This window comes from Pseudomonas sp. FSL W5-0299 (genome assembly GCF_005930655.1).
In the GTDB taxonomy this organism is placed as follows: Bacteria; Pseudomonadota; Gammaproteobacteria; order Pseudomonadales; family Pseudomonadaceae; genus Aquipseudomonas; species Aquipseudomonas mandelii.
The window spans coordinates 173,015-230,685 of sequence record NZ_RXHX01000006.1 but is presented as its reverse complement, the minus strand read 5'-3'; the positions used below and the strand labels follow the sequence as shown (position 1 = coordinate 230,685).

At 59.2% G+C, this 57,671-nt stretch carries 47 protein-coding genes (2 of these 47 running past the window's edge); 26 read left to right on the top strand and 21 right to left on the bottom strand.

What is annotated here, in order from left to right; translation table 11 throughout:
- Window positions 1-681, bottom strand: the 5' portion of a protein-coding gene (locus FHL16_RS11025) for an FAD:protein FMN transferase (protein WP_077748230.1). 306 nt of this gene lie to the left of the window's left edge; 681 of the gene's 987 nt are visible here — the first part of the coding sequence; the start codon lies at window positions 679-681; the stop codon falls past the left edge of the window.
- 203 nt (window positions 682-884) lie between these two features.
- On the opposite strand from FHL16_RS11025, the gene tcuC reads away from it, so the two are divergent.
- On the top strand, window positions 885-2,183 hold the full coding sequence (tcuC, locus tag FHL16_RS11020) for an MFS transporter (RefSeq protein ID WP_077748229.1): 1,299 nt from the start codon (window positions 885-887) through the stop codon (window positions 2,181-2,183).
- A 165-nt stretch (window positions 2,184-2,348) separates the two neighbouring features.
- Here tcuC and FHL16_RS11015 read toward each other — a convergent pair whose 3' ends face one another.
- Window positions 2,349-3,812: a glyceraldehyde-3-phosphate dehydrogenase gene (locus FHL16_RS11015; RefSeq protein WP_042932690.1), complete on the bottom strand. Its 1,464-nt coding sequence runs from the start codon at window positions 3,810-3,812 to the stop codon at window positions 2,349-2,351.
- Window positions 3,813-4,175: 363 nt separating this feature from the next.
- Here FHL16_RS11015 and mfd point away from each other — a divergent pair, with 363 nt between their 5' ends.
- Genes mfd through FHL16_RS11000 form a run of 3 tightly spaced genes read left to right on the top strand, consistent with a single transcriptional unit; the run spans window position 4,176 to window position 10,906 of the window.
- The gene (gene mfd, locus FHL16_RS11010; RefSeq protein ID WP_010456331.1) at window positions 4,176-7,625 is read left to right on the top strand and encodes a transcription-repair coupling factor; all 3,450 of its coding nucleotides are present in this window, start codon (window positions 4,176-4,178) and stop codon (window positions 7,623-7,625) included.
- Between the two features lie 10 nt (window positions 7,626-7,635).
- Complete coding sequence (locus tag FHL16_RS11005; protein ID WP_010456333.1) at window positions 7,636-8,202, top strand: CsiV family protein; 567 nt, start codon at window positions 7,636-7,638, stop codon at window positions 8,200-8,202.
- A gap of 10 nt (window positions 8,203-8,212) precedes the next feature.
- On the top strand, window positions 8,213-10,906 hold the full coding sequence (locus FHL16_RS11000; protein WP_077748228.1) for a DEAD/DEAH box helicase: 2,694 nt from the start codon (window positions 8,213-8,215) through the stop codon (window positions 10,904-10,906).
- A 125-nt stretch (window positions 10,907-11,031) separates the two neighbouring features.
- On the opposite strand, the gene FHL16_RS10995 is transcribed toward FHL16_RS11000, so the two are convergent.
- Window positions 11,032-14,088, bottom strand: coding sequence for a DEAD/DEAH box helicase (locus tag FHL16_RS10995; RefSeq protein ID WP_238706165.1), 3,057 nt, complete (start codon window positions 14,086-14,088; stop codon window positions 11,032-11,034).
- Between the two features lie 21 nt (window positions 14,089-14,109).
- Between FHL16_RS10995 and FHL16_RS34405 the strand changes: the two genes are divergently transcribed.
- Window positions 14,110-14,298, top strand: a complete 189-nt coding sequence (locus FHL16_RS34405; protein ID WP_229801687.1) for a hypothetical protein — start codon at window positions 14,110-14,112, stop codon at window positions 14,296-14,298.
- Between the two features lie 97 nt (window positions 14,299-14,395).
- On the opposite strand, the gene FHL16_RS10990 is transcribed toward FHL16_RS34405, so the two are convergent.
- The 3 genes from FHL16_RS10990 to FHL16_RS10980 form a co-directional block, all read right to left on the bottom strand.
- Window positions 14,396-15,133: an S-methyl-5'-thioinosine phosphorylase gene (locus FHL16_RS10990; RefSeq protein WP_077748226.1), complete on the bottom strand. Its 738-nt coding sequence runs from the start codon at window positions 15,131-15,133 to the stop codon at window positions 14,396-14,398.
- A 12-nt stretch (window positions 15,134-15,145) separates the two neighbouring features.
- Complete coding sequence (gene nagZ / locus FHL16_RS10985; protein WP_169857079.1) at window positions 15,146-16,144, bottom strand: beta-N-acetylhexosaminidase; 999 nt, start codon at window positions 16,142-16,144, stop codon at window positions 15,146-15,148.
- A 170-nt stretch (window positions 16,145-16,314) separates the two neighbouring features.
- Window positions 16,315-17,022: a TetR/AcrR family transcriptional regulator gene (locus FHL16_RS10980; RefSeq protein WP_010456345.1), complete on the bottom strand. Its 708-nt coding sequence runs from the start codon at window positions 17,020-17,022 to the stop codon at window positions 16,315-16,317.
- A 229-nt stretch (window positions 17,023-17,251) separates the two neighbouring features.
- Between FHL16_RS10980 and lexA the strand changes: the two genes are divergently transcribed.
- Both lexA and sulA read left to right on the top strand, forming a co-directional pair.
- Window positions 17,252-17,860: a transcriptional repressor LexA gene (gene lexA / locus FHL16_RS10975; RefSeq protein WP_007944149.1), complete on the top strand. Its 609-nt coding sequence runs from the start codon at window positions 17,252-17,254 to the stop codon at window positions 17,858-17,860.
- Window positions 17,861-17,870: 10 nt separating this feature from the next.
- Window positions 17,871-18,344, top strand: a complete 474-nt coding sequence (gene sulA, locus FHL16_RS10970; RefSeq protein WP_010456350.1) for an SOS-induced cell division inhibitor SulA — start codon at window positions 17,871-17,873, stop codon at window positions 18,342-18,344.
- Window positions 18,345-18,437: 93 nt separating this feature from the next.
- Here the strand turns inward: sulA and FHL16_RS10965 are convergent, their stop codons facing one another.
- The 7 genes from FHL16_RS10965 to FHL16_RS10935 form a co-directional block, all read right to left on the bottom strand.
- Complete coding sequence (locus FHL16_RS10965) at window positions 18,438-18,671, bottom strand: hypothetical protein (RefSeq protein ID WP_010456352.1); 234 nt, start codon at window positions 18,669-18,671, stop codon at window positions 18,438-18,440.
- A gap of 106 nt (window positions 18,672-18,777) precedes the next feature.
- Entirely contained in the window at window positions 18,778-19,302 is a 525-nt protein-coding gene (locus FHL16_RS10960; RefSeq protein ID WP_010456354.1) for a DUF6586 family protein, read from the bottom strand.
- Between the two features lie 141 nt (window positions 19,303-19,443).
- Window positions 19,444-22,077: a type I DNA topoisomerase gene (gene topA, locus FHL16_RS10955; protein ID WP_010456356.1), complete on the bottom strand. Its 2,634-nt coding sequence runs from the start codon at window positions 22,075-22,077 to the stop codon at window positions 19,444-19,446.
- A gap of 114 nt (window positions 22,078-22,191) precedes the next feature.
- A complete protein-coding gene (locus FHL16_RS10950) occupies window positions 22,192-22,428 on the bottom strand; it encodes a DUF1653 domain-containing protein (protein ID WP_010456358.1) in 237 nt (78 codons plus the stop codon).
- 100 nt (window positions 22,429-22,528) lie between these two features.
- A complete protein-coding gene (fadA, locus tag FHL16_RS10945) occupies window positions 22,529-23,704 on the bottom strand; it encodes an acetyl-CoA C-acyltransferase FadA (RefSeq protein ID WP_010456360.1) in 1,176 nt (391 codons plus the stop codon).
- Window positions 23,705-23,736: 32 nt separating this feature from the next.
- Window positions 23,737-25,884, bottom strand: a complete 2,148-nt coding sequence (fadB, locus tag FHL16_RS10940) for a fatty acid oxidation complex subunit alpha FadB (protein ID WP_077748225.1) — start codon at window positions 25,882-25,884, stop codon at window positions 23,737-23,739.
- Window positions 25,885-26,424: 540 nt separating this feature from the next.
- The gene (locus FHL16_RS10935) at window positions 26,425-26,862 is read right to left on the bottom strand and encodes a hypothetical protein (RefSeq protein ID WP_010456364.1); all 438 of its coding nucleotides are present in this window, start codon (window positions 26,860-26,862) and stop codon (window positions 26,425-26,427) included.
- 104 nt (window positions 26,863-26,966) lie between these two features.
- Between FHL16_RS10935 and FHL16_RS10930 the strand changes: the two genes are divergently transcribed.
- Entirely contained in the window at window positions 26,967-27,404 is a 438-nt protein-coding gene (locus FHL16_RS10930) for a universal stress protein (RefSeq protein ID WP_077748224.1), read from the top strand.
- 121 nt (window positions 27,405-27,525) lie between these two features.
- On the opposite strand, the gene FHL16_RS10925 is transcribed toward FHL16_RS10930, so the two are convergent.
- Complete coding sequence (locus tag FHL16_RS10925; protein ID WP_077748223.1) at window positions 27,526-29,445, bottom strand: ATP-binding cassette domain-containing protein; 1,920 nt, start codon at window positions 29,443-29,445, stop codon at window positions 27,526-27,528.
- 213 nt (window positions 29,446-29,658) lie between these two features.
- On the opposite strand from FHL16_RS10925, the gene FHL16_RS10915 reads away from it, so the two are divergent.
- A complete protein-coding gene (locus FHL16_RS10915) occupies window positions 29,659-31,587 on the top strand; it encodes a transglycosylase SLT domain-containing protein (protein ID WP_077748221.1) in 1,929 nt (642 codons plus the stop codon).
- Between the two features lie 74 nt (window positions 31,588-31,661).
- Here the strand turns inward: FHL16_RS10915 and FHL16_RS10910 are convergent, their stop codons facing one another.
- Complete coding sequence (locus tag FHL16_RS10910) at window positions 31,662-32,696, bottom strand: Fic family protein (RefSeq protein ID WP_077748220.1); 1,035 nt, start codon at window positions 32,694-32,696, stop codon at window positions 31,662-31,664.
- A 68-nt stretch (window positions 32,697-32,764) separates the two neighbouring features.
- Complete coding sequence (locus tag FHL16_RS10905; RefSeq protein WP_010456377.1) at window positions 32,765-34,531, bottom strand: ABC transporter transmembrane domain-containing protein; 1,767 nt, start codon at window positions 34,529-34,531, stop codon at window positions 32,765-32,767.
- Window positions 34,532-34,787: 256 nt separating this feature from the next.
- Between FHL16_RS10905 and FHL16_RS10900 the strand changes: the two genes are divergently transcribed.
- A complete protein-coding gene (locus tag FHL16_RS10900) occupies window positions 34,788-34,967 on the top strand; it encodes a PA1571 family protein (RefSeq protein ID WP_010456379.1) in 180 nt (59 codons plus the stop codon).
- Window positions 34,968-35,151: 184 nt separating this feature from the next.
- Here FHL16_RS10900 and pdxB read toward each other — a convergent pair whose 3' ends face one another.
- Complete coding sequence (gene pdxB, locus FHL16_RS10895; protein ID WP_077748219.1) at window positions 35,152-36,294, bottom strand: 4-phosphoerythronate dehydrogenase PdxB; 1,143 nt, start codon at window positions 36,292-36,294, stop codon at window positions 35,152-35,154.
- 333 nt (window positions 36,295-36,627) lie between these two features.
- Between pdxB and FHL16_RS10885 the strand changes: the two genes are divergently transcribed.
- On the top strand, window positions 36,628-38,037 hold the full coding sequence (locus FHL16_RS10885; protein ID WP_077748218.1) for an MATE family efflux transporter: 1,410 nt from the start codon (window positions 36,628-36,630) through the stop codon (window positions 38,035-38,037).
- Here the strand turns inward: FHL16_RS10885 and tusA are convergent.
- Window positions 38,034-38,285: a sulfurtransferase TusA gene (gene tusA, locus FHL16_RS10880; protein WP_007907805.1), complete on the bottom strand. Its 252-nt coding sequence runs from the start codon at window positions 38,283-38,285 to the stop codon at window positions 38,034-38,036. The two genes, FHL16_RS10885 and tusA, sit on opposite strands and share 4 nt — an antisense overlap.
- A 165-nt stretch (window positions 38,286-38,450) precedes the next feature.
- Window positions 38,451-39,524 (bottom strand): 23S rRNA (cytidine(2498)-2'-O)-methyltransferase RlmM, encoded by a 1,074-nt coding sequence (gene rlmM / locus FHL16_RS10870; RefSeq protein WP_010456393.1) that lies wholly within the window; start codon window positions 39,522-39,524, stop codon window positions 38,451-38,453.
- Window positions 39,525-39,746: 222 nt separating this feature from the next.
- Between rlmM and acnA the strand changes: the two genes are divergently transcribed.
- The 4 genes from acnA (at window position 39,747) to FHL16_RS10850 (ending at window position 45,893) form a co-directional block, all read left to right on the top strand.
- Window positions 39,747-42,488 carry an aconitate hydratase AcnA gene (acnA, locus tag FHL16_RS10865; protein ID WP_077748217.1) on the top strand — a complete coding sequence of 914 codons (2,742 nt, stop codon included), beginning with the start codon at window positions 39,747-39,749 and terminating at the stop codon, window positions 42,486-42,488.
- A 244-nt stretch (window positions 42,489-42,732) separates the two neighbouring features.
- Window positions 42,733-43,524 (top strand): CPBP family intramembrane glutamic endopeptidase, encoded by a 792-nt coding sequence (locus FHL16_RS10860; RefSeq protein ID WP_010456396.1) that lies wholly within the window; start codon window positions 42,733-42,735, stop codon window positions 43,522-43,524.
- 103 nt (window positions 43,525-43,627) lie between these two features.
- Window positions 43,628-45,193, top strand: a complete 1,566-nt coding sequence (locus tag FHL16_RS10855) for a methyl-accepting chemotaxis protein (RefSeq protein WP_010456398.1) — start codon at window positions 43,628-43,630, stop codon at window positions 45,191-45,193.
- Window positions 45,194-45,389: 196 nt separating this feature from the next.
- On the top strand, window positions 45,390-45,893 hold the full coding sequence (locus FHL16_RS10850; protein ID WP_229801688.1) for a hypothetical protein: 504 nt from the start codon (window positions 45,390-45,392) through the stop codon (window positions 45,891-45,893).
- Between the two features lie 134 nt (window positions 45,894-46,027).
- On the opposite strand, the gene FHL16_RS10845 is transcribed toward FHL16_RS10850, so the two are convergent.
- Window positions 46,028-46,714 carry an alpha/beta family hydrolase gene (locus FHL16_RS10845; protein WP_077748215.1) on the bottom strand — a complete coding sequence of 229 codons (687 nt, stop codon included), beginning with the start codon at window positions 46,712-46,714 and terminating at the stop codon, window positions 46,028-46,030.
- Window positions 46,715-46,809: 95 nt separating this feature from the next.
- On the opposite strand from FHL16_RS10845, the gene ccoN (FHL16_RS10840) reads away from it, so the two are divergent.
- The 8 genes from ccoN (FHL16_RS10840) (at window position 46,810) to ccoP (FHL16_RS10805) (ending at window position 53,730) form a co-directional block, all read left to right on the top strand.
- Window positions 46,810-48,234: a cytochrome-c oxidase, cbb3-type subunit I gene (gene ccoN / locus FHL16_RS10840; RefSeq protein WP_010456403.1), complete on the top strand. Its 1,425-nt coding sequence runs from the start codon at window positions 46,810-46,812 to the stop codon at window positions 48,232-48,234.
- 10 nt (window positions 48,235-48,244) lie between these two features.
- On the top strand, window positions 48,245-48,853 hold the full coding sequence (gene ccoO, locus FHL16_RS10835) for a cytochrome-c oxidase, cbb3-type subunit II (RefSeq protein WP_010456405.1): 609 nt from the start codon (window positions 48,245-48,247) through the stop codon (window positions 48,851-48,853).
- 21 nt (window positions 48,854-48,874) lie between these two features.
- The gene (locus FHL16_RS10830) at window positions 48,875-49,075 is read left to right on the top strand and encodes a cbb3-type cytochrome oxidase subunit 3 (protein WP_102594714.1); all 201 of its coding nucleotides are present in this window, start codon (window positions 48,875-48,877) and stop codon (window positions 49,073-49,075) included.
- Window positions 49,072-50,025, top strand: a complete 954-nt coding sequence (gene ccoP, locus FHL16_RS10825; protein ID WP_010456408.1) for a cytochrome-c oxidase, cbb3-type subunit III — start codon at window positions 49,072-49,074, stop codon at window positions 50,023-50,025. Before FHL16_RS10830 ends, ccoP (FHL16_RS10825) begins: the two co-directional genes overlap by 4 nt.
- 483 nt (window positions 50,026-50,508) lie before the next feature.
- Window positions 50,509-51,951, top strand: coding sequence for a cytochrome-c oxidase, cbb3-type subunit I (gene ccoN, locus FHL16_RS10820; RefSeq protein WP_010456410.1), 1,443 nt, complete (start codon window positions 50,509-50,511; stop codon window positions 51,949-51,951).
- On the top strand, window positions 51,951-52,559 hold the full coding sequence (ccoO, locus tag FHL16_RS10815) for a cytochrome-c oxidase, cbb3-type subunit II (RefSeq protein WP_010456412.1): 609 nt from the start codon (window positions 51,951-51,953) through the stop codon (window positions 52,557-52,559). Before ccoN (FHL16_RS10820) ends, ccoO (FHL16_RS10815) begins: the two co-directional genes overlap by 1 nt.
- A gap of 5 nt (window positions 52,560-52,564) precedes the next feature.
- Window positions 52,565-52,750 carry a CcoQ/FixQ family Cbb3-type cytochrome c oxidase assembly chaperone gene (locus FHL16_RS10810; RefSeq protein WP_003175465.1) on the top strand — a complete coding sequence of 62 codons (186 nt, stop codon included), beginning with the start codon at window positions 52,565-52,567 and terminating at the stop codon, window positions 52,748-52,750.
- Window positions 52,747-53,730, top strand: coding sequence for a cytochrome-c oxidase, cbb3-type subunit III (gene ccoP / locus FHL16_RS10805; protein ID WP_010456414.1), 984 nt, complete (start codon window positions 52,747-52,749; stop codon window positions 53,728-53,730). The genes FHL16_RS10810 and ccoP (FHL16_RS10805) overlap by 4 nt, the downstream gene beginning before the upstream one ends.
- A gap of 55 nt (window positions 53,731-53,785) precedes the next feature.
- On the opposite strand, the gene FHL16_RS10800 is transcribed toward ccoP (FHL16_RS10805), so the two are convergent.
- A complete protein-coding gene (locus tag FHL16_RS10800; RefSeq protein ID WP_077748214.1) occupies window positions 53,786-54,787 on the bottom strand; it encodes a metallophosphoesterase family protein in 1,002 nt (333 codons plus the stop codon).
- Window positions 54,788-55,304: 517 nt separating this feature from the next.
- Between FHL16_RS10800 and ccoG the strand changes: the two genes are divergently transcribed.
- From ccoG to FHL16_RS10785, 3 genes are all read left to right on the top strand, one after another.
- Window positions 55,305-56,720, top strand: coding sequence for a cytochrome c oxidase accessory protein CcoG (gene ccoG / locus FHL16_RS10795; protein ID WP_077748213.1), 1,416 nt, complete (start codon window positions 55,305-55,307; stop codon window positions 56,718-56,720).
- An 11-nt stretch (window positions 56,721-56,731) separates the two neighbouring features.
- The gene (locus tag FHL16_RS10790; RefSeq protein ID WP_010456420.1) at window positions 56,732-57,271 is read left to right on the top strand and encodes a FixH family protein; all 540 of its coding nucleotides are present in this window, start codon (window positions 56,732-56,734) and stop codon (window positions 57,269-57,271) included.
- A 174-nt stretch (window positions 57,272-57,445) separates the two neighbouring features.
- A protein-coding gene (locus FHL16_RS10785) for a heavy metal translocating P-type ATPase (RefSeq protein ID WP_077748212.1) crosses the window boundary here: on the top strand, window positions 57,446-57,671 show its start. It continues 2,225 nt past the right edge of the window; only the first 226 of its 2,451 coding nucleotides appear in the window; the start codon lies at window positions 57,446-57,448; its stop codon lies beyond the right edge, outside the window.

Sequence of the window (57,671 nt, the reverse complement as noted above, 5' to 3'; positions counted from 1 at the left end):
GTAGCCGTCGACAACAATCACACGTTCGGCCACTTGCCGATCATCCCGAGGCTCTTCCAGAGCGATGCGCCATGGCGAGCCGTCGTGTTTCTTGCCGGCCGCCTTGAGTTCGCCGGTGACCTCGACCAGGTAGCTGCGGATGCCCATCGCTTCGAGTTTTTCGGCAATGGTATCGACGGCGTAACCGGCGGCGATGCTGTTGAAGTCGACTTCGACGGCGGCGTCCTTGCACAGCTGATCGCGATCGATGCGCAGGTGTTGGTAGCCAACCCTCTGCCTTACTTCGGCGAGCGACTGGGCGGTGGGGACTTTTTCCTCACGGGCTTGCGGGCCGAACCCCCAGAGATTGAGCAGCGGCTCCACAGTCAGGTCGTAGGAGCCTTCGCTTTGTTCCGACAACAGCTGAGCAACGCGGATCAGTTTGAGGATCGGCGCGGGCATTTTCTGACAGCGATTGGCGGGGAGATCGTTGAAGCGCTCGATGTCCGAATCGCTGCGGTAGGTCGAGAATTGTCGATCCACTTCAGCAAGGATATTTTCTACTTCAGCCTGCACCGCTTTCGGCCCGAGCGTGTAGGAATGCCTCACGTATTGAATGGAATAACGACTGCCCATGGCTGGGCCGTCGAAGCGTTCCAGACTGTCGCCGTTGCCACAACCGGACAAAACACCGACCAGCATCACAATCCCAGCCCACCGTCCAGTTAACAAATCTTCATCTCCCCCCAAAACCGCGCCCGCCATTATGGGCTTCAGAGCGCATGGGAGCCAGACCTGCCTCATCTGCCTGTCAGACGCAAAACCTGTGGGAGCCTCACTTCGCCACACAGGCTCGTGCAGGTGCAGTGCGTTCAAACAAGACTTACCAGAGTGAGTATCTACAAATGTCCTCCAACACGAGCAAAGGCAAGGCGATTTTTCGCGTTGTCAGCGGTAACTTTCTCGAAATGTTCGACTTTATGGTCTACGGCTTTTACGCCACGGCCATCGCGAAAACGTTCTTTCCTGCCGACAGCGCTTTCGCCTCCCTGATGTTGTCGCTGGCCACTTTCGGTGCTGGTTTCCTGATGCGCCCGCTGGGCGCGATTTTCCTCGGCGCCTACATCGACCGTCATGGCCGCCGCAAAGGCTTGATCATCACCCTGGCGATGATGGCTGCCGGCACGGTGCTGATTGCCTGCGTGCCGGGTTACGCCACCCTCGGCGTGGCCGCGCCGCTGCTCGTGCTGTTCGGCCGCCTGCTGCAAGGCTTCTCGGCCGGCGTGGAACTGGGCGGCGTGTCGGTGTACCTGGCAGAGATTTCCACGCCGGGTCGCAAGGGCTTCTTTGTCAGTTGGCAATCCGCCAGTCAGCAAGCCGCGGTGGTGTTCGCCGGTCTGCTCGGGGTCGGTTTGAACCATTGGCTCAGCCCCGAAGAAATGGGTGACTGGGGCTGGCGTGTTCCATTCCTGATCGGCTGCATGATTGTGCCGGTGATTTTCATGATTCGTCGTTCGCTTGAAGAAACCCCGGAATTCCAGGCGCGCAAACACCGCCCTACCCTGCGGGACGTCGTCCGCTCGATCAGTCAGAACTTTGGCATCGTCATCGCCGGCATGGCATTGGTGGTGATGACCACCGTGTCGTTCTACCTGATCACCGCCTACACCCCGACCTTCGGCAAAGCCGAATTGCATCTGTCGGATCTGGATGCGTTGCTGGTGACGGTCTGTATCGGTCTGTCGAATTTTTTCTGGCTGCCTGTCATGGGTGCCGTGTCCGACAAGATCGGGCGCAAACCCCTACTCCTGGCGGCGACCATTCTGGCGATCCTTACGGCCTACCCTGCCCTGTCATGGCTGGTGGCGAACCCGAGCTTCAGCCATTTGCTGATCGTCGAGTTGTGGCTGTCGTTCCTGTACGGCTCGTACAACGGCGCCATGGTGGTGGCGCTGACCGAGATCATGCCGGTGGAAGTTCGTACCACCGGCTTCTCCCTGGCCTACAGCCTGGCGACTGCAACGTTCGGCGGGTTTACACCTGCGGCGTGTACGTATTTGATCCATGTGCTGGATAACAAGGCAGCGCCGGGGATCTGGCTCACTGGCGCGGCGGTGCTGGGGCTGATTGCGACGCTGGTGTTGTTCAAAGGCAATCGGCATGAACTGCGGACTGCGCAAGCCGCGATGGTCGGCGGCGCCTGACAAATCGCTTTCGCGGGCAAGCCTCGCTCCTACAGGTCATTTGCCAGTTTTGAGCGGGCGCATGCCCGCGTAAAGGCCGGCACAAACCACACCTCTGGAAACTGACAAATTGCACAAACAAAAACGCCCCGACCAAAGTCGGGGCGTTTCATGTGCAGCTAAGGCTTAGCGCGGGAATGCTGGCGGGTTTACACCGGCCATGTCTTCCATCACGCGAACCACCTGGCAGCTGTAACCGAACTCGTTGTCGTACCAGACGTACAGAACAACGCGGTTGTCTTGGGTGATGGTCGCTTCAGCGTCCACAACGCCTGCGTGGCGCGAGCCAACGAAGTCGGTGGAAACCACTTCCTGCGAATTGACGTAGTCGATTTGCTTATGCAGGTCGGAGTGCATGGCCATCTGGCGCAGGTACTCGTTGATCTCTTCACGAGTGGTGGCTTTCTCAAGGTTCAGGTTGAGAATGGCCATCGACACGTTTGGCGTCGGAACGCGGATCGCGTTACCGGTCAGCTTGCCGGCCAGCTCAGGCAGTGCCTTGGCAGCAGCAGTGGCAGCACCGGTCTCGGTGATCACCATGTTCAGCGCGGCACTACGGCCACGGCGATCGCCTTTGTGGAAGTTGTCGATCAGGTTCTGGTCGTTGGTGTACGAGTGAACGGTTTCAACGTGACCATTTACGATGCCGAACTTGTCGTTCACAGCTTTGAGCACCGGCACGATGGCGTTGGTGGTGCAGGAAGCGGCGGAAACGATCTTGTCGTCAGCAGTGATATCACCGTGGTTGATGCCGTGAACGATGTTCTTCAGCTTGCCTTTACCCGGCGCGGTCAGAACAACGCGGTCGATACCTGGGCAAGCCAGGTGTTGACCCAGGCCCTCGGCGTCGCGCCATACACCGGTGTTGTCCACCAGCAGCGCGTCTTTGATGCCGTACTGGGTGTAATCCACTTCAGTCGGGTTTTTCGCGTAGATCACCTGGATCAGGTTGCCGTTGGCGGTGATGGTGTTGTTGGCTTCATCAATAGTGATGGTGCCATCGAACGGACCATGAACCGAGTCACGACGCAGCAGGCTTGCACGCTTGACCAGATCGTTCTCGGCGCCCTTGCGGACAACGATGGCGCGCAGACGCAGGCCGTCGCCACCACCGGTTTTCTCGATCAGGATGCGCGCCAGCAGACGGCCGATACGACCGAAGCCGTACAGGACAACGTCGGTGCCTTTGCGAGCGGAAACGTTCTGCTGACCAACGACATCAGCCAGTTCTTCGCGGACGAACTGCTCGGCAGTGCGGCCATTGCCTTCGGCTTTGAACTTGACCGCAAGCTTGCCCAGGTCAACCGAAGCGGCGCCAAGCTTGAGCTCGCTCATCGCCTTGAGCAGCGGGAATGTTTCGTGGACGGACAATTCGCTGTCATCGGACTGACGATGACGAGCAAAGCGGTGAGCTTTGAGAATCGCAATGACTGAACGATTGATCAGGCTGCGGCCATAGATCGAGCTCACCACGTTGTTATTGCGGTAGAGCTGACCGATAAGCGGAATCATCGCTTCTGCGAGTGCTTCACGGTCGATCCATTCACCAAGACACTGGTCGGGCTTCTGAGTCACGGGAACCTTCCACATGTAGGGGCAGAAAAAAGGGGCTACATTATGCCGCCGAGTGCCTCCCGTAGCAATGCGCGCCTGTCGTGCGATCCGTAACAAAATCAGGTTCAAAAAAATCACGCAGCGATGCAGCCCAGTAAAACCGGGGCTTTCAGCGCAGTCAATTTTTTGGAGATACCGCTGTCTTATCCGTAACCCTCCGTAACACTCGGTCGTTTTGCCACTACATAATCATCAATTTCCGGTAAAAAACCGGCGAATTTTGTCTTTACCACTACATTTCGCCAAACCTGCGTAATAGACACAGTCTGCAACTGACAGGCGGCACCCGGGGCCGCTACAATTACCGACTTTGTCGCAACGCTTGGAGCTCAACCTTCCGTGCCCGTTCTGCGTCTACCGCTTCTCCCTGCCGCGGCAGGTAAACAGCACTGGGGCAACCTGCCCGGTGCCGCCCTTAGCCTGGCCATCGCCGAGGCTGCCAGCGCTGCCAAGCGCTTTACCCTGCTGCTGACCGCCGACAGCCAAAGTGCCGAACGGCTGGAACAGGAGCTGAGTTTCTTCGCCCCGGATTTGCCTGTGCTGCATTTCCCGGACTGGGAAACCCTGCCTTACGATCTGTTTTCCCCCCACCAGGACATCATTTCCCAGCGCATCGCGGCCTTATATAGGTTGCCGGAGCTGAGCCATGGCGTATTGGTCGTGCCGATCACCACCGCGCTGCACCGCCTCGCGCCGACCAAATTCCTGCTCGGCAGCAGCCTGGTGCTGGACGTTGGCCAGAAGCTCGACGTCGAGCAAATGCGCACCCGACTTGAAGCCAGTGGCTATCGCTACGTCGACACGGTGTACGAGCACGGCGAGTTCACGGTGCGCGGCTCGCTGATCGACCTGTTCCCGATGGGCAGCAAACTGCCCTTCCGTATCGACTTGTTCGACGACGAAATCGAAACGCTGCGTACCTTCGACCCGGAAAACCAGCGCTCCATCGATAAAGTCGACACCGTTCGCCTGCTGCCCGCGCGGGAATTCCCGCTGCAGAAAGATGCGGTCACCCGCTTCAAGGCACGCTTTCGCGAGCGTTTCGATGTCGACTTCCGTCGCTGCCCGATCTTTCAAGACCTGAGCAGCGGGATTACACCGGCCGGTATCGAGTACTACCTGCCGCTGTTCTTCGACGAAACCTCGACGCTGTTCGATTACCTGCCCCAGGACACACAAGTGTTTTCCCTGCCGGGCATCGAGCAGGCAGCGGAAAACTTCTGGAACGACGTGCGCAATCGCTACGAAGAACGCCGCGTCGATCCGTCCCGTCCTTTATTACCTCCGGCCGAACTGTTCCTGCCGGTGGAAGACTGCTTTGCGCGCCTGAAGAACTGGCCGCGGGTAGTGGCCAGTCAACAGGACGTGGAAACCGGCGTCGGTCGCGAGCGCTTCCCGGCGCGCGAACTGCCGAACCTGGCCATCGAAGCCAAGGCCACTCAGCCGTTAGCGGCGCTGGCCGGTTTCCTCGACGAGTTCCCCGGGCGCGTGCTGTTTACCGCCGAGTCCGCGGGTCGTCGTGAAGTGCTGCTGGAATTGCTCGAACGCCTGAAGCTGCGACCGAAAACCGTCGACAGCTGGCCGGACTTTGTCGCAAGCAAGGAGCGACTGGCGATCACCATCGCGCCGCTCGACGAAGGCCTGGTACTCGACGACCCGGCCCTGGCGCTGGTGGCCGAAAGCCCGTTGTTCGGTCAGCGGGTAATGCAACGTCGTCGCCGCGAAAAACGCGCCGATGCCAACAACGATGCAGTCATCAAGAACCTTACCGAGTTGCGCGAAGGCGCGCCGGTGGTGCATATCGATCACGGCGTCGGTCGCTACCTGGGTCTGGCGACCCTGGAAATCGACGATCAGGCTGCCGAGTTCTTGACCCTGCAATACGCAGAGGGCGCCAAGCTCTACGTGCCAGTGGCCAACCTGCACCTGATTGCTCGCTACACCGGTAGCGACGATGCCCTGGCCCCGCTGCACCGCCTCGGCTCGGAAACCTGGCAGAAAGCCAAACGCAAAGCCGCCGAGCAAGTGCGCGACGTCGCGGCCGAGCTGCTCGACATCTATGCCCGTCGCGCCGCTCGCGAAGGTTATGCCTTCGAAGACCCGAAAGCCGATTACGCAACCTTCAGTGCCGGTTTCCCGTTCGAAGAAACCCCGGATCAGCAAACCACCATCGACGCCGTCCGCGCCGACATGCTGGCACCGAAGCCGATGGACCGCCTGGTCTGCGGCGACGTGGGCTTCGGCAAGACCGAAGTGGCGATGCGCGCGGCGTTCATTGCGGTGCATGGCGGTCGCCAGGTGGCGATCCTGGTGCCGACTACCCTGCTCGCCCAGCAGCATTACAACAGCTTCCGCGACCGCTTCGCCGACTGGCCGGTGAGCGTGGAAGTGATGAGCCGTTTCAAGTCGACCAAGGAAGTCAACGCTGCAGTGGCGGACCTCGCCGAAGGCAAGATCGACATCGTCATCGGCACGCACAAGTTGCTGCAGGACGACGTAAAAATCAAAAACCTCGGGTTGGTCATCATCGACGAAGAGCATCGTTTTGGTGTCCGTCAAAAAGAGCAGCTCAAGGCCCTGCGCAGTGAAGTCGACATTCTTACCCTGACCGCCACGCCGATTCCGCGCACGCTGAACATGGCGGTGTCGGGCATGCGCGACCTGTCGATCATTGCCACGCCGCCAGCCCGTCGCCTGTCGGTGCGGACCTTCGTCATGGAGCAGAACAAGAGCACGGTCAAAGAGGCCCTGCTGCGTGAGTTGCTGCGCGGCGGTCAGGTCTATTACCTGCACAACGATGTTAAGACCATCGAGAAGTGCGCCGCCGACCTCGCCGAACTGGTGCCGGAAGCGCGGATCGGCATCGGCCACGGGCAGATGCGCGAACGCGATCTCGAACAGGTGATGAGCGACTTTTATCACAAGCGCTTCAACGTGCTGATTGCCTCGACCATCATCGAGACCGGCATCGACGTGCCGAGCGCCAACACCATCATCATCGAGCGTGCCGACAAATTTGGCCTGGCGCAGCTGCACCAATTGCGCGGCCGCGTCGGTCGCAGTCACCACCAGGCTTACGCTTATTTGCTGACCCCGCCACGCCAGCAGATCACTCCCGACGCCGAAAAACGTCTGGAAGCGATCGCCAACACCCAGGACCTCGGCGCAGGCTTCGTGCTCGCCACCAACGACCTGGAGATCCGTGGCGCCGGCGAACTGCTGGGCGACGGTCAGAGCGGTCAGATCCAAGCGGTCGGTTTCACCCTGTACATGGAAATGCTCGAACGCGCGGTGAAGTCGATCCGCAAGGGCGAACAACCGAACCTTGATCAACCGCTGGGCGGTGGTCCGGAAGTCAATCTGCGCGTCCCGGCGTTGATTCCCGAAGCCTACTTGCCGGACGTGCATGCCCGACTGATTCTCTACAAACGCATTGCCTCGGCCACCGATGAGGAAGGCCTCAAAGACCTGCAAGTGGAGATGATCGACCGTTTCGGCCTGCTGCCGGAACCGACGAAGAACCTGATGCGCATCACGGCATTGAAGCTGCAAGCCGAACTGCTGGGCATCAAGAAAGTCGACGGTGGCCCGCAAGGCGGCCGGATCGAGTTCGCCGCGCAGACGCCGGTCGACCCGCTGACCCTGATCAAACTGATCCAGGGTCAGCCCAAACGCTACAAATTCGAAGGTGCCACGATGTTTAAATTCATGGTCCCGATGGAGCGCCCGGAAGAGCGCTTTAATACTGTAGAGGCGCTGCTTGAGTGCCTCATTCCGAAAACTGCTTGAAGGACGCCGCATGCGCCTGTTTTGTTTACTGACCTTGCTGACCACCCTGGTCGCTCCTACGGCGTTTGCCGATGACCTGTACCAGGTTGAAATGATCCTGGTGCGGCAAAACGCCGTGCCAGCCATTGTCAGCAAAGCCGCACCGGAAGACTGGGCTGCCGGTGCAAAAAGTATCAGCAAGGACAACCTGCGCACGCCGAGCCTGAATAACGAAGTGCAAAAACTCAGCGCCAGCAGCGATTACACGGTGTTACTGCACAAGGCCTGGCAACAGAACCTGGGCGAAGATGCCCGCAAGATCGCCATCAGTGAGGGCAAGGAACAGTTCGGCCAGTTCCCGATCGAGGGCACGTTGAGCTTGAAACTGGGACGTTTTACCGACGTCGACGCGGATTTCTGGGTCAACCAGATCGACGCCAATGGTTTGGTCACCGCCAGCGAACGCCTGAAGCAGGAAAGCCACACCAAGAACGGCCAGCTGAACTTCCTCGACAACGGCCACCTCGGCCTGCTGATCAAGATCACCTCGCTCACCGCCCCTGCGCCTCGGCCAGTCCCCGATGAAATTCCGGACTGATTGAGTCCCTATGTCAGCGACCCTGAGCAAACCCCTGGCACCTTCCTGGGTCAGCCGATTCAAGGAACAGAGCCTGGAGCGTGGCCGTCGCTACGCGCTGGAGAACCGCGTCAGGATCGTCGAGGCTGGCGATGCCACGATCGTCGCCGCTTGCGAAGGCTCTGGCGGTAACGTGTACCGCCAGACCATTCGCCTGCGCGAGTCGGCCAAAGCGACCTTGCTGATGGTCGACGCCACGTGCACGTGCCCGGTTCACGTCAACTGCAAACATTGCGCGGCGGTGCTGCTGAAGGTGCAGGAAACCCTCGCCTACCCCGCCGCCGCACAAGACGCCGAACTGCTGGAAAAACTTCAGGCGGTATTGGAGAACCGCAGCCCAAAGGCGCCACCCCAAGTCCTTGTGGACAACGTGCAACCGATACCGCGCCTGTGGCTGGCGAGCATCGAGTTCAGCGCCTTCGAACCACGCAACGGCAAGATGCAGCGCTACATCCAGCATCGGGCGGCGCTGTCGTTCAGCTATCTGGATGAGTACGTTTCCGGGCAGAAGAACGCCGATGTACTGATTCGCCAGGAAACCCAGACGCTACGGATAAAACGCCACCCGGAAGTCGAACAGGCCTACCGGGAGCAGCTGCGAATTCTCGGTTTCAAGATCGCCACCCGACAAAGCAAGGCCTTGCCGGAAAGCGCTGGCGAACTCTATGAAATGGTCAACGACAGCGCCTGGCTGACCTTCACCCTCAATGAATTGCCGAAACTGCGCACTCAAGGTTGGGAGCTGCAGATCGACGAAGATTTCGGCTTCGACCTGACCGCCGTGGACGATTGGTACGCCACCGTCGAGCAGGCACCGGAGCGCGACTGGTTTGATCTGGAGCTGGGGATCATCGTCAACGGCGAGCGCTTGAGCTTGCTGCCGATCCTGCTGAACCTGATGCGCTCCCACACCGAAATCCTCAATCCGGAACGCCTCGCCCGCCGACGCGACGACGAACTGATTCTGGTGAACATTCCCAACCGCCCGAATTCCCAGCACGGCCCCTTGCAGGTCGCCCTGCCCTTCGGCCGCTTGAAACCGGTACTGGCGACGCTTGGCGAGTTCTACCTGCAAGAGCCCGGCGAAACCACGCTACGCCTGAGCAAGGCCGATGCCACGCGCCTGAATCCGCTGGAAGGCATGCCGCTGCTTTGGGAAGGTGGCGAGCAGATCCGCACGTTTGCCCAGCGCCTGCGGGACATCAAGGATTACACCGCAACAGCCCCCGAAGGCTTGAACGCGACCTTGCGCCCATATCAGCTGGAAGGCTTGAGCTGGATGCAGTCGCTGCGGCAACTGGAAGTCGGCGGAATTCTCGCGGACGACATGGGGCTGGGTAAAACCCTACAGACGCTGGCGCATATTCTTAGTGAGAAGAACGCCGGACGCCTCGACCGGCCGTGCATGGTGGTGATGCCCACCAGCCTGATCCCGAACTGGCTCGATGAAGCCGCGCACTTCACGCCACAGCTCAAAGTGCTGGCGCTGTACGGCGCCAGTCGCAAAAAACACTTTGATCACTTGGTCGATTACGACCTGATCCTCACCACCTATGCATTGCTGCCAAAGGACGTCGACCGCCTGGCCGCGCAGCCGCTGCACGTGCTGGTACTGGACGAAGCGCAATACATCAAGAACCCCAACAGCAAGGCCGCCCACGCCGCCCGCGAGCTGAATGCGCGCCAGCGCCTGTGCCTGAGTGGCACGCCGCTGGAAAACCACCTCGGCGAGCTGTGGTCGCTGTTCCACTTCCTCTTGCCTGGCTGGCTTGGCGACGTGAAAAGCTTCAACCGCGATTACCGCGTACCGATTGAAAAACGCGCCAGTGAAGTCAGACTTCAGCACCTCAACGGTCGGATCAAACCGTTCCTGCTGCGCAGGACCAAGGAGCAGGTCGCGACGGAATTGCCGCCGAAGACCGAGATCATCCATTGGGTGGAGCTCAACGAAGCCCAGCGCGATGTGTATGAAACCATGCGCCTGGCGATGGACAAGAAAGTCCGCGACGAGATCACTCGCAAAGGCGTGGCGCGCAGCCAAATCATCATTCTTGAAGCGCTGCTGAAACTGCGCCAGGTGTGCTGCGACTTGCGCCTGGTCAACGATGCCGTGCCGCCGACTCGCGGCAGCACCTCGGGCAAGCTCGACAGCCTGATGGAAATGCTGGATGAGCTGTTTGAGGAAGGTCGGCGGATTTTGCTGTTTTCGCAATTCACCTCGATGCTGGCGTTGATCGAGGTCGAACTGAAGAAACGCGGTGTTGAATACGCGTTGCTGACGGGACAGACCCGTGACCGCCGCGCCCCTGTGAAGGACTTTCAGAGCGGCAAGCGTCAGATCTTTCTGATCAGCTTGAAGGCAGGCGGTGTCGGTTTGAACCTGACGGAAGCGGATACGGTGATCCACTACGATCCTTGGTGGAACCCGGCGACGGAAAATCAGGCGACAGATCGAGCGTATCGCATCGGCCAGGAGAAGCGGGTGTTCGTCTACAAGATGATTGCCCGAGGCACGGTGGAAGAGAAGATTCAGCACCTGCAAAAGGAAAAATCCGACCTGGCGGCCGGTGTGCTGGATGGGCGCAAGACTGGCGACTGGAAGTTGCAGAGCGATGATATTGAAGCGTTGTTTGCGCCGTTGCCGGATAAGCTCGAGAAGCGCTGAGGTCTGCGGCGCCCGGCAGATCGATTTCGCGGGCAAGCCACGCGCCCACAGGTTTAACGATCATCCTGTGGAAGCGTGTCTTGCCCGCGATAGGGTCAATTCGTTTTCAGTCAAGAGATCGGAAATCAGGACTTGAGATTTGGCAACGGCGCAAACAGCGCTTCAATGTCACTCTGCTCAAGCTTCCAGCCACCCGTCGCTCCACCTTCAAGCACCGCCCCGGCCAGCGCGGCCTTCTCCAACTGCAATGCCTGAATTTTTTCTTCTACGGTGCCACGGGCTATCAGCTTGTAGACGAACACAGGTTTGTTTTGCCCGATCCTGTAGGCCCGATCAGTCGCCTGGTTTTCGACCGCTGGGTTCCACCAGGGATCAAAATGGATGACTGTATCCGCAGCTGTCAGGTTCAGACCTGTGCCGCCAGCCTTCAAACTGATCAGAAACAGCGGCACTTTACCGCTCTGAAAGTCCTTGACCGGTGTGCGCCGATCCGTTGTCTCACCCGTCAACAACGAGTAACCCTGACCACGTTGCTGCAACTCGTCCTCAATCAAGGCGAGCATCGAAGTGAACTGTGAAAACAGCAGCACCTTGCGGCCTTCGCTGAGCAACTCTTCCAGCATCTCCATCAGGCTGACCAGTTTCCCGCTGCCAGAACGAAGGGCTTTGGCGGTGAGCGGCGTTTTGATCAACCGCAGATCGCAGCACACCTGACGCAGCTTGAGCAATGCATCGAGGATGATGATTTGACTGCGCCCGACACCACTGCGGGCAATTTCGTCACGCACCTTCTTATCCATTGCTACGCGCACGGTTTCATACACATCCCGCTGCCCATCGCTGAGATCAACCCAATGCACAATCTCGGTTTTCGGTGGTAATTCGGTTGCCACCTGATCTTTCTTGCGACGTAGCAAAAAGGGCTTTATCCGGGCCGTCAGATGTTGCATCCGTTCGTTATTGCCGTGCTTCTCGATCGGCGTGCGGTAGTCGCGATTGAAGGTTTTGCTGTCGCCAAGCCAGCCAGGCAGCAAAAAGTGAAATTGCGACCACAACTCGCCGAGATGATTTTCCAGCGGGGTGCCGGACAGACACAATCGCTGGCGGGCCTGCAGGTCTCGGGCTGCTTGAGCCGCTTTGCTGACCGGATTCTTGATGTTCTGCGCCTCATCGAGAATCAGCACACTCCAGACCTGAGGCTGTAAAACCTCCAGATCGCGCGGCAACAGCGCGTAGGTGGTCAATACCAAGTCATATTCGGCAAGACTGGCAAAGTCTTTTTGCCGCGCCGCACCATGCAGTGCCAAGACCTTCAACTGCGGGGTAAAGCGCTGCGATTCGTCGAGCCAGTTGGGGATCAGACTGGTGGGCATCACAGCCAGTGCCGGACGATCAAGCCGCCCGGCCTGTTTTTCTGCCAGCAGATGAGCCAGGGTTTGCAGGGTTTTCCCCAGGCCCATGTCGTCGCCGAGAATACCGCCGACCTCCAGTTCTCGAAGGGTTTGCATCCAGTTCAGCCCTTCCAGCTGATAAGGTCGTAGCGTCGCGTTCAGGCCCTCGGGCGCCGGGACATGAGCATGGATCGACTCCCGTAAACGCTTTGCAAAACTGCGCAGTCGTTCACCGCCCTGCCAGACCAGCGGAATGCCTTCCAGCGCACTCAGCCGCGCCGCATCCGGAGCACTCAAACGCAACGAGTCGCCCAGATGTTTACCCAGGTACAACTCGCCAAGGGTCGCCATCAGCGGTTTTATCCGGCCAAAAGGGAGTGCGACTTTGCCATGGGATTTACCACCGAAACGCCCATCGCCAAGTTCAATCAGTAGCTGTTCGTCATCATTGCGCCGGGCCAAGCTCGCAGGTTCCATCAACTGTGGCTGGCTACGTAGCAAATGCAGCAGGATGGGCAACAGGCTATGACGCTCGCCGTTGACGACGATGCCCAGCTGCAAATCGAACCACTGTCGCCCCGACTCCTCCTCGACTTCTGCATACCACTGTTCGACGGGGTGCACGTTGAAGTCAAAGTTATCGCTGATATCGATCAGCCAGTTTTTCTCCCGCAGCGCCGGGATGCCATGGTGCACAAAAGCAAGCCAGGCCGCGTCATCCGGCAGGGCGAACATTTCGCCTGGACGATCCAGGTTGCTTTTGCGTGTGGCCTTTTTAAAGCCATGTTTTTGCAGGGCTTGGCGCAAGGCTTTTTCGGCGACAGGGTTGCGCTGGATGCGCTGGGTTTCGGTACCCGAAAGGATCAGCACCTCCGGGTTTCGGTCCGACGTCGGATGGCCGTTGTAGGTAAACGCCAATGCAGCCCGGTGCTCTGGCTCGTACTGCCAGCGGACGTAACGCTTGCCGCTGGCGAGCGTCAGGTGAGCCTGAGGAAAAATGCCTTCGACGACCCGTTCCGTCAGGGCGTACGGAGGTGGTGCTGCCCGGGTCGCAGCGGTCATCCGCTGGCTGAATTGCATCGCCTGACCTGCAGGAATATCGGGAGCCAATGACAAGTGACGGGCCAGCTTTTCGTCCAGCTCGCTGAACAGCGGTCCGACTTGCAGCCGCTCGCGATCCAGATAATACAAGGGTTCCAGGGCCAGGATCGTTTCCACTGGCGCTTGGTCGCTGCTCCATTGAGGGCGAAAACTGCCATTGGATTGTTCGGCCCAGGAAAATTGACCTGTTCTTCTCATTCCCGGCGTCAGGGGTTGTGGCTGTTCGAGGTCAAGGAAAAGGCGCGAGGTTCGCAACAGCATTTCGATAAGTTCCACCCCACTGCTGCCTTCCAAGGGGTAGCCGGCGTAATGGGCGTGGTGGGAGTGAACGGCGACCAACAATCTGGCGATCCGCAGATCCAGTTCGGTCAGGTAACCGGGTTGCCGAATCAGCGTATCCGACAGCGAGTACACCGGCTTGATGTCTTGCAGGCGGCCGTCCTTGAGCTGATGGGCCTTGAAAATTTCCAGCGTCCATTTCCCGGCAGAGGATGTTGCCCTGAGTTTGTAAAACAGGCGCGTGCCTGCTCCCTGCGCCGACTCGTCAGGGGGATTGCTTGCAGAAGGAATACCGTCGATCCAGCGTTCCAGTTCACGATTCAAGTGAACCTGGACGGCACTTTCAGGCGCGTTAACGGGATGTTCTTGCAGGTGATAGATGACTGCGGCGCAGTGCTTGCAATTGAACATGACAGGACAGGAGCAAACGCATTGGAGCTGCGCTTGCCCACGCCGATCTTCAGTGAGCTCAATGACCTGCTCGTATGCCTGCGCCTGGGAGCCGATGCACGTAGCGATAACCATGAGGTCATCAATTTGACGGATCGTTATCCGATCCTCATCCGCGTACCTGCGAGCTTTTTCCAGAGCACGATGGCTGAACACCTCTGCCCAGGGTAGCGCATGAAGTTGCTCAGTTATTGTGGTCACGACATCAACACCGCTTGAAACTCATTGAATCGTAAAGCAGCCAGGCACCTAATCCGACCGCTGATACTCAACCCGCCAACACCCGCGCCAACGTGGACTTGACCTTGCCCATCCCGTCCTGCAACGCCTGCTCGATCTCGGCCATGGTGATCACCGCCGTGGACTTGCCGGCTGCCGGGTTCACCACCAGCGCCAGACACGCATAATCCAGTTCCAGCTCACGGGCCAACGCCGCTTCCGGCATGCCGGTCATGCCGACGATGTCGCAGCCGTCGCGTTCCAGTTTTGCGATTTCAGCGACGGTCTCCAGACGTGGGCCCTGGGTGCAGGCGTAGACGCCCTGACTGCTGTAATCGACGCCTTCAGCCGCCAATGCCGCGATCAATTGCTGGCGCAGTGGTTCGCTGTAGGGATAGCTGAAATCGATGTGGGTGACGTGATCCAGGTCGCCAGCGAAATAGGTGTGCTCGCGACCGCTGGTGTAGTCGATCAACTGATGAGGCACACAAAAGTGCCCAGTACCCATTGCAGCATGAATTCCGCCCACGGCGTTGACCGCGAGGATCGCCTCGGCACCCGCCTGTTTCAGCGCCCAAAGGTTGGCGCGGTAATTCACCTGATGCGGCGGAAAACGGTGCGGGTGACCGTGGCGGGCGAGGAACAGCACTTCCTTGCCGGCGTATTCACCAATCTGCACGTCGGCCGAAGGCGCGCCATAGGGCGTGTCCACCGCCAGCGACTGACGAATGTTCAGGCCTTCGAGTTGGGTCAGGCCGGTGCCACCGATAATCGCGTAAACCGTCATAACGAAAAGTCCTTATTCAATCAGTTGAGCTTCTTTAAGCGCGCCTATGGCAGTCAGCCAGCGCGGGTTCTGACGGTATTCAGTGTTGGCATACGACTGGCCACGCATCCGCGCAATGCGCTCGGATGGCTTGACCTTCAAGCGCTGGGCAGCGCTCAAGGCGAGCTCCGCTGCAGCGCGGTCGTTACACACCAGGCCCATGTCGCAGCCAGCGGTCAGCGCGGCCTCGATACGGCTGGCGGCATCGCCTACCACGTGGGCACCGGCCATGGACAGGTCGTCACTGAAGATCACACCATCGAATTGCAGCTCACCGCGCAAAATGTCCTGCAACCAGCGGCGGGAAAACCCGGCCGGCTGGGAATCGACTTGCGGGTAAATAACGTGGGCTGGCATGACGGCGGCCAGTTGTTTGCTCAATCTGGCGAACGGCACCAGGTCGTTGGCGCGGATTTCATCGAGGCTGCGTTCGTCGTTCGGGATCGCGACGTGGGAATCCGCCTCGGCCCAGCCGTGACCGGGAAAATGCTTGCCGGTGGCAGCCATGCCGGCGCTGTTCATGCCGCGAATGAATGCACCCGCCAGCAGCGCTGCGCGCTCCGGGTCACCTTCAAACGAACGGGTGCCGACGACGGCGCTGCGCTGGTAATCCAGGTCCAGCACCGGGGCGAAACTCAGATCGAGGCCAACGGCCAGCACTTCGGTGGCCATGATCCAGCCGCACTGCTCGGCCAGGTATTCGGCGTTCGGATTGTCGGCGATGGCGCGCATGGCCGGCAGCCGCACGAAGCCTTGGCGCAAACGCTGAACGCGACCGCCTTCCTGATCCACCGCCAGCAGCAGGTCGGGACGAATGGCGCGGATCGCAGCGCTCAACTCGCGCACCTGACGCGGATTTTCGATGTTACGGGCGAAAATGATCAGGCCACCCACTTCGGGCTGACGCAACAATTGGCGATCTTCGGCCGTCAGCCAGGTACCGGCGACGTCCACCATCAACGAGCCTTGCAGGCCAGCAGTCATAGAGATTCCTTGATAACGAAAAACCCGGCGCGCACGCGCTCGCCGCCTTGGGCTGTGCCCGGCAGGTCGGCGACATCAATGGGAAGCGGGTTCAGAACGAGAGTCGGCATGGGCGGCTAGCTTAGCGGATGTCAGTCGCCGCGCCCACCCGTGCGCGGCTAAACCTTGGCGGCAGCCGGGGCCGACTTGCTGCGCGGACGCAGTTGTGCGGTGGCCATGGCCACATCGGTGACGCCTGTTTCGGCACGCATGCCTGCGGCCAGGAACGGCACCATCAGACGCATCACTTGCTCAATGGAGGTGTTAACGCCGAAATCGGTCTCGGCAATGGCGCGCAACGCCTTGATACCGGACATGCTGAACGCCGCAGCGCCGAGCATGAAGTGCACGCGCCAGAACAGTTCGATCGGCGGAATACGCGGCGCGGCTTCGTTGACCAGCATCATGTAGCGGCGGAACACCTTGCCGTACATGTCTTCCAGATAACGACGCAGGTGGCCCTGGCTTTGACTGAACGCCAACCCCAGCAAGCGCATGAAGATAGACAGATCGTTGCCGCTGCGCGGCTGCACGACGAGGGCTTGCTCAACGAGAATCTCGAGCAACTCTTCGAGTGTCGGCTTGTTTTCAGGCTTGGACTGACGCCGCTCCAGCTCTTTATCAAGGCTCAGGCAAAATGGCCCGAGAAAGCGCGAGAAGACAGCCTGGATCAGCGCCTTCTTCGAACCGAAGTGATAATTCACCGCCGCCAGATTGACACCGGCTTTGCTGGTGATCAGACGCAACGAGGTTTCGGCGAAACCTTTTTCCGCGAACAACTGCTCGGCAGCATCAAGAATGCGTTCAACGGTTTCCGACTGGGCCATGGCTACTCCGCCTGACAAACACTTGTTTGAAACATACGTTTCAGCCTATGCATTGTCAAGCCTGCCGGTTCGTTTTGGGAATGGTCGGTCAGCTATTTAACCATACAACGGCGAGGCTTTAATCAGCTGGCTGATCGACCGTCCAGCGGCCGGCGAAAAAAGGGGCATTGCCAAGACCGTTCCACTGTATATAATCCCAGTCACTGTATAAAAAGACAGAGCGATCAATATGCTAAAGCTGACGCCACGCCAAGCAGAGATTCTGGCCTTCATCAAACGCTGCCTCGAAGACAACGGCTACCCGCCGACCCGTGCGGAAATCGCTCAGGAACTGGGTTTCAAGTCGCCTAACGCGGCGGAAGAACACCTCAAGGCGCTGGCCCGCAAGGGTGCAATCGAGATGACCCCGGGCGCTTCCCGTGGCATCCGCATTCCGGGCTTCGAAGCCAAGGCCGACGAGTCTACTCTGCCGATCATTGGCCGAGTGGCTGCCGGTGCGCCGATTCTAGCCCAGCAGCACATCGAGGAGTCCTGCAACATCAACCCTGCCTTCTTCCATCCGCGTGCTGACTATCTGCTGCGCGTTCATGGCATGAGCATGAAGGACGTCGGCATTTTCGACGGCGACCTGTTGGCCGTCCACACCACCCGGGAAGCCCGCAATGGCCAGATCGTCGTGGCGCGGATCGGTGACGAAGTGACCGTCAAGCGCTTCAAGCGAGATGGCAGCAAGGTCTGGTTAATTGCCGAAAACCCTGAATTCGCCCCTATCGAAGTCAACCTGAAAGATCAGGAACTGGTGATTGAAGGCTTGAGTGTCGGCGTCATTCGCCGCTAAAGGAGGCTTTATGCAGTTCCCACACACATCGCAGCAAGCACAACTGCCGTTGTTCGAGGCATTCATGGTGCAGCCGTTGGCCCCGATCCTGAAAGACGTGGTCGAGTCGCCCTGGAACGCCGAACCCGAAGTCTTCAGCGAGCTTTCGCTACGTGGTGCGGCCGGGAATTGCTTGAACCTTTTGGCGCCGATTCTTCGTGAATTGAGTCAGGATCAAGACGCGCGGTGGCTGACACTGATCGCCCCGCCCGCCAGCCTGACTCAGACGTGGTTGCGGGACGCCGGTCTTAACCGCGAACGCATCCTGCTGCTGCAACCTCGCGGCACTCAGAGCGCTCAGCAGTTGACCTGCGAAGCCTTGCGCCTGGGCCGCAGCCATACGGTTGTCAGTTGGCTCAACCCATTGAACGCAAACTCACGGCAACAGTTGATCAGCGCAGCCCGTACCGGAGATGCGCAGAGCCTGAATATTCGCTTGGGTTAATGTATCAATAATGCGCGCAACGCAAAGCGCGGGGCTTCTCAAAGGATAGAGAAGCCGGTTCGTAACCGTATTAGCAGAAAGCGACGAATGGGATCAGTGGAGGACCCGCGAACTCTCATCCGTATTAAATTCGCCTTCAACCAGGCGTCCTGCCATCTGAACACCGACGCTCAACATCGCCTTGGCGACTTCCACGTGTTGGCCCTGCAGGAAAGCCTTGGCATCCTCGGAGAAATCCAAAGTAACCAGAGAACCCTCGTCCTCGGCCCTGCGCAGCTCAATCCGGCCGTCTGGTAACTCGACAATTTCTAGAAAGGACGTTGGCATAAAGGTCTGTTCTCCACGAAAGGCGGGGATTATATAGGCATCGGCCAGGCTTCGCTCGGTAACTTGACCAGCAGCGCTTTTAATCGCGCCGCCGGCTCTCAGTCGATCAGCACTCGTTCAAACCTTCGCGAAACCGGATCGCCAGCCCTTTGAGGTTCTGACGCCAGCTCTCCAGCTCTTCGCGACTCAATTCCTCAGGCGCGTCTTCCTCATCCAGGTTAACGGCCAGGATGAGCGGCTGAGTCACGTCGCCCTTGGGCTTATGCGGAGCGCGAGGCGGTTGAAACATCGCCGCGTGAGCCGCCAGCAGCTTCGCCAGCCAGGTTTCCGGATTCTGGGCCAGCTCGAACATCTCAGCCATCTCGGGAATGGCGATGGCTTCCAGCACTTCGCGGGTCAGCAACATTTCTGCCCGAGGTGCATTGGCCTGAGGCAAGCGGTAGAAGCCAGCGATTTCATGGCACAGCCCCAGCAACGCACCGTACAGGTGAAACAACGTCGACTCGCGCCCAGCCTGAATCAGCGCCAGGGAGTTCATCGCCCGCCCCTCTTCAGCCTTGGCTAGCGCTTCCAGCGACAGGCCGGCGAAATAAATCTTCTGGTTGGTACGGGTATAGAGTTCGTGGGCCATGACGGCAGCCTCCACAACGAAATAATTGCTTCACGCAGGTCAGACAGTGTCGTGGATCCGCCGATCCTACCGCAAGCACAAAACAAAAAGGCCGCATGAAAACCAGTAGGTTGTCATGCGGCCTTTTCAGTACAGCACCTGTTAAGCCTTAGCGACCTTCGCTGGACGCTTGTCTTCGACCGTCCATTTGCCGCCGTCGTAGTACGCCTTCCAGCCAGTCGGCTTACCGTCGACTTCAGTCTGCACGTACTGCTCTTTGGTCTTGCGGCTGTAGCGGATCACCGCAGGCAGGCCGTCCGGATCTTTCTTCGGCGCTTCGCAGAGGAAGTGATACTTCGGATCGATCTCATCCTTGTGCGGCACAATTTCCATGACCAGCGGAGCACGCGTCTCGCGGTTTTTCGGGAATTGACTGGCCGCCAGGAACAGGCCGGAAGCTCCGTCGCGCAGGATGTAGGTGTCGTTGACCTTTTCGCATTTCAGCTCGGGCATCTTCACCGGATCCATCTTCGGCGGCGCCGCATCACCGCTTTTCAGCAGTTTGCGGGTGTTCTTGCACGTCGCGTTGGTGCAACCGAAGAACTTGCCGAAACGGCCGGTCTTGAGCTGCATCTCGCTGCCGCACTTGTCGCATTCCAGGCTCGGACCTTCGTAGCCCTTGATGCGATAGGTGCCCTCTTCGATTTCATAACCAGCGCAATCCGGGTTGTTACCGCAGATGTGCAGCTTGCGCTTCTCATCCAGCAGGTAGGCGTCCATCGCCGTGCTGCAGATCGGGCAACGGTGCTTGCCGCGCAGTACCAGGGATTCCGATTCACCCTCGTCGTCCGCCGCGATTTCATCGCCCGGTACCAGGTTGACGGTGGCCTTGCAGCGTTCTTTCGGCGGCAGGCTGTAACCCGAGCAACCCAGGAACACGCCGGTCGACGCGGTACGAATCTGCATCGGACGCCCGCACAACACGCACGGGATATCAGTCATCACCGGCTGGTTGGCGCGCATGCCGCCTTCGGCGCTTTCGGCTACTTCGAGTTTCTTCTTGAAGTCGCCGTAGAATTCGTCGAGCACGTTTTTCCAGTCGCGTTCGCCCTGGGCCACGTCATCGAGGTTCTCTTCCATGCCGGCGGTGAAGCCGTAGTCCATGAGATTGGAGAAGCTCTCGGCCAGACGCTCGGTCACGATGTCGCCCATCTTTTCCGAGTAGAAACGACGGTTGTGCAGCGCAACGTAGCCACGGTCCTGGATGGTGGAAATGATCGCGGCGTAGGTCGAAGGACGACCGATGCCGCGTTTTTCCATCTCCTTGACCAGGCTCGCTTCCGAGTAACGCGCCGGCGGCTTGGTGAAGTGCTGGGTCGGATCAAGCTTGATCAGCTTCATCGCGTCGCCCTGGGCCATGTCCGGCAGCACGTCGTCATCGCCAGGCTTGGCAATTTGCGGCATGACCCGGGTGTAGCCGTCGAACTTCAGGATGCGACCCTTGGCGCGCAGCTCGAAATCGCCGGCACCGACGGTGACCGTGGTTGACAGGTATTGGGCTGGCAGCATCTGGCACGCGAGGAACTGGCGCCAGATCAGCTCGTAGAGCCGCTCTGCATCACGCTCCATGCCCGACAGCTTGCTTGGCTCGGTATTGGCGTCAGACGGACGAATCGCTTCGTGAGCCTCTTGTGCGCCTTCCTTGCTGCTGTAGACATTCGGGTTTTCCGGCAGGTACTTCTTGCCGAACTCGCCTTCAATATAGGTGCGCGCCATCGTCACGGCATCGGCCGAGAGGTTGGTGGAATCGGTACGCATATACGTGATGTAGCCGGCTTCATACAGACGCTGGGCCATCATCATGGTTTTCTTCACGCCGAAGCCCAGGCGGTTACTCGCAGCCTGTTGCAGGGTGGACGTGATGAACGGCGCCGACGGCTTGCTGCTGGTCGGCTTGTCTTCGCGCTTGACGATGCTGTAGCTGGAAGCCTTGAGCTTCTCCAGCGCGGCCATGGCCTGGGCTTCGTTGAGCGGCTTGAAGGCTTCGCCTTTCTCGCGAGCCACGTCGAAGCGCACGGTGGCGCCCTTGGCGGTGCCGAGGTCGGCGTGGACTTCCCAGTATTCTTCGGGGTTGAACGCGCGGATTTCACGCTCACGCTCGACCACCAGCTTCACGGCTACCGATTGCACGCGACCGGCGGACAGGCCACGGGCGACTTTGGCCCACAGCAGTGGCGAAACCATGTAACCCACCACGCGGTCGAGGAAACGACGCGCCTGTTGTGCGTTGACACGGTCAATGTCCAGCTCGCCCGGTTTGGAGAAGGCTTCCTGAATCGCTTTCTTGGTGATTTCGTTGAACACCACGCGCTTATAGCGGCTGTCGTCACCACCGATGGCTTCGCGCAGGTGCCAGGCAATGGCTTCCCCCTCGCGATCCAAGTCGGTTGCGAGATAGATGGTGTCAGCATCTTTGGCGAGCCGGCGCAGCTCTTCGATGACCTTTTCCTTGCCCGGGAGGATCTCGTACTTGGCTTTCCAGCCATGATCGGGATCGACACCCATGCGCGAGACCAGCTGCTTGCGCGCCTTCTCTTTCGGCGTGAGCACCGGACCTTCACCCGCGGCGGCCTTGCCGCGCTTGGCGGCAGGCTCTTTGCTGGCGCTAGCCGAACCGCTGGTGGGCAGGTCTCGGATATGGCCGATACTCGACTTCACCACGTATTGGTTACCCAGATACTTGTTGATGGTCTTGGCCTTAGCCGGGGATTCCACAATGACCAGCGATTTGCCCATGGATCAGAAAATTCCTGAATTCTAGAAGTGAAAGGCGGTTGGCGCCTGACGCGGCACCGCTATATATAGTGGCTACAAGGTGAGGTCAAGCGCAGGGTCCTGCGCGCACTCAGCTTATGCCTTCGAAAAAAGGCTCGGTTCGGCTTCCACCAAAGCAAAGCGTGGCACCTGTTCGCCGTCAACCTCGACCGACTCCAGGAACATGCTCAAGGGACGCACCCAAAAGCCGTAATCGCCATACAGGGCTTGGTAGAAGACCACTTCTTCCTCGGTTTCCGAATGCCGCGCGATACTGAATACGCGGTACTGCGGACCTTTGTAATGCTGGTAGAGCCCAGGTTGTATCGGCATGGTTTGGCCCTCACTCAAATCTTTTAAAAATAAAAACAAAAAATAAATTCAGAAAAACAAAAACCGGGGCACTTGGCCCCGGCTTCCGTCAACGAAACGCTTAAACGCGTTCGAAGACGGTGGAGATGCCTTGGCCGAGACCAATGCACATGGTGGCAACCCCGAAGGTGCCGCCATTCTGCTTCATCACGTTCAGCAGGGTGCCGGAAATACGGGCACCGGAGCAACCGAACGGGTGACCCAGGGCGATCGCGCCGCCGTGCAGGTTAACCTTCTCGTTCATCTTGTCGAGCACTTTCAGATCTTTCAGCACTGGCAGGGCCTGTGCAGCGAAAGCTTCGTTGAGCTCGAAGAAGTCGATATCGTTAATGCCAAGGCCCGCACGTTTCAGTGCTTTCTGAGTGGCCGGTACTGGACCATAGCCCATGATTGCCGGATCCACACCTGCCACCGCCATCGAGCGGATAACCGCCAGCGGCTGGATGCCCAGGTCCTGTGCACGTTGTGCCGACATCACGATCATGCACGAAGCACCATCGGTGATCTGCGACGAAGTACCGGCTGTCACGGTGCCGCCCTTGGGGTTAAACGCTGGCTTCAGAGCCGCCAGGCTTTCCAGGGTAGTTTCCGGACGAATGGTTTCGTCGTAGTCGAACAGTTTCAGGAAACCGTTCTCGTCGTAGCCTTGCATCGGGATGATTTCGTCTTTGAACTTGCCTTCCAGGGTCGCCTTGTGAGCGAGCTGGTGGGAGCGCACGCCGAAAGCGTCCTGTTGTTCGCGAGTGATGCCGTGCATTTTACCCAGCATTTCAGCAGTCAGGCCCATCATGCCCGAGGCTTTTGCCGCGTACAGCGACATGTGCGGGTTCGGATCGACACCGTGCATCATGCTCACGTGGCCCATGTGCTCGACGCCGCCGACGACGAACACGTCACCGTTGCCAGTCATGATCGCTTGTGCGGCAGTGTGCAGCGCGCTCATCGAAGAACCACACAGACGGCTGACGGTCTGGCCGGCAGCAGTGTGCGGGATCTGCGTCATCAGGGACGCCATGCGAGCGATGTTCCAGCCCTGCTCCAGGGTCTGGTTTACGCAGCCCCAGATCACGTCTTCGACTTCGTTCGGATCAACCTTGACGTTGCGTTCCAGCAATTTGCTGATCAGGTGCGCCGACATGTCTTCGGCGCGGGTGTTGCGGTGCATGCCGCCCTTGGAGCGGCCCATCGGAGTACGACCGAAGTCGACAATCACGACGTCTCTTGGATTCAAGCTCATAAAATTTCACTCTCGCTCAAGTGTTGGGACGCTTAACCGAAGAACCGTTGGCCGGTTTTGGCCATTTCACGCAGTTTTGCGGTCGGGTGGTACAGCGCGCCCAAATCAGCGTACTGGTCAGCCAGGGCAACGAACTCGGCAACACCGATCGAATCGATGTAGCGCAGCGCACCGCCACGGAATGGAGGGAAACCAATACCGTAGACCAGGCCCATGTCGGCTTCGGCGGCGGTTTCGACAATGCCGTCTTCCAGGCAACGCACGGTTTCCAGGCACAGCGGGATCATCATCCAGTTGATGATGTCTTCGTCAGTGACTTCGCGCTGCTCGTAAACAATCGGCTTGAGCACTTCCAGCACCGACGGATCGGCCACTTTCTTTTGCTTGCCTTTCTTGTCGGTCTCGTAAGCGTAGAAACCCTTGCCATTCTTCTGGCCCAGGCGCTTGGCTTCGTAGAGCACGTCGACAGCCGAGCGACGGTCGTCTTTCATGCGGTCCGGAAAACCTTCAGCCATCACGTCACGACCGTGGTGGCCGGTGTCGATGCCGACCACGTCCATCAGGTACGCCGGGCCCATTGGCCAGCCGAATTTTTCCATGATCTTGTCGATACGGACGAAGTCCACACCGGCGCTGACCAGCTTGGCGAAACCGCCGAAATACGGGAACAGGACGCGGTTGACCAGGAAGCCCGGGCAGTCATTGACGACGATCGGGTTCTTGCCCATTTTCTTGGCGTAGGCAACGGTGGTGGCCACAGCCAGCTCGCTGGACTTCTCGCCACGAATCACTTCAACCAGCGGCATCATGTGCACCGGGTTGAAGAAGTGCATGCCGACGAAGTTTTCCGGACGCTTGAGGGCTTTGGCCAGCAAGGTGATGGAAATGGTCGAGGTGTTGGACGCGAGGATGGTGTCCTCTTTGACCTTGTCTTCGACTTCGGCCAGAACGGCTTGCTTGACCTTCGGGTTTTCGACGACTGCCTCGACGACCAGGTCAACGTGACCGAAATCACCGTAGGACAGGGTCGGACGTATGCCGTTGAGCACTTCAGCCATTTTCGCCGGGGTCATGCGACCTTTATCAACGCGGCCGACCAGCAGCTTGGCGGCTTCAGCCAGGCCTTGCTCGATACCGTGCTCGTTGATGTCCTTCATCAGGATCGGCGTACCTTTGGAGGCCGACTGATAAGCGATACCGCCACCCATGATGCCGGCGCCCAATACGGCGGCCTGCTTCACATCCTTGGCGATTTCATCGTAGGCCTTGGCCTTTTTCTTCAGCTCCTGATCATTCAGGAACAGACCGATCAAGCTCTGCGCAGCAGAGGTCTTGGCCAGTTTGACGAAACCGGCGGCTTCGATTTCCAGCGCCTTGTCACGACCGAAGTTCGCGGCTTTCTGGATGGTCTTGATCGCTTCGACCGGTGCCGGGTAGTTCGGACCGGCTTGACCGGCCACGAAACCCTTGGCGGTTTCGAAGGCCATCATTTGTTCGATGGCGTTCAACTTCAGCTTTTCCAGCTTCGGCTGACGCTTGGCCTTGTAGTCAAACTCGCCAGAGATGGCGCGCTTGATCAGCTCCAGGGCCGCTTCCTGCAATTTCTCAGGAGCAACCACGGCATCGACGGCGCCTACTTTCAGCGCGTCTTCAGGACGGTTTTCCTTGCCGGCGGCAATCCACTCGATAGCGTTGTCGGCACCGATCAGGCGCGGCAGACGCACGGTACCGCCGAAGCCCGGGTAGATGCCCAGCTTGACTTCCGGCAGACCGATCTTGGCCTTGGTGGACATGACGCGGTAGTCCGCCGCCAGGCACATTTCCAGACCGCCACCCAGAGCGATGCCGTTGATCGCGGCGACAGTCGGGACGTTGAGGTCTTCGAAATCGCTGAAAATCTTGTTGGCTTCCAGGTTGCCAGCAACAAGCTCTGCATCAGGCAGCTTGAAGTTCTCGACAAATTCGGTGATGTCGGCGCCGACGATGAAGACGTCCTTGCCACTGCTGACGACCACACCCTTGATCGAAGCATCTGCCTTGATGGTGTCTACGGCCTGACGCAGTTCGTTCAGGGTTAGACGGTTGAACTTGTTGACGGACTCACCCTTGAGGTCGAATTTCAATTCGACGATGCCACTTTCAAGAGCCTTAACCGTGATGGCTTTACCTTCGTAAATCATCAACTGATCTCCACGATATGGAAGCTGAACAGTACACGTCGGACGCAGGCAAATGGCTTGGCAGGGACGCTTAACGTCAATGCTACGCCCATCTACCCGGCACACCCGCCAACGCGATAGTCGGGATTCTGTAGGAGCGTTGTTAAATACAAACGCTCAATTCATACGCCCGTTTGATTTGGGTACGCCACCTTCACGGAATTTCCGACAATTGTCAATCGCCCAAAATGCGGGTTCAAACGCGACTTTGCGGTCACTTCCGTACTACGAAGATCTTCAACACGCCCCTGCATGTGAAGCCATTCATAGAATCAATAGTTAGAAAAGTCGCCCTAATTCTCTGCAGCCTTTGTTTAACAGACTACGCTGGCGGGACCTTGAGAAAAAAAATTGAACACTTTTGGCGAACGCCAAGCGTAAGATCGGCGGCACAAAGAATTACCGGCCTGCCTGGCCAACCCCAGCCCGATGATGATGTCGGGCTTTTTATTGCCTGTCTGTCGGAGGTTTCGCGCCATTGCAGCGCGAAATGTCCGTGAGTCACGCCAGTGCTTTCAGCACCGCATCGATGTCTTGCAAAACCGTCGCTTCGCCCTTCTCGCCCCAATACAGAGTGATCATCTGTTTGTCCGCTTCAACCTTGTAGACGTTGGCTGGCAATTTTTCGAAATGATTGAGCAGCGCTCGATCTTCGCAAATCTCCTGCCACTGGTTCACCCACACACCCGGCGACTTTTGCCAGTAACTCCAGCACGCCGGTTGATTGCCACGACGTGGCCGATGGTACTGGGCGCAAGGGCTCGGCGGCTCCTGGCTCAGCCAGTGCGGCCACTCCTGGGGCGCAAGCTGCATGGCGAGGCCAATACGCCGCGCTTCCATGCGCAGAGCCATGCGCCCGCTCTGTCCACGGGACGGTCGCAACCATGCCAGCGGACTCAGCACCACCAGCAGGATTGACACCACTATCCAGACCGTCATATCTGTACTCCCGATTCTTGATGAGCGCTTTGAGTCACTTTGGAACCATTGCGCTTGAAACCAGCCATACTTACCAATATTGCAATCCTCAGGAGGAGCACCTCATGCCCTACCACCATATTCTGGTCGCTGTAGATCTAACCGAAGAGTGCGACCCTGTAATCCACCGTGCTCGCGAGCTTTCAGTGAGCAATGGCGCGAAACTGTCCCTGGTCCATATCGTCGAACCGATGGCCATGGCCTTTGGCGGTGACGTCCCCATGGACCTGTCACAACTGCAACAGCAGCAGTTCGATCAGGCCAAGGAACGCCTGGACCGACTGATCCTGAAATATCCGGAACTCTCCAAAGAATACAGCCACCTGACCTACGGCCAGCCACGCCAGGAGATTCACCACCTGGCCAAGGAACAGACCTGCGACCTGATCGTGGTGGGCAGCCATGGCCGACACGGCCTGGCATTGCTGCTGGGCTCGACGGCCAACGACGTGCTGCACGGCGCTCCGTGTGATGTGCTCGCGGTGCGCCTGATCAAAAGCTGAAAACCCGTACCCGCGACCCTGCTCGCTCCTACAGGGGATCTATAGCAACGTGTAGATCGCATTCCATACGAAAAGCCCGGCGCTCATCACTGAACGCCGGGCTTTTTTGTTACAGCATCAATCAGGCATCCAGCTCAGCCCAACGCTCGACCATCACGTCGAGTTCAGCCTGTAACTGCTCAAGCTGAGCGATCACGGCAGCGGTCTCGACCGCAGGACGCTGATAGAAACCGGCATCGGCCATCTGGGCCTCGACGGCAGCGATCTGCTGTTCCATGGCTTCGATCTGGGCCGGCAACATTTCCAGCTCACGCTGCAATTTGTAGCTGAGCTTCTTCTTCGCCACCGGCGCTTCGACTGCCGCAGCAATCGGTGCCGCTTCCGCCGTCACGACCGCAGAGGTCAGGTCGGCCTTGCCGGATTTGCTCTCGGTCACGCCCAGCAGGCGCGGCGAGCCGCCCTGACGCAGCCAGTCCTGATAACCACCGACGTACTCGCGCACCTTGCCTTCACCTTCGAAGACCAGGGTGCTGGTGACCACGTTGTCGAGGAATGCCCGGTCGTGGCTGACCATCAGCACGGTGCCGTTGAAGGTCAGCAAGACCTCTTCGAGCAGCTCGAGGGTTTCGACGTCGAGGTCGTTGGTCGGTTCGTCGAGAACCAGCAGGTTCGCCGGTTTGCTGAACAGTTTCGCCAGCAACAGACGCGCACGTTCACCACCCGACAGCGCCTTGACTGGCGTGCGGGCACGCTGAGGGCTGAACAGGAAGTCGCCGAGGTAGCTCAGCACGTGACGGCTCTGGCCATCGATATCGATGAAGTCGCGACCTTCGGCCACGTTGTCGATCACGGTCTTTTCCAGGTCCAGCTGATGGCGCAACTGGTCGAAGTAGGCCACGTCGATGCGCGTCCCCTCTTCCACTGTGCCGCTGGTTGGTTGCAGACCGCTGAGCATCAGCTTCAGCAGCGTGGTTTTGCCGGTACCGTTGGCGCCGAGCAGACCGATACGGTCGCCCCGCGTCAGGACCATCGAGAAATCCTTGATCAGGAACGGACCGCCCGGGTGAGCAAAGCTCACGTTCTCGAGGACCATCACCTGTTTGCCGGACTTGTCAGCGGTGTCCAACTGAATGTTGGCCTTGCCGGTGCGCTCACGACGCTCACTACGCTCGACACGCAGGGCTTTCAATGCGCGGACACGGCCTTCGTTACGGGTACGACGGGCCTTGATGCCCTGGCGGATCCAGACTTCTTCCTGGGCCAGCTTCTTGTCGAACAGCGCGTTAGCGGTTTCTTCAGCGGCCAGGGAGGCTTCTTTGTGCACCAGGAAACTGGCGTAGTCGCCGTTCCAGTCGATCAGGCCGCCGCGATCCAGTTCCAGAATGCGGGTCGCGAGGTTTTGCAGGAATGAACGGTCGTGCGTGATGAACAGCACGGCGCCCTGGAAATCCTTCAGCGCCTCTTCGAGCCAGGCGATTGCACCGATGTCCAGGTGGTTGGTCGGTTCGTCGAGCAGCAGCAGGTCAGGTTCGGAAACCAGGGCCTGGGCCAGCAGGACGCGACGACGCCAGCCGCCGGACAATTCGGCGAGAGTCTTGTCGGCCGGCAACTGCAGACGACTCAAGGTGCTGTCGACCAGTTGCTGCAAACGCCAGCCATCGCGGGCTTCGAGGTCGTGCTGGACGTGCATCAGCTTGTCCAGGTCGGCGTCGGTGACGATGTTCTGGCTCAGGTGGTGATACTGCGCAAGCAGCTCGCCGACACCGTCCAGGCCTTCAGCCACTACGTCGAACACGGTCCGCTCGTCGGCTACCGGCAGTTCTTGCGGCAATTCGCCAATCTTGAGGCCGGGCGCGCGCCAAACGGAGCCTTCGTCGGGCTTCTGGTCGCCCTTGACGAGCTTCATCATGCTGGACTTGCCAGTGCCGTTGCGGCCGATGATGCACACCCGCTCACCACGGGCGATCTGCCAGGACACCTTGTCCAACAACGGCATAGCGCCGAAAGCAAGGGACACATCGCTGAATTTGAGCAGGGTCATGAGCTTCTCCAAAAACCGGGCGCGCATTCTACCTGACTTGAGGCTTCAGAAGGCCGGCAATTTCAATGTCGAAGCACTCTGCATGACAATTGTTGCGAACTTGTGCCGAGAGGCCCGCAAAGCTTTCGCCCCTTGCTGGCAAAAGGCTAAGCTACAGATAATTCGGTGCAGGTTAAGTCTGCACTTGTCGTGATTTCTATGCCCGGACGTCTCATGCGCAGCCGCCTCTTCAGTTTTTTATCTTGCTTGCTTCTTTCTGCCGCTGCCGCTCAAACCGCCCAGGCGGTGGACCTGTCCACCCAGCGCCAATATTACGATGAGGCCAAGCGAGCCTTGGCCAAGGGCGATACCGGCCCATATTTTCGCTACAGCCAGGCCCTTCGTGATTATCCACTGGAGCCGTACCTGGCCTACGACGAACTGACCGCTCGGCTGAAAACGGCCAGCAATGCCGAAATCGAAAAATTCCTCGCCGAACACGGTGACCTGCCCCAGGCCAACTGGATGAAATTGCGCTGGTTGCGCTGGCTGGCCGAACGCGGCGACTGGGCGACCTTCGTCAAATACTACGACCCCAAGCTCAATTTCACCGAACTGGACTGCCTGAACGCGCAGTACCAGATTGGTCACAACCAGAAAGCCGAAGGCTACGCCAACGCCAATAAACTCTGGCTGACCGGTAAATCCCAACCCGCCGCCTGCGACGCGCTGTTCGGGCAATGGGCCGCCGAAGGTCAACTGACCGAACAGAAACGCTGGGAGCGCACGAAGCTTGCCGCCCAGGCGCGCAACTATCCGCTGGCCAACAGCCTGGTCAATGGCCTGACCACCCTCGCCCCTCGCGGTCGTTTGCTGGTGGATGTGGCGCAAAAACCTGAACTGCTGAATCAGCCGTCGCGCTTCACCCCGGCCGACGAACCGATGTCCGACGTGGTCAGTCTCGGTCTGCGCCGCCTGGCCCGCCAGGACCCGGACAAAGCCATGAACCTGCTCGACGGCTATGCCAGCAGCATGCACTTCTCCCGCGACGAAAAAGTGGCGATCGCCCGTGAAATCGGGTTAACCCTCGCCAAACGTTTCGACCCTCGCGCGCTTGAGATGATGACCAGGTACGACCCGGAACTGCGCGACAACACCGTGTCCGAATGGCGCATGCGCCTGCTGTTGCGTCTGGCCCGCTGGGACGATGCCTATCAGCTGACTCGGCGCTTGCCGCAGGACCTGGCGACCACCAACCGCTGGCGCTACTGGCAGGCCCGCAGCCTGGAACTGGCGCAGCCGCAGAACCCGGAAGTACAAAACCTGTACAAGAACCTGGCCCGTGAGCGCGACTTCTACGGTTTCCTTGCCGCTGACCGTTCACAATCGCCCTACTCGCTAAACAACAAACCGCTGGTACTGAGCCAGGCGCTGATCAACAAGGTGCGCAACACTCCAGGCATTCGTCGCGCCCTCGAGTTCCACGCCCGCGGGCAGATCGTCGACGGTCGTCGCGAGTGGTACCACGTCAGCCGTCACTTAAACCGTGACGAAATGGTCGCCCAGGCAAAACTGGCCTACGACCTGAAATGGTATTTCCCGGCGATTCGCACCATCAGTCAGGCGCAATACTGGGACGATCTGGACATCCGCTTCCCGATGGCCCACCGCGAAACCCTGGTGCGTGAAGCCAAGGTCCGTGGCTTGCACTCGAGCTGGGTGTTCGCCATTACCCGCCAGGAAAGCGCCTTCATGGCCGACGCCCGTTCCGGCGTCGGCGCCAGCGGCCTGATGCAGCTGATGCCCGGCACCGCCAAGGAAACCGCACGCAAGTTCAGCATTCCGCTGGCCTCGCCGCAGCAAGTGCTCGACCCGGACAAGAACATCCAGCTCGGCGCCGCGTACCTGAGCCAGGTCCACAGCCAGTTCAACGGCAACCGCGTCCTCGCCTCCGCCGCCTACAACGCCGGCCCCGGCCGTGTACGCCAGTGGCTGCGCGGTGCGGATCACCTGAGCTTCGACGTGTGGGTGGAAAGCATCCCGTTCGACGAAACCCGCCAGTATGTGCAAAACGTATTGTCGTACTCGGTGATCTACGGCCAGAAACTCAACTCGCCACAGCCGCTGGTGGATTGGCATGAGCGGTACTTTGACGATCAGTGATACTGATGCTGAAGTCCGAATAAAAATGCCCGCATCGATTGATGCGGGCATTTTTTTTGGCGTATCCAGAAGGCCTATGCAGACTTGAATCGTGCGGCAGTCTGTTTGCCATGCCGGGTCAGACGATATTTTTGAGCCGGACTGCTTGGTGTCTCGGGGCTGGTCATTTCAATCAAATCGGCAGCCAATGCGGGCCTGAGGTAGTTAGCCCGAAAGGTCGCCTTGTGAGCCAAACCGACCTCAGCCATCAAGTCGCTGATTTTAAGCGGACCATTAACCTGGAGTGCTGAAAGCAATCTCCCTACTGGGTCGGTTACTGGGTCGATTACTGGGTCGATTATTGATTCGGTATTGCCTGCCTCCTCAAGCGCAATACTCAACGCTTGCAGCATGAACTCGACAAAAGGCGTCGACTCAGCCAACTGGTCCGCAGCCGACAACGCCGCGTAATAAGCGTCTTGCTGCTCTCGAATCACCGCTTCGACTGGCAGATAAGCCAACACCGGCCGCCACTGACTGAGTATCAAGGTTTGCCAGAGTCGCCCCATCCGCCCATTTCCATCGGCGAAAGGATGAATAAACTCGAACTCGTAGTGGAAGACGCAGCTGACGATCAATGGGTGCCAATCCGATTGACTGAGCCACGCCAGCAAATCGTCCATCAAATGCCCAACACGACTCGGCGGCGGTGCCATGTGGACTAATTTTTCACCACGATAAATACCGACACCGGCTTGGCGAAACCGCCCACAGTCGTCAATCAATCCGCCCATCAGCAACTCATGCGCCCGTAGCAGGTCGGCCCGGGCGCTCGACCGCCACTCAGGCATGGCTTCATACGCCGCAAAAGCGTTACGCACTTCCTGGATTTCTCGCGGCAGGCCAAGTACTCGTCGCCCAGCCAGGACTGCGGTCACCTGCTCGATGCTGAGCGTGTTGTTCTCGATCGCCAAGGAAGCCTGAATCGTGCGAATTCGATTACTACGACGCAGTTGAGGCGTCTGCAGGCGTTCGTCCACAGCCGTCAGCTGACCGATTTGTTCGCTGATCCCGGCGATCAACGCCAGCATTCTGGTGGTCAGGGTCAACGGTGGTTGATAACGGCTCATATCCTCATCCAGGCTCGCAACTGAGGCCGACATAATGCCCGAACCTCGCAGTGTTCAGCAGCTCTCATTCATGCCGCGTCGTGCCCGTCACTGAATTGCAACGCCGCCAACCGCGCATACAGCGCATTGCTCGCAATCAATTCCTGATGCGTCCCTATTGCCACCAGTTTCCCATGATCCATCACCGCGATCCGGTCGGCATTTTTTACCGTGGCCAAGCGGTGGGCGATGACCAGGGTGGTGCGGTTTTTCATCAAGCTCGGCAGGGCTTGCTGGATCAGGTGTTCGCTTTGGGCGTCGAGGGCGCTGGTGGCTTCGTCCAGCAACAGGATCGGCGCGTCCACCAGCAACGCCCGTGCGATGGCCAGGCGTTGGCGCTGGCCGCCGGACAACCCGAGGCCGCCATCGCCAAGGTGGGTCTGATAGCCGTTAGGCATCTGCTCGATAAAGTCGTGGGCGTAGGCGATTTTCGCCGCTTCCTGAACCTGGGCCAGGGTCGCCGACGGGTTGCCGTAGCGGATGTTCTCTTCGATGCTGCCGAAGAACAGGGCCGGGTTTTGCGAGACCAGGGCGAAGCAGCGACGCAGGTCGAGCGGATCGAGTTGGGTCAGTGGCACGCCATCCAGCAGGATCTGCCCCGAGGCAGGATCGTAAAAACGCAGCAGCAGGTCATACACGGTGGATTTCCCGGCACCGGACGGGCCGACCAGAGCGAGGGTTTCGCCTGCATTGATGGTCAGATTCAAGCCATCGACGGCGTAACTTTCTGGACGTGAAGGGTAGGAAAAGCGCACGTCTTGCAGCGTCAGATTGCCCTTCACCCGATCAGGCAAGGTCACCAGCCCTGTGGTGGGCGGCTGGATGATGTTCTCGGAGCGCAGCAATTCGGCAATCCGCTCGGCCGCACCCGCCGCTCGCTGCAATTCGCCGATCACCTCACTCAAGGTGCCAAAGGCGCTGCCGACGATCAGGCTGTAGAAGACGAAGGCTGCCAGTTCGCCCGCCGAGATCCGTCCGGCGATCACGTCCATACCGCCGACCCACAGCATCACGCCCACCGCGCCCAGCACGAGCACGATCACCAACGTAATTAGCCAGGCGCGCTGGAAAATGCGTTTGCGCGCCGTGTCGAACGCCTCCTCCACGGTCACGGCGAAGCGTTGCTCGTCCTGGACCTGATGGTTGTAGGCCTGCACGGTTTTGATCTGGCCGAGGGTTTCGGAGACGTAGCTGCCGATGTCGGCAATCCGGTCCTGACTCAGGCGCGACAGACTGCGTACCCGACGGCCGAAAACAAGGATCGGCGCGATCACCAGCGGCAACGCCACGACCACGATGCTGGTGAGTTTGGGGTTGGTGATAAACAGCAAGACGATCCCGCCGATGACCATCAGCAAATTGCGCAAGAACAGCGACAACGAAGAGCCGATCACTGATTGCAGCAACGTGGTGTCGGCGGTCAGCCGTGACTGGATCTCGGAGCTGCGATTGTCTTCATAGAAACCCGGATGCAGATAAACCAGGTGGTTGAATACTTGCTTGCGGATGTCCGCGACCACACGTTCGCCGATCCACGACACCAGATAGAAGCGCGCAAAGGTGCCGATCGCCAGCCCGACCACCAGCACCATGAACAAGCCGATGGTCTGGTTGAGCAAATGCGCCGATTGGGTCATGAACCCTTGATCCACCAGCAAGCGAATGCCCTGCCCCATCGACAAGGTGATGCCGGCGGTGATGATCAGCGCGAGCAATGCGCCAAGGGCCGGCCAGCGATAAGGTGCAAGAAAACGGCTGGTCAGGCGAATCGCGCGGCGGTGACGGGCAGAGAGCATCGGGTTATCCAGTACGCAAATGATGGGACCAGCTATACCGCTTAAATGGGGTGGAACTCTGTAAATCACAATGAGTCAGGTTAATTATGACCACAAAGACTAGCCGCTAGACGCTATTGGTCTAATGTCCGGGTGGCAACACTGCGGTATTTCTGGTGGACTGATGTTGCCGCCTTGGAGAGATCGCAGGGAGTTGTCACAGCCTGGTCACCTGGCGGTTTTAAAGTAGGCACACAACCTGATGAGGAGACAGGCCATGTCCTTGCAAAACAGCAGCGAAGACAAGATTCAAGTGATCCGCACACAACCAGACCAGTCTCTGGGTTGCTCAATTATTGATAAGGATGGGCGCGAAGTACCGATCACTGAAGACATGATCCAGCAAGCCTGCAGCGAACTGGAAAAGCGATTGGTCAAGCCTGCCGAACAAGAGTGATATAGCCACCGTCTTCTTGACCCGGCCCTGATGGCCGGGTTTTTTGTGGGTGCTTATCCGGGAAATGCGGTGCAGCCATTCGCGGGCAAGCCTCGCTCCTACAGATTTTGCGTCGTCAACCTACTTAGCGAACACCCAAATCCTGTAGTAGCGAGGCTTGCCCGCGAAAGGGTCAACCCGGTCTCTAGACCGCCGTTGCGCCCAGTGCCGCCACTATCTTCGGCAACTCAGGCGAATCCCCCTCAATCCGCACCTGCAACCCGTCAATCTCCCTGCGCGCAGGATAGTTCTTGCGCAACGCATCAAACGCCGCACGCTGCTCGCTCACATTGCCTACAAGGCTGCGACGGAAATCCGCATCGTCACGACGCGGGTCGTACACGCCGCGGCACAGCATCGCCAGCGCCCAGGCCGGATCGCTCTTCGCGTGAAGGGTCACGTGCGACAACCACGGCGCCGGCAGCAGATCGCTCAAGCTGACCTGGGCCGGTTGCCCGATGAATTCGCAATACGCCTGATAGATCTGCGCCGTCCCCCGTTGTTTGCCATCCAGGCTATAACCGGCAATGTGCGGCGTCGCCAGCACGCAGAGTTCGGCCAGCGCCACATCGACTTCAGGTTCGCCTTCCCACACGTCGAGCACTGCTTGCAGGTCTTCGCGCTGCAACAACACCTGGCGCAGGGCGGCGTTGTCCACCACCGGGCCACGGCTGGCGTTGATCAGCCAGGTACCAGGCTTGAGTTGGTTCAGGCGATGTTTATCGAACAGATGCCAGGTCGACTGTGAGCCGTGTTTCTTCAAAGGGGTGTGCAGACTGATGACATCGCACTGCTCGATGATCTGCTCGAGGCTGACGTAATCGCCACCTTCGGCCGCTTGCCGTGGCGGATCACACACCCGCACGTTCCAGCCCAGCCCCTTCAAGACCTTGACCAGGCGACCGCCCACTTCGCCGGCACCCACGATGCCGTAAGTGCGCTGAGTCAGGTCGACGCCTTCGATTTCGGCCAGGGTCAGCAAACTGCCGAGCACATAATCGACCACGCCCCGGGCATTGCAGCCGGGCGCGCTCGACCAGGTGATGCCGGCCTGCTGAAAATAATCCAGATCCAGGTGATCCGTGCCGATGGTGCAAGTGCCGACAAAGCGCACCTTGCTGCCTTCGAGCAACGCGCGATTGACGTTGGTCACCGAGCGCACCAGCAGCACATCGGCCTGCTCGACGGTGGCGCGGTCGATGGAACGTCCCGGCACCCGGCGAATTTCGCCGAAACTTTCGAAGAAGGCATCGAGCAGCGGGATATTTTCGTCGGCAACAATCAACATGGCAGGCTCCTTTGGCGGGTTGGCAGTGTAGGCGGAGATGACTGTAGTGGGCCAGCGGGCATTAAGGTCACTCCATACCCTGTGGCGAGGGAGCTTGCTCCCGCTGGGTCGCGCAGCGGCCCCAACCCTAGCGATCCGGTTTTGACAGGCTTATCACTTGCAAGGCTATGGAACTGCTGCGCAGTCCAGCGGGAGCAAGCTCCCTCGCCACACAGTGTTCAGCATTAACCCGGATCGGTGATTACAAATAGCTAACACAGGATTTTTCCTGACCACTGCGTCAGGGCGTAGAATGCGCCGCCTTGCGCATCAACATCTCTGGACGTTTCGCCCTTGAATTCCGTGACTGACCGCCCCGCCGCTACTTCCCTCACCCGCCCGGCCCGGGTTCGCCTGGAGCTGAAAAACCTGCTTGGCCTGGCGCTGCCGATCATGATCGCGCAACTGGCGACCACCGCCATGGGCTTCGTCGATGCGGTGATGGCGGGACGGGTCGGCCCGCGCGACTTGGCGGCCGTGGCGCTCGGCAACTCAATCTGGGTTCCAGTGTTTCTGTTGATGACCGGCACCTTGCTGGCCACTACTCCGAAAGTCGCCCAGCGCTTCGGTGCCGGCACCCACAGCGAAATCGGCCCGATTGTGCGTCAGGCACTGTGGCTGGCCTTGGTGGTGGGTTTGATGGCGACCGGCATGCTGCTCAGCGCCGAACCGATCCTGCACATGATGAAGGTCGATCCCGAGCTGATCGGCCCGTGCATGCAGTATCTGCACGGCATCGCCAGCGGTCTGCCCGCCGTCGCCTTCTATCATGTGTTGCGTTGCTTCAGTGACGGCCTGGGACGCACACGTCCAGCGATGGTGCTGGGCCTCTGCGGATTGGCGTTGAACATTCCGCTGAACTACATCTTCATCTATGGCCACTTCGGCGTGCCGGCCATGGGCGGGGTCGGGTGCGGCTGGGCCACGGCGATCGTGATGTGGGTGATGGCGCTGGGCATGGCCGGTTGGGAGCGCTGGGCACCGGCGTACCAGTCGAGTCAGTTGTTCAACCGTTTCGACTGGCCGCAATGGTCGGTAATCAAACGTCTGCTCGGTATCGGCCTGCCGATCGGCATCGCGGTGTTCGCCGAGTCGAGCATCTTCGCCGTAATCGCCCTGCTGATCGGCAGCCTCGGCGCCACCGTGGTGGCCGGACATCAGATCGCCCTGAACTTCAGCTCGCTGGTGTTCATGATCCCTTACTCCCTCGGCATGGCCGTCACGGTGCGGGTCGGCCAGGCACTCGGTCGCCAGGAACCCCGTGAGGCGCGCTTCGCTGCCGGGGTAGGCATGGGCACCGCGCTGGCGTATGCCTGTGTTTCGGCGAGCATGATGCTCTTGCTGCGCGAGCACATCGCTACGATCTACACCGCCGACCCGACGGTCATACGCGTGGCAGCGATGCTGATTGTGTATTCGGCGCTGTTCCAGTTCTCCGACGCGATCCAGGTCACGGCGGCCGGCGCACTGCGCGGTTACCAGGACACTCGGGTGACGATGATCCTGACCTTGTTCGCCTATTGGGGCATCGGTTTGCCGGTGGGCTACGCCTTGGGCCTGACCGACTGGCTCGGCACGCCGAGCGGCCCGAGCGGGCTGTGGCAGGGTTTGATCGTGGGCTTGAGTTGCGCGGCGCTGATGCTGTCGATCCGCCTGACGCGCAGTGCACGCAAGCGAATCCGCATCAGTCATTCGGCGGGTTAAGCGAGTTTCTTGCGGATCCAGTAGAGGTAGGTGCCGGCCTCTTCGTGCTGCGCGACCAGTTCGTGGTCGAGGAATACGCAGAACTTGGGAATATCGCGACGGGTCGAGGGATCGGTCGCGATTACCTTGAGCAGGCCGCCGGGCACCAGGTCACGGATGTGCTGGTGCAGCATCATCACCGGTTCCGGGCAGTTGAGGCCGGTGGCGTCGAGGGTGCCGTCTACCGGCGTATCAATCATTTCACTCATGATTCACTCCTGAAGCTGGCCGGCATTGTCGCGCATTGCCGGGGTTCGGTCATCTGTGTCGTACACCGCCCTCCCTGTAGGAGCGAGGCTTGCCCGCGAAGAGGCCCTTGAGGACGCCAAAAGCTTCGCGGGCAAGCCTCGCTCCTACAAGGGGTGCGGTGTGTATCAGCGGGATTTCGGTTTCTTCACGTCGATCCGGCGCAAGTGGCACGTCACTTCTTCACGGTCGTGATACAGCTGCTTGCAGCCGATCTCGACCCGGATGCCGCGCTCCTTGAAGCCCTCGGCAATGCGTTCCAGCAAGCGTTTCACTTCGGCGTAACGCTGTTTCATCGGCAACTTCAGGTTGACCACCGCTTCGCGGCAATGTCCCTCACCAATCCATTCTTCCAGCATCGCGGCGTTGCGTGCCGGCTTCTCGACGATGTCGCAGACCATCCAGTCCACCGGTTGCTTGGGCTTGAAGGTGAAACCGTCGGCCATCAGGTGCTGCACTAAACCAGTGTCCATCAAGCTTTCGGCCATCGGACCGTTGTCAATCGCCGTCACCAGCATGCCGCGGTTGACCAGTTGCCAGGTCCAGCCGCCGGGGGCGGCACCGAGGTCGACGCCGGTCATGTCGCTGTGCAGGCGCTCATCCCACTGATCGCGGGGGATAAAGTGGTGCCACGCCTCTTCCAGCTTCAACGTCGAACGGCTCGGCGCCTCACGAGGAAACTTCAGGCGCGGAATGCCCATCGGCCACATCGCCGAGTTGTTGGACTCGGCCAGCCCCATGAACACTTCGCGGCCGCTTTTGAAGGTCAGCAGCAGGCGCGGCTTGTGCGCATCCTCGACCAGCTTGCCGGCCGCCATCAGCGCCTTGCGCAGGTGCCCTTCGAATTTCTTGCAGAAGTTCGACAGCTCCTTGCCATCGTTGGTGTCGACCATTTCCAGCCACAGGCTGCCGCACAGCGGGAAGTCCGCCATGTGCGCAAGGATCACGCTGATGCGGTCGGTTTCCGGCAGGTCGATGAAAATTCCGCGCGCCCATTGGCGCGGGAAGATCAGCTCGGCGAAACGCTGGCCACGCATCAGCCGCTCGGCGCCGTCTTCTTCGGTGCAGATGAATTCAGCGCAGGCGCTGGCGGTCTTGGCTTTGGCATAACCGGCCACGTTCAGCCGCGCGGCGTGTTCGGAAATCTCGGAACAGACTTCGCCTTCGAAGCCCGGCCGGCAATGCATAAAGAGGGTGTTCATTCTTACTCCTGGGCAGTTGGCGAAGAATTCAGCCACTGCGCGATGCCCAGGCTTGCGTTGAAGCAAAGCCTGTCACGAAAACCGGCGCATGATAGCCGAGTTCGGAACCTTGGACTTGGCCATAGAGTCCAGTTATTAGCTTTAACATTCAAACAGGGCTAGGTTGAAAGCTCTGTCCGTCCCCTCAGTCCGTAGCCGTGCGGACTCAAAGGAGTGATCGCAATGCCGTCCCTCGATAGCCTGAACACCCTTAAAACCCTGCAAGTCGACGACAAGACCTATCACTATTTCAGCTTGCCCGATGCCGCCAAAAGTCTGGGCGACCTGGACAAGCTGCCGATGTCGTTGAAAGTGCTGCTGGAAAACCTGCTGCGCTGGGAAGATGAAAAAACCGTCACCGGCGCCGACCTCCGGGCGATTGCCGCCTGGCTCAAGGAGCGTCGCTCCGACCGCGAAATTCAATACCGCCCCGCACGAGTATTGATGCAGGACTTTACCGGCGTGCCTGCCGTGGTCGACCTGGCCGCCATGCGCGCCGCCATGGCCAAGGCCGGTGGCGACCCGCAGCGGATCAATCCGCTCTCCCCTGTGGATCTGGTGATCGACCACTCGGTGATGGTCGACAAATTCGGCAGTTCCAGCGCCTTCGAACAGAACGTCGACATCGAAATGCAGCGCAACGGTGAGCGCTACGCGTTCCTGCGCTGGGGCCAGAGCGCCTTCGACAACTTCAGCGTGGTGCCACCGGGCACGGGCATTTGCCACCAGGTCAACCTGGAATACCTCGGTCGCACGGTCTGGACCAAAGACGAGGATGGCCGCACCTACGCCTTCCCCGACACCCTGGTCGGCACCGACTCCCACACCACCATGATCAACGGTCTTGGCGTACTCGGCTGGGGCGTCGGCGGGATCGAAGCGGAAGCGGCGATGCTCGGCCAGCCGGTATCGATGCTGATTCCGGAAGTGATCGGCTTCAAACTCACCGGCAAGCTCAAGGAAGGCATCACCGCCACCGACCTGGTGCTGACCGTCACGCAGATGCTGCGCAAGAAAGGCGTCGTCGGCAAGTTCGTCGAATTCTATGGCGACGGCCTTGCCGACCTGCCGCTGGCCGACCGCGCGACCATCGCCAACATGGCCCCGGAATACGGCGCCACCTGCGGCTTCTTCCCGGTCGACGACATCACGCTGGAGTATCTGCGGCTCTCGGGTCGCCCACTGGCCACCGTGAAACTGGTCGAGGCCTACAGCAAAGCTCAGGGCCTGTGGCGACTGCCGGGCCAGGAACCGGTGTTCACCGACACCCTGGCACTGGACATGGCCAGCGTCGAAGCCAGCCTGGCCGGGCCGAAACGCCCACAGGACAGGGTTTCGCTGCCAAATGTCGCGCAAGCGTTCAGTGACTTCATCGACCTGCAATTCAAACCCACCAGCAAGGAAGTCGGTCGCCTCGAAAGTGAAGGCGGCGGTGGCGTCGCGGTGGGCAATGCCGATCTGGCGGGCGAAGCCGACTACGAATACGACGGCCAGACCTATCGGTTGAAAAACGGCGCGGTGGTGATCGCCGCGATCACCTCTTGCACCAACACCTCCAACCCGAGCGTGATGATGGCCGCTGGTCTGGTGGCGAAAAAAGCCGTGGAAAAAGGCCTCAAGCGCAAACCGTGGGTCAAGAGTTCGTTGGCCCCTGGCTCGAAAGTGGTCACCGACTACTACAAGGCTGCCGGCCTGACCCCGTATCTGGATGAGCTGGGTTTTGACTTGGTCGGCTATGGCTGCACCACTTGCATCGGCAACTCCGGCCCCTTGCCGGAGCCGATTGAAAAAGCCATCCAGGCCGCCGACCTGACCGTTGCCTCGGTGCTGTCGGGCAACCGCAACTTCGAAGGCCGCGTGCATCCGCTGGTGAAAACCAACTGGCTGGCCTCTCCGCCGCTGGTCGTCGCCTATGCGTTGGCCGGCACGGTGCGGACCGACATCAGCAGCGAACCGCTGGGTAACGACAAGGATGGCAATCCGGTGTACCTGCGGGACATCTGGCCGAGCACCCAAGAGATTGCCGACGCAGTGAGTCAGGTCAACACCGCCATGTTCCACAAGGAATACGCCGAGGTGTTTGCCGGCGACGAGCAATGGCAAGCGATTGAAGTGCCGCAGGCGGCGACGTATGTCTGGCAGGACGATTCGACTTACATTCAGCATCCACCGTTCTTCGATGACATCGGCGGTCCACCGCCGGTGGTCAAGGACGTTTCCGGCGCCAGGGTCCTTGCGCTGCTGGGCGACTCGGTGACCACCGACCACATCTCCCCCGCCGGCAACATCAAGGCGGACAGTCCGGCCGGTCAATACCTGCGCGATAAAGGCGTGGAGCCGCGGGACTTCAACTCCTATGGTTCCCGTCGCGGCAATCACGAAGTGATGATGCGCGGCACTTTCGCCAACATCCGCATTCGCAACGAAATGCTCAGCGGTGAAGAAGGCGGCAACACAATCTACATCCCGACCGGGGAAAGGATGCCAATCTACGACGCGGCCATGCGCTATCAAGCGTCGGGCACGCCGCTGGTGGTGATCGCAGGGCAAGAATACGGCACCGGTTCGAGCCGCGACTGGGCGGCCAAGGGCACTAATCTGCTGGGCGTGAAAGCGGTCATCGCCGAAAGCTTCGAGCGGATTCACCGTTCCAACCTGGTGGGCATGGGCGTGCTGCCGTTGCAGTTCAAGCTGGATCAGAACCGCAAGAGCCTGAACCTGACCGGCAAGGAGACGCTGGATATCCTTGGGTTGACCGGCGTCGAGTTGACGCCGCGGATGAACCTGACACTCATCATCACCCGCGAGAACGGCAGCCGCGAGAAAGTCGAGGTGCTGTGCCGGATCGATACGCTCAATGAAGTGGAATACTTCAAGTCAGGGGGGATTTTGCATTACGTGTTGCGGCAGTTGATTGCGTCGTAACCGCCTGCCGACACAGACACCGCCTTCGGGCGGTGTTTTTGTTTGGGCCTGTTTATAATCGCGCCCCGCAAACAGTGCACACTTTGTGGCGAGGGAGCTTGCTCCCGCTCGACTGCGAAGCAGTCGTAAAACAGCCGATGCGATCTGATTGAAGTATTGGGTCACCGGGTTTGGGGCTGCTTCGCACCCCAGCGGGAGCAAGCTCCCTCGCCACAAAAGCTCTTCAGCCTCAAAGGACTAATTTATGCTCGCCCTGCCATGGACATACCTGGCCCTTCTCTCCCTCGGCTACACCCTCGCCCTGACCTACGGCCACCTCGGCTGGCTGGCCGGCATCTCCGTCGCATTGCTGCTCGTCGCTGGTTTCGCGGTCCGTCAGCAAAAAATCCCCATCGCTCGCTTCCTCGGTCACGGCGTGTTCATCATCCTCGCCGTGGCCCTGGCGATGCATTGGCTGCCCGGTTTCTACAACGGTCGTGGCATCGACCCGCATCGCATCACCGACGATGCCGCGCCGTTTACCATGTACCTGAATCAGGACAAGCCCCTGATCGGCTTTTGGCTGTTACTGGTGTGTCCGTGGATTGTCGGCCGGCGCTCTTTGCGCCTTTCGGTTTATGCCACCGCACTCGCCCTGCCCCTGAGCGCCATCCTGGCCTTGGGTGGCGCACTCTTGCTGGGGATGATCAGTTGGGCGCCGAAGTGGCCGGACCAAGCCGGGCTGTGGGTGCTGAACAATCTGCTGCTGGTGACGCTGGTGGAGGAAGCGCTGTTTCGCGGTTACGTCCAGGGTGGGCTGAGCCGGCACTTCAAACACCTGCCCTACGGTGAAAACCTGGCATTGCTGCTCGCCTCGCTGTTGTTCGGCGTGGCGCATGCGGGCGCGGGTTGGCAATGGGTGCTGCTGGCGGGTCTGGCAGGTGTCGGCTATGGTCTGGCCTACCGTTTCGGCGGATTGGGGGCGGCCATCGCCACCCATTTCGGCTTGAACCTGCTGCATTTCGCACTGTTCACGTACCCGATGCTCGCCGGCTGATGCAATGGCCGTTTTGCGACGCGCCACTGATTATTGAAAAATATTTTCAATAAATTCCTGACGCCGCCGACAACCTCTCAAAGCCTTGCGGATTGAAAAAGCCATGCGTAACAACCAGCCCACCACACAACGCGAACGGACCTTTCCGGCTCAGCAACGGTTGATTTCCACCACCGATGCCAAGGGCGTGATCACCTACTGCAACGACGCCTTCGTCGAAATCAGCGGATTTTCTCGTGAAGAACTGATCCGTGCGCCGCATAACTTGGTCCGTCACCCCGACGTTCCGGCGGCGGTGTTCGCGCACATGTGGGGCACACTGAAACAAGGCTTGCCATGGATGGGCATTGTCAAGAATCGCTGCAAGACCGGTGACCACTACTGGGTTAACGCCTATGTCACACCGGTGTTCGAAGGCAATCAGGTGATCGGCTACGAATCGGTGCGGATCAAACCCACCGCCGAGCAGATCCGCCGTGCCGAAGCGCTCTACCAACGCATCAACCAGGGCAAGTCGGCCATTCCTTCGACAGACAAATGGCTGCCGGTCCTTCAGGACTGGGTGCCGTTCATTCTGGTCAGTCAACTGAGCTTCATGATCGGTGCGTCGCTCAACTCCCACTGGGGTTTCGCCCTGGCCGCCGGCCTGTCGGTGCCGCTGGGCTTGCTGGGCTTGAGCTGGCAACAGCGCGGCCTCAAGCGCTTGCTGGTGCTGGCGGGGCAAACCACCTCCGACCCGTTGATCGCGCAGATGTACACCGACAGCCGTGGCGCCCAGGCACGTCTGGAGATGTCGATTCTCAGCCAGGAAGCACGTCTGAAAACCTGCCTGACCCGCCTGCAGGACACCGCCGAGCACCTGACCGAACAAGCCAGGCAGTCCGACACCCTGGCCCACAACAGTTCCACGGGCCTGGAACGTCAACGCGTCGAAACCGAGCAAGTGGCCACCGCCGTCAATCAGATGGCCGCCACCACGCAGGAAGTCGCCAGCCACGTGCAGCGCACCGCCGATGCGACTCAGGAAGCCAATCGCCTGACCGGTCGCGGTCGCGACATCGCCGGGGAAACCCGCGAAGCCATCCAGCGCTTGTCGGTGGTGGTCGGTGAAACCGGGATGACCGTAACCCAGCTGGCCAAGGACAGCGACGAAATCGGTGGCGTGGTCGATGTCATCAAGGGCATCGCCGACCAGACCAACCTGCTGGCCCTGAACGCCGCCATCGAAGCGGCCCGTGCCGGCGAGATGGGCCGTGGTTTTGCCGTGGTGGCTGACGAAGTGCGTCAACTGGCGCAACGCACCAGCGAATCCACCGGCCAGATTCACGCCCTGATCGCCAAGCTGCAACAAACCGCCAGCACCGCAGTGCAAACCATGGAAGCCGGGCATCGTCAGGCTGAAGAAGGCGTGGCGCGGGTACTGGAAGCGGATCAGGCGCTGGTAGGGATCAGCGAAGCGGTGGCCAACATCACCGACATGACCACCCAGATTGCGGCGGCGACCGAAGAGCAAAGTGCGGTGGCTGAAGAGATCAGCCGCAACATCAGCAACATCTCGCAGCTGGCTGACCAGACGTCGGAACAGGCACAGCACTCGGCGCTGTTGAGTGAAGAGCTGACCAAGACGGCGAATACCCAGTATTCGTTGGTGGAGCGGTTTAACCGCTGACAGTCACTGGAAAGACAAAAACCCGGACGGTGAAAACCTCCGGGTTTTTTTATTTTTGCAAATCGTGAAATGTTTTCAAAGAGGCACCTGTCAGTTCTGACAGTAGTCGAAAAAACCCAGGAGGCTTATCAAGGAGACGGTCGCGTTGTCCATCGGACAATGGCTACCGAACTCTTACCAGCAAAAGGATTTCATCATGACAACCCACGCGACCTTTATCCCTAAAAAATGCGCAACGTTCGCAAACGAAAACATCTTTCAGTGGAAATACGGAACCATCAAGAAAACTGCAGAATTCAGTGATTTTTACCAAGGTGAATTTTTCGGTGAGTTTTATTGGTCTATTGGTGGAGGAATGGGTACGGCTGCGGAGGAAAACACGTTTGTTTTCAGTATGACGCTACCCTACAACGGTGACGATGCACTGCCAGGTGTCTATACGCTAGATAACGGGCTGAGCTTTCTCCATGGCCACTGGATTCCCGCGCCTCCCGGCTTCAATGGCTTTCGAACGGTGGATGCAGACTCTGCCACGCTGAACATTATCAACTACAATCCCGTGACAGACATCGTCGAAGGCACATTCGAAGCCCTGTTCAAAAGCCATGGTTATCGTCTGAATCCAAAAGGCACATTCACCATGAAAAGACTGCGGCCTTCAACGCAAATGCCAGACGCACAAAGGGAAAGCACTCCGTGACTTTTAAACACTCAAAATAATCAGACACAACCCCGCCCCCCATAAGTTTTCGGTGTTGAAGATCTCACTCACAACACAATAAAAAGTGGGGAGCGGGCTTGCCAGCGAAGCGGCCCAAACGGGCACCACCTCTTTCACTGAAGAAATGCAGCCACCCGACTCGCCGCCGAAGCCAAATGCTGCTCATGGGTCAACCCGGAAGCCTTCAACGGCTTCAAGTCATGATCCCCTGCCACCAGCCAGAACACCTCGATGCCCGGCGCCAACGCATAACCTTCGACCGCCTCGCGATTGCCCAGGGCATCGCGCTCGCCCTGTACGATCAACGTCCGGGTCTTGAGCCCGGCCAAATGCTCGACCCGAGGTTTCTCCGGTTTACCCACCGCATAAAACGGATAACCCAGGCACACCAACGCATCCGCCCCCAACTCATCCGCCAAAAGACTGGCCATCCGCCCGCCCATGGACTTGCCGCCAATCGCCAGACGCCCAGTGACATGGCGTCGCACCTCGGCGTACACCTCACGCCAGCACTCCAGCAGTTTCGGCGCCGGATTCGGTGGGCGCTTACCCCCGTCGACACGCCGCTGCGCCATGTACGGAAACTCGAAGCGCAACACGTTGACGCCTTGATCGGCGAGGCGTGCAGCCATGTCGTTCATCCAGACGCTGTCCATTGGCGCACCGGCGCCATGGGCGAGAATCAGCGTCACAGGATCCGCCGAAGCCTTTGAAGCCGCTTCATTCCACAACCATCCATGTTCCCGCACACACCGCGCCCATTGATCCCCGTCAATACTGGCCTTGTGCTCTTTGTCCATGCTTGCCTCGCTTTTAGTCTGCCTATAACTCCAGGCGAAGGGAGCGTTGCCTTGCGCAAACGCCTTCACTTCGGCTGAACCGTGGATGGGGAACCATGAACACTTCTATCAGTACCGCCTACAACTACAAGGTGGTCCGCCAATTCGCCATTATGACGGTGGTGTGGGGCATCGTCGGCATGGGGCTCGGGGTTTTTCTCGCAGCCCAATTGGTCTGGCCTGAACTCAACTTCGATTTGCCGTGGACCAGTTTCGGCCGGTTGCGCCCTCTGCACACCAACGCGGTGATCTTCGCCTTCGGCGGTTGCGCCCTGTTCGCCAGTTCGTTCTATTCGGTGCAACGCACCTGCCAGACCCAGTTGTTCGCGCCGAAAATCGCCGCGTTCTGCTTCTGGGGCTGGCAACTGGTGATCCTGCTGGCGGCCATCAGCCTGCCGCTGGGTTACACCAGCTCCAAGGAATACGCCGAGCTGGAATGGCCGATCGACATCCTGATCACCATCGTCTGGGTCGCCTACGCCATTGTGTTCTTCGGTACGCTGGCCAAGCGCAAGACCAAGCACATCTACGTCGGCAACTGGTTCTTCGGTGCGTTCATCATCACCGTGGCGATTCTGCACATCGTCAACAACGTTGAGCTGCCGGTGAGTTTCACCAAGTCCTACTCGGTCTATGCCGGTGCCACCGATGCCATGGTCCAGTGGTGGTACGGCCACAACGCCGTGGGCTTTTTCCTCACCGCCGGTTTCCTCGGGATGATGTACTACTTCGTGCCGAAACAGGCTGAGCGCCCGGTGTATTCCTATCGCTTGTCGATCGTGCACTTCTGGGCGCTGATCACCCTGTACATCTGGGCCGGTCCGCACCACCTGCACTACACCGCGCTGCCAGACTGGGCACAGTCGCTGGGCATGGTGATGTCGCTGATCCTGCTGGCACCAAGCTGGGGCGGGATGATCAACGGGATGATGACGCTCTCGGGCGCCTGGCATAAATTGCGCAGCGACCCGATCCTGCGCTTCCTTGTCGTGTCCCTGGCGTTCTACGGCATGTCGACCTTTGAAGGGCCGATGATGGCCATCAAAACGGTCAACGCGCTCTCCCACTACACCGACTGGACCATCGGCCACGTTCACGCCGGCGCCCTCGGTTGGGTGGCGATGATTTCCATCGGCGCGCTGTACCACATGATCCCGAAAATCTTCGGTCGCCCGCAGATGTACAGCATCGGCCTGATCAATGCGCACTTCTGGCTCGCGACCATCGGCACCGTGCTCTACATCGCTTCGATGTGGGTCAACGGCATCGCCCAGGGCCTCATGTGGCGCGCAGTCAACGAAGACGGCACGCTGACCTACTCCTTCGTCGAAACCCTGGTGGCCAGCCACCCAGGCTTCGTCGTGCGACTGGTGGGCGGTGCGATCTTCCTCAGCGGGATGTTCCTGATGGCTTACAACACCTGGCGCACCGTGCGGGCCTCGCAGCCTGCCGAAGTCGCCGCTGCCGCGCAGATGGCCTGAGGAGTCCGCCATGAAACACGAAACAATCGAGAAAAACGTCGGCCTGCTGATGCTGCTGATGGTTCTGGCGGTGAGCATCGGCGGTCTGACCCAGATCGTCCCGCTGTTCTTCCAGGACGTGACCAACAAACCGGTGGAAGGCATGAAGCCCTACACCGCCCTGCAACTGGAAGGTCGCGACATTTACATCCGCGAAGGCTGTGTCGGTTGCCACTCGCAGATGATCCGGCCGTTCCGTGCCGAGACCGAACGCTACGGGCACTACTCGGTGGCAGGGGAAAGCGTGTGGGATCACCCGTTCCTCTGGGGTTCCAAGCGTACCGGTCCGGACCTGGCCCGGGTCGGCGCACGTTACTCCGATGACTGGCACCGTGCGCACTTGTACAACCCGCGCAACGTGGTGCCGGAGTCGAAAATGCCTGGCTACCCATGGCTGGTCACGCAAGCGGTCGACAGCAGCCACACCGAAACCAAGATCCGCACCATGCGCACCCTTGGCGTGCCATACAGCGATGACGACATCAGCGGCGCGGTCGCCAGCCTCAAGGGCAAGACCGAAATGGACGCACTCGTTTCTTATCTGCAAGTGCTCGGCACTGCCATCAAGAGCAAGAGGTGAGCCATGACCATGCCCTTCGAAATAGTGAGCGAGATAAGCAGTGGAATGATCCGCGGCCTGGGCACGGTCGTGGTGTTCGTGGCTTTCGTCGGCCTGACGCTATGGGTGTTCAACAGCAAGCGCAACCCGGAATTCGCCGAAGCGCGTTTGCTGCCGTTCGCCGATGAACCCCTGGCCGACGACGCCACCCAAGAACCTGAAACAAGGAGTACCCGGCCATGACCACCTTCTGGAGTACGTGGATCTGCGTACTGACTATCGGCAGCCTGATCGGCCTGACCTGGCTGCTGGTCGGCACCCGCAAGGGTGAAACCAAGGGCAGTGTCGACCAGACCATGGGCCACAGCTTCGACGGCATCGAGGAGTACGACAACCCGCTGCCGCAGTGGTGGTTCATGCTGTTCGCCGGCACGCTGGTGTTTGCCGTGGGCTACCTGATTCTTTATCCGGGCCTGGGCAACTGGAAAGGCGTCCTGCCGGGTTACGAGGACGGCTGGACCGGTGTCCACGAATGGGAAAAGGAGATGAACAAGGCTGACGCCAGGTTTGGGCCGATCTTCGCCAAATTCGCGGCCATGCCCGTTGAAGAAGTGGCGAAGGACCCGCAAGCGCTGAAAATGGGCGGTCGTCTGTTCGCGTCCAACTGCTCGGTGTGCCACGGCTCGGATGCCAAGGGCGCTTTCGGCTTCCCGAACCTGGCCGACAGCACCTGGCGCTGGGGCGGTGACGCCGAGATGATCAAGACCACGATCATGGGCGGTCGCATGGCGGCAATGCCGGCCTGGGGGGAAATCCTCGGTGAAGCCGGTGTGAAGAACGTGGCCGCGTATGTACGTCATGAACTGGCGGGCCTGCCATTGCCGGCTGGCGACACCGCCGACCTGCAAGCCGGACAGCAAGCGTTCAGCACCACGTGCGTAGCCTGTCACGGTGCAAACGGCAAGGGTACTGAAGCCATGGGCGCGCCGAACCTGACGCAACCGGCCGGGTTCATCTACGGTACAAGCCTGGCGCAACTTCAGCAGACCATCCGCCATGGCCGCCAGGGCCATATGCCGGCGCAGAATGAACTGCTCGGCAACGACAAGGTGCAATTGCTGGCCGCTTACGTTTACAGCCTGTCCCACGGTCTGAGCACCGAGCGTTTGCAAGCAGAAGGCAAACGCGAATAAATCTCGACCGCTCTACTGCCGCATTCGCCCGGATGCGGCAGTTCCCTGCCTCTTTGCGACCAAGTGTCGCACCCCTCCGTTGGTCCTCCTTTCGGTTCACCAGATTCGGGTCTAAGCTTGCTCCGATGCGGACTGGCATGAGCCGGTTCCAGGTCGACATTGCCCGATGTGTTCAACGAATCTGCTCGATGACAGGCCGCAAAGGCTGGTAGATACCGGCTGTCGTGCCAATTGCCGTCGGTCACCCGATCGTTGTGTTTGAACACACCCCGTAACAACTGACCTGCCCCCCTCACCCTTTTCGTTCGCTGCGACATTTTGTCCGAGGTCAATTTTGTCCTTACGCGGCGCATGGAAAGGCCGCAGAATCAGCTTTTGAAAGCATTGACCCAGGTCATGGCGCGTTGCAATGACCCCCCGCTTTCTACATACTTGCGGCCGATTTTTACTCCTAATAAAACACCCAAACCGTGGAACCTTAGAATGAGCACAGCAATCAGTCCGACTGCTTATAACTATAAGGTAGTCCGCCAGTTCGCCATCATGACGGTGGTCTGGGGGATCCTTGGCATGGGGCTTGGTGTCTTCATCGCCTCACAGCTTGTATGGCCGGAATTGAACTTCGGTCTGCCGTGGACGACTTTTGGACGCTTACGCCCGTTGCACACCAACCTGGTGATTTTCGCCTTCGGTGGTTGTGCTCTGTTTGCCACTTCTTATTACGTCGTGCAGCGAACCTGCCAAACGCGACTGATTTCCGACAGCCTCGCGGCCTTCACCTTCTGGGGTTGGCAAGCGGTGATCGTCGGCGCGATCATTACCTTGCCGCTGGGTTACACCACCACCAAGGAATACGCGGAACTGGAATGGCCCCTGGCTATTCTGCTGGCCATCGTCTGGGTGTCCTACGGTCTGGTGTTCTTCGGCACCATCACCAAGCGCAATACCAAGCACATCTATGTGGGTAACTGGTTCTACGGTGCCTTCATCGTCGTGACGGCGATGCTGCACATCGTCAACCACGCGTCCCTGCCGGTCAGTTTCTTCAAGTCCTACTCGGCCTACGCCGGTGCGACTGACGCAATGATCCAGTGGTGGTACGGCCACAACGCGGTCGGTTTCTTCCTGACCACCGGCTTCCTGGGGATGATGTACTACTTCGTTCCGAAGCAGGCCGAGCGTCCGATCTACTCCTATCGCCTGTCGATCGTGCACTTCTGGGCGCTGATCACCCTGTACATCTGGGCCGGTCCGCACCACCTGCACTACACCGCGCTGCCGGACTGGGCTCAGTCGCTGGGCATGGCGATGTCGATCATCCTGCTGGCGCCAAGCTGGGGCGGCATGATCAACGGCATGATGACCCTCTCGGGCGCCTGGCATAAGCTGCGCACCGACCCGATCCTGCGCTTCCTGGTGGTGTCGCTGGCCTTCTACGGCATGTCGACCTTTGAAGGCCCGATGATGGCCATCAAGACCGTGAACTCGCTGTCGCACTACACCGACTGGACCATCGGCCACGTACACGCCGGTGCCTTGGGCTGGGTTGCGATGATCTCGATCGGCGCCATCTACCACATGATCCCGAAACTGTTCGGTCGCGCGCAGATGCACAGCATCGGCCTGATCAACACGCATTTCTGGCTCGCGACCATCGGTACCGTTCTGTACATCGCTTCGATGTGGGTCAACGGCATCACCCAGGGTCTGATGTGGCGTGCAATCAACGACGACGGCACCCTCACCTACTCGTTCGTCGAAGCCCTGCAAGCCAGCCATCCTGGTTTCATCGTTCGCGCCCTGGGCGGTGCGTTCTTCGCCAGCGGCATGCTGTTCATGGCCTACAACGTATGGCGTACCGTACGTGCCTCGAACCCGGCTGAAGCCAAAGCTGCTGAACAGATTGCTGTAGTTGGAGCTCACTGATGAAGCATGAAGCAGTCGAGAAGAATATTGGCCTGCTGGCCTTCTTCATGGTTATCGCCGTCAGCGTCGGCGGCCTGACCCAGATCGTTCCGCTGTTTTTCCAGGACGTCACCAACAAGCCGGTCGAAGGCATGAAGCCTCGCACCGCCCTTGAACTGGAAGGCCGCGACATTTACATCGCCAACGGTTGTGTCGGCTGCCACTCGCAGATGATCCGCCCGTTCCGTGCTGAAACCGAACGTTACGGCCACTACTCGGTTGCCGGTGAAAGCGTCTGGGACCACCCGTTCCTGTGGGGTTCCAAGCGTACCGGTCCGGACCTGGCCCGTGTCGGCGGTCGTTACTCCGATGACTGGCAGCGTGCGCATTTGTACAACCCGCGCAACGTGGTGCCCGAGTCGAAAATGCCGGCCTACCCGTTCCTCGTGGAAAACAAGCTCGACGGCAAAGACACCGCCAAGAAAATGGAAGTCTTGCGCACGCTCGGCGTCCCTTACACCGACGAAGACATCGCCGGCGCCAAGGATGCTGTGAAGGGCAAAACCGAAATGGACGCGCTGGTGGCCTATCTGCAAGGCCTGGGCACCATCATCAAAAGCAAACGGTGATTTAGATGGATATCGGGATGATTCGTGGCCTGGGCACCGTTGTTGTGATGGTGGCCTTCATCGGTCTGGCGTTGTGGGTATTCAGCCCCAAGCGCAAGTCGGAGTTTGAAGACGCGACCTTGCTGCCTTTCGCGGATGATCCCGAAGCCATCAAGCACGTCGAGCAAGCTTCTAGGAGTAACAAAGAATGACTACGTTCTGGAGTCTGTACGTCACAGTCCTCAGTCTCGGCACGATCTTCGCCCTGACCTGGCTGCTGCTGTCCACCCGCAAGGGCCAGCGCAGCGAAGCCACCGAAGAAACGGTTGGCCACTCCTTCGACGGGATCGAGGAGTACGACAACCCACTGCCGAAATGGTGGTTCATGCTGTTCGTGGGCACCATCATCTTCGCCCTGGGCTATCTGGTGCTGTACCCGGGCCTGGGTAACTGGAAAGGCCTGTTGCCGGGTTACAACTACCTGGATAACGAGAAGCAGACCGCGTTCGCCAACGGCCAGACCGGCTGGACCGGCGTTCACGAGTGGGAAAAAGAAATGGCCAAGTCGGACGCCAAGTTCGGCCCGATCTTCGCCAAGTTCGCTTCGATGCCGATTGAAGAAGTCGCCAAGGACCCGCAAGCCCTGAAGATGGGTGGCCGCCTGTTCGCCTCCAACTGCTCGGTCTGCCACGGCTCCGACGCCAAGGGCGCTTATGGCTTCCCTAACCTGACCGACGCCGACTGGCGCTGGGGCGGTGAGGCAGAAACCATCAAGACCACCATCATGGGTGGCCGCCACGCGGTCATGCCGGCATGGGCTGACGTGATCGGCGAGCAAGGCGTTGCGGACGTTGCTTCGTTCGTACTGATCAACCTCGATGGCCGCAAGCTGCCGGAAGGCACCAAGGCCGATCCGGTTGCCGGTCAGAAGCTGTTCGCCGCCAACTGCGCGGTGTGCCACGGTCCGGAAGGCAAAGGCACGCCAGCCATGGGCGCGCCGAACCTGACTCACCCGGCTGCGTTCATCTACGGTTCGAGCTTCGCTCAATTGCAGCAGACCATCCGTTATGGCCGTCAGGGCCAGATGCCTGCGCAAGAACAGCTGCAAGGCAACGACAAGGTTCACCTGCTGGCCGCTTACGTCTACAGCCTTTCTCACGGTGAGAAAGCGCCGGCGGAAGACGCTCAGTAAGGCCAACGCCTGACTCAACAAACAAGGCCCCGCCAGTGATCTGGCGGGGCCTTTTTCATGGGCGACTGGCCCAGATCGATTTTACCGGTACCGTATCCAACAGCTTTCGGCTCTGCCATTGGTTGTCCTTCACCAGGTTGATCTGCAACTGCTTGCGATCCTCCGAGAAACTGGCAACCAGGTAGGTTTGCTGAGAAGTGGCACCGCTCAGGTACATCGGCACGCCATTCACTTCATAGGCATCACCACCTTGATCATGGAGATGGCCGGCGAAGATGGCAGTGACCTCATACTTCCTGATCATCTGATAAAAGCGCCACTCTTGCTCACTATTACCCATCATTTCGAGTGGCTTGTGCATGTTGATAATGATGGCGTAACCCTGAGTCCGAGCGACTCTCAAATCGTTTTCAAGCCAATCCAGGGTACTGGTGATGTCGAACGTCGTCGGGTTTAACGCATGAGCAATCCTGGTGGCATAGGTCGGCTCATTATTGAGTTGCACCATATGGACGTCCCCTATGTTCTTGGAATAGGCGAGACTGCCGGAATACAGCCGACTCAGAAAATTGCCGGTAATTTTCAAATCAAAATTATCAACCTTATTTTCATGATGCTCTTTAAACTCCACGATACTGCCGGCCGCACAGTTATTGCTGAAGCAATCATCCACGTTGTTCTCATAGTCGTGGTTACCCAGGCCATACAAGAAATCGCCATTGAAGTATTTTTTCAACATGGAGTTCATGTAAGAGCGCTGCCAGCCGTGGCCGAAAGCGGTGATGTCGCCATTGATCATCAGCGGCACGTGGGATTGCGCATGGTTCTTGCGGAAGTCGGCAATACTCGCAAACTGAGTCTCCACCAGCCATTTTGAACGTGTCTTGAAATCCGCATCGGACTCGGGTTCCCTGCGGTCGAGTTTGTCCGTCCACGGGTACTGCGTATCCGAAGCGAAGATCATATGACGTGGGGCACCTTCGATTGAATAGGCCAAAGGCGCCATAGACAGCAGGCACACGCCCAGCACAAACCGCTTAACTTTCTTAGAAATCATAGAATTCCGTTTCCATTAGTATTAGATAAAGTGTGCAACTAACAAACCGCACCCAATCAACCTATTAGAAACAGACAAAAACTTCAAACAACTCATAAAGACCAATTAAATAAATATATTTCCGCTGCACGTCGTAAAACAACAACTTACCCAACCTCAAGTTGGTTAGTTCAACGCATTGCAAGTTTCAAAACGGCGCCTGAAATGACGGCGGCCATGGCGTAAAGTGCTGCGGCAGGCTTGTGGCATGACTGAGGTCAGCAGTTCTGCTCCCGTCGGCCACGCACCGGCCAGGAATCGCCCCATCCTCTGACTCTACATCACGAAAAACCGTCCATAATCCACAAGTCAATTGATTCAAGTCACTACACCATCAATTGAATTTGCCCAACGCGACCAAAGGTCGCACCCTTGAGCCAGAGCGACAGGCGTATCATTGCGCCACTGCAACACCTCTTTTTGACCGCGGTCGGCATGTACTGACCGAGGCATTTTTCCACTGCCGTGGGATGCAATGATGAGCAATCAGATTCCGGTACACGACGTCACACCGCCTGCCAAAGACGCAAACAACAGCGTCGATCTTTACGCCTCTCGAGAAAAAATCTACACCCGTGCCTTCACCGGCCTGTTCCGCAACCTGCGGATGATGGGCGGTGCCGGGTTGTTTCTGCTGTATTTCGGTACGGTCTGGCTGAATTGGGGCGGTCATCAAGCCGTCTGGTGGAACCTGCCGGAACGCAAATTCTTCATCTTTGGCGCGACCTTCTGGCCCCAGGATTTCATCCTGCTCTCCGGGATCCTGATCGTCAGCGCCTTCGGCCTGTTCTTCATTACCGTGTACGCCGGTCGGGTGTGGTGCGGTTATACCTGCCCGCAAAGCGTCTGGACGTGGATTTTCATGTGGTGCGAAAAGGTCACCGAAGGCGACCGCAACCAGCGCATCAAGCTCGACAAGGCGCCGATGAGCGCCAACAAATTCCTGCGCAAACTCAGCAAGCACTCGATGTGGCTGTTGATCGGCTTCGTCACCGGCATGACCTTCGTCGGGTACTTCTCGCCCATTCGCGAACTGACCATCGACTTCTTGACCGGCGAAGCGGATGGCTGGTCGTATTTCTGGGTCGGTTTCTTCACCCTCGCCACCTACGGCAACGCCGGCTGGTTGCGTGAGCAAGTGTGCATTTACATGTGCCCGTATGCGCGCTTCCAGAGCGTGATGTTCGACAAGGACACGCTGATCGTGTCCTACGATCCTCGCCGTGGTGAAAGCCGCGGCCCGCGCAAGAAAGGCGTCGACTACAAGGCTCTGGGCCTGGGCGATTGCATCGATTGCACCATGTGTGTCCAGGTCTGCCCGACCGGCATCGACATTCGCGATGGCCTGCAGATCGAATGCATCGGCTGCGCGGCGTGCATCGATGCCTGCGACAGCATCATGGACAAGATGGACTACCCGCGCGGGTTGATCAGCTACACCACCGAGCACAACCTGTCCGGGCAAAAAACCCATAAACTGCGCCCGCGGCTGATTGGCTATGCCCTGGTGTTGCTGGCCATGATGGGCTTGCTGGCGGGCGCGTTCTTCATGCGTTCACTGGTCGGTTTCGACGTCAGCAAGGACCGCGTGCTGTATCGCGAGAACGCCGAAGGCCGGATCGAGAACGTCTACAGCCTGAAGATCATGAACAAAGACCAGCGCGACCATACCTACGTACTGGAAGCCTCCGGTCTGCCGGACCTCAAGCTGCAAGGCAAGCGCGAGATCAAAGTCGCCGCCGGGGAGATTTTCAGCCAGCCAGTGGAACTGTCCATGGCACCGGAAAAACTGCCGTCGAGCACCAACGAGGTGAAATTCATCCTCAAGGATGCCGACGACGACAGCATCCACGTTGAAGCCAAGAGCCGATTCATCGGCCCACAAATTCGTTGAGAGAAGTAATCATGCCCGCAGCAAACGCCGCAAGCCCTTGGTACAAGCATCTTTGGCCATGGATCATCATCGCCATCCTGGCTTGTTCCGTGACGTTGACCCTGTCCATGGTGACCATCGCGGTGAACAACCCGGACAACCTGGTCAACGATAACTACTACGAGGCCGGCAAAGGCATCAACCGCTCCCTTGATCGTGAGCTGCTGGCCCAGACCCTGTTGCTGCGGGCCAGCGTTCACCTGGATGACGTAACCGGCGAAGTCGACCTGCGCCTGAGCGGCAACAGCCAACCTGAAACCCTTGAGCTGAACCTGATCTCGCCGACCCAGCCGGAAAAGGATCGCAAGATCACCCTTGCCCGCAGTGAAACAGAGCAGGGTCGCTACATCGGTCAATTGAGCGACAAGATTGAAGGCCGTCGTTTTGTCGAATTGCTGGGCACTCAGGACGACCACATCTGGCGCATGTTCGAAGAAGAGCTGGTCAGCCATGATAAGGACCTGCTGCTCGGGGATGAGCCGCTGCAAGGCGCGGAAGACCTGAAGAAGTAAGTTCCAGTGAACACGGTCAACTGTGGCGAGGGAGCTTGCTCCCGCTGGGTGCGAAGCGCCCCCTGAAACCAGCAAACCGATTCTTTCAGTCATAGCGCGTTCGCAGGTTTACGACTGCTGCGCAGCCGAGCGGGAGCAAGCTCCCTCGCCACAATGGTTTCCATGGCAGCACAGATGACCACGCCAACCCCCTGCTACCACTGCGCCCTGCCCGTCCCGGCCGGCAGCCGCTTCACCGCTGCGGTCCTCGGTGAAACCCGCGAGTTCTGCTGCCCGGGGTGCCAGGCCGTGGCTGAGGCAATCGTGGCCGGCGGGCTGGAAAGCTATTACCAGCACCGCAGCGAGTCATCGGCCAACCCCGAAGCCTTGCCGGTGCAGTTGGTGGATGAGTTGGCGCTCT

Excerpts from the sequence above, each read along its gene's own strand:
- tcuC (WP_077748229.1), top strand. The coding sequence starts at position 885 with ATGTCCTCCAACACGAGCAAAGGCAAGGCGATTTTTCGCGTTGTCAGC.
- FHL16_RS11015 (WP_042932690.1), bottom strand. The coding sequence starts at position 3,812 with ATGTGGAAGGTTCCCGTGACTCAGAAGCCCGACCAGTGTCTTGGTGAA.
- FHL16_RS11005 (WP_010456333.1), top strand. The coding sequence starts at position 7,636 with ATGCGCCTGTTTTGTTTACTGACCTTGCTGACCACCCTGGTCGCTCCT.
- FHL16_RS11000 (WP_077748228.1), top strand. The coding sequence starts at position 8,213 with ATGTCAGCGACCCTGAGCAAACCCCTGGCACCTTCCTGGGTCAGCCGA.
- FHL16_RS10995 (WP_238706165.1), bottom strand. The coding sequence starts at position 14,088 with ATGTTCAATTGCAAGCACTGCGCCGCAGTCATCTATCACCTGCAAGAA.
- FHL16_RS10990 (WP_077748226.1), bottom strand. The coding sequence starts at position 15,133 with ATGACGGTTTACGCGATTATCGGTGGCACCGGCCTGACCCAACTCGAA.
- FHL16_RS10980 (WP_010456345.1), bottom strand. The coding sequence starts at position 17,022 with ATGGCCCAGTCGGAAACCGTTGAACGCATTCTTGATGCTGCCGAGCAG.
- lexA (WP_007944149.1), top strand. The coding sequence starts at position 17,252 with ATGCTAAAGCTGACGCCACGCCAAGCAGAGATTCTGGCCTTCATCAAA.
- sulA (WP_010456350.1), top strand. The coding sequence starts at position 17,871 with ATGCAGTTCCCACACACATCGCAGCAAGCACAACTGCCGTTGTTCGAG.
- FHL16_RS10965 (WP_010456352.1), bottom strand. The coding sequence starts at position 18,671 with ATGCCAACGTCCTTTCTAGAAATTGTCGAGTTACCAGACGGCCGGATT.
- FHL16_RS10960 (WP_010456354.1), bottom strand. The coding sequence starts at position 19,302 with ATGGCCCACGAACTCTATACCCGTACCAACCAGAAGATTTATTTCGCC.
- topA (WP_010456356.1), bottom strand. The coding sequence starts at position 22,077 with ATGGGCAAATCGCTGGTCATTGTGGAATCCCCGGCTAAGGCCAAGACC.
- FHL16_RS10950 (WP_010456358.1), bottom strand. The coding sequence starts at position 22,428 with ATGCCGATACAACCTGGGCTCTACCAGCATTACAAAGGTCCGCAGTAC.
- fadA (WP_010456360.1), bottom strand. The coding sequence starts at position 23,704 with ATGAGCTTGAATCCAAGAGACGTCGTGATTGTCGACTTCGGTCGTACT.
- fadB (WP_077748225.1), bottom strand. The coding sequence starts at position 25,884 with ATGATTTACGAAGGTAAAGCCATCACGGTTAAGGCTCTTGAAAGTGGC.
- FHL16_RS10935 (WP_010456364.1), bottom strand. The coding sequence starts at position 26,862 with ATGACGGTCTGGATAGTGGTGTCAATCCTGCTGGTGGTGCTGAGTCCG.
- FHL16_RS10930 (WP_077748224.1), top strand. The coding sequence starts at position 26,967 with ATGCCCTACCACCATATTCTGGTCGCTGTAGATCTAACCGAAGAGTGC.
- FHL16_RS10925 (WP_077748223.1), bottom strand. The coding sequence starts at position 29,445 with ATGACCCTGCTCAAATTCAGCGATGTGTCCCTTGCTTTCGGCGCTATG.
- FHL16_RS10915 (WP_077748221.1), top strand. The coding sequence starts at position 29,659 with ATGCGCAGCCGCCTCTTCAGTTTTTTATCTTGCTTGCTTCTTTCTGCC.
- FHL16_RS10910 (WP_077748220.1), bottom strand. The coding sequence starts at position 32,696 with ATGAGCCGTTATCAACCACCGTTGACCCTGACCACCAGAATGCTGGCG.
- FHL16_RS10905 (WP_010456377.1), bottom strand. The coding sequence starts at position 34,531 with ATGCTCTCTGCCCGTCACCGCCGCGCGATTCGCCTGACCAGCCGTTTT.
- FHL16_RS10900 (WP_010456379.1), top strand. The coding sequence starts at position 34,788 with ATGTCCTTGCAAAACAGCAGCGAAGACAAGATTCAAGTGATCCGCACA.
- pdxB (WP_077748219.1), bottom strand. The coding sequence starts at position 36,294 with ATGTTGATTGTTGCCGACGAAAATATCCCGCTGCTCGATGCCTTCTTC.
- tusA (WP_007907805.1), bottom strand. The coding sequence starts at position 38,285 with ATGAGTGAAATGATTGATACGCCGGTAGACGGCACCCTCGACGCCACC.
- rlmM (WP_010456393.1), bottom strand. The coding sequence starts at position 39,524 with ATGAACACCCTCTTTATGCATTGCCGGCCGGGCTTCGAAGGCGAAGTC.
- acnA (WP_077748217.1), top strand. The coding sequence starts at position 39,747 with ATGCCGTCCCTCGATAGCCTGAACACCCTTAAAACCCTGCAAGTCGAC.
- FHL16_RS10860 (WP_010456396.1), top strand. The coding sequence starts at position 42,733 with ATGCTCGCCCTGCCATGGACATACCTGGCCCTTCTCTCCCTCGGCTAC.
- FHL16_RS10855 (WP_010456398.1), top strand. The coding sequence starts at position 43,628 with ATGCGTAACAACCAGCCCACCACACAACGCGAACGGACCTTTCCGGCT.
- FHL16_RS10850 (WP_229801688.1), top strand. The coding sequence starts at position 45,390 with ATGACAACCCACGCGACCTTTATCCCTAAAAAATGCGCAACGTTCGCA.
- FHL16_RS10845 (WP_077748215.1), bottom strand. The coding sequence starts at position 46,714 with ATGGACAAAGAGCACAAGGCCAGTATTGACGGGGATCAATGGGCGCGG.
- ccoN (WP_010456403.1), top strand. The coding sequence starts at position 46,810 with ATGAACACTTCTATCAGTACCGCCTACAACTACAAGGTGGTCCGCCAA.
- ccoO (WP_010456405.1), top strand. The coding sequence starts at position 48,245 with ATGAAACACGAAACAATCGAGAAAAACGTCGGCCTGCTGATGCTGCTG.
- ccoP (WP_010456408.1), top strand. The coding sequence starts at position 49,072 with ATGACCACCTTCTGGAGTACGTGGATCTGCGTACTGACTATCGGCAGC.
- ccoN (WP_010456410.1), top strand. The coding sequence starts at position 50,509 with ATGAGCACAGCAATCAGTCCGACTGCTTATAACTATAAGGTAGTCCGC.
- ccoO (WP_010456412.1), top strand. The coding sequence starts at position 51,951 with ATGAAGCATGAAGCAGTCGAGAAGAATATTGGCCTGCTGGCCTTCTTC.
- FHL16_RS10810 (WP_003175465.1), top strand. The coding sequence starts at position 52,565 with ATGGATATCGGGATGATTCGTGGCCTGGGCACCGTTGTTGTGATGGTG.
- ccoP (WP_010456414.1), top strand. The coding sequence starts at position 52,747 with ATGACTACGTTCTGGAGTCTGTACGTCACAGTCCTCAGTCTCGGCACG.
- FHL16_RS10800 (WP_077748214.1), bottom strand. The coding sequence starts at position 54,787 with ATGATTTCTAAGAAAGTTAAGCGGTTTGTGCTGGGCGTGTGCCTGCTG.
- ccoG (WP_077748213.1), top strand. The coding sequence starts at position 55,305 with ATGAGCAATCAGATTCCGGTACACGACGTCACACCGCCTGCCAAAGAC.
- FHL16_RS10790 (WP_010456420.1), top strand. The coding sequence starts at position 56,732 with ATGCCCGCAGCAAACGCCGCAAGCCCTTGGTACAAGCATCTTTGGCCA.